At 62.7% G+C, this 57671-nt stretch carries 54 protein-coding genes and 1 pseudogene (1 of these 55 running past the window's edge); 16 read left to right on the forward strand and 39 right to left on the reverse strand.

Annotation, left to right across the window (positions count from 1 at the left end; all coding sequences use genetic code 11):
- Positions 1–2: 2 nt before the first annotated feature.
- Complete coding sequence (locus tag OKW37_RS34370) at positions 3–1385, reverse strand: undecaprenyl-phosphate glucose phosphotransferase (protein ID WP_429510040.1); 1383 nt, start codon at positions 1383–1385, stop codon at positions 3–5.
- Positions 1386–1426: 41 nt separating this feature from the next.
- On the reverse strand, positions 1427–2947 hold the full coding sequence (locus tag OKW37_RS34375; protein WP_429403592.1) for a mannose-1-phosphate guanylyltransferase/mannose-6-phosphate isomerase: 1521 nt from the start codon (positions 2945–2947) through the stop codon (positions 1427–1429).
- Positions 2948–3581: 634 nt separating this feature from the next.
- On the opposite strand from OKW37_RS34375, the gene OKW37_RS34380 reads away from it, so the two are divergent.
- Positions 3582–4889, forward strand: a complete 1308-nt coding sequence (locus OKW37_RS34380) for an O-antigen ligase family protein (protein WP_429403593.1) — start codon at positions 3582–3584, stop codon at positions 4887–4889.
- Here the strand turns inward: OKW37_RS34380 and OKW37_RS34385 are convergent.
- From OKW37_RS34385 to OKW37_RS34410, 6 genes are all read right to left on the reverse strand, one after another.
- The gene (locus OKW37_RS34385) at positions 4865–6055 is read right to left on the reverse strand and encodes a glycosyltransferase family 4 protein (protein WP_429403594.1); all 1191 of its coding nucleotides are present in this window, start codon (positions 6053–6055) and stop codon (positions 4865–4867) included. The genes OKW37_RS34380 and OKW37_RS34385 overlap by 25 nt on opposite strands.
- Before the next feature lie 51 nt (positions 6056–6106).
- Positions 6107–7423: a lipopolysaccharide biosynthesis protein gene (locus OKW37_RS34390; RefSeq protein WP_429403595.1), complete on the reverse strand. Its 1317-nt coding sequence runs from the start codon at positions 7421–7423 to the stop codon at positions 6107–6109.
- 16 nt (positions 7424–7439) lie between these two features.
- On the reverse strand, positions 7440–8450 hold the full coding sequence (locus tag OKW37_RS34395) for a glycosyltransferase family A protein (protein ID WP_429403596.1): 1011 nt from the start codon (positions 8448–8450) through the stop codon (positions 7440–7442).
- Positions 8451–8519: 69 nt separating this feature from the next.
- Entirely contained in the window at positions 8520–9977 is a 1458-nt protein-coding gene (locus tag OKW37_RS34400) for a hypothetical protein (RefSeq protein ID WP_429403597.1), read from the reverse strand.
- A gap of 18 nt (positions 9978–9995) precedes the next feature.
- Positions 9996–11111: a glycosyltransferase family 4 protein gene (locus tag OKW37_RS34405; protein ID WP_429403598.1), complete on the reverse strand. Its 1116-nt coding sequence runs from the start codon at positions 11109–11111 to the stop codon at positions 9996–9998.
- A gap of 60 nt (positions 11112–11171) precedes the next feature.
- Positions 11172–13493: a polysaccharide biosynthesis tyrosine autokinase gene (locus OKW37_RS34410; RefSeq protein ID WP_429403599.1), complete on the reverse strand. Its 2322-nt coding sequence runs from the start codon at positions 13491–13493 to the stop codon at positions 11172–11174.
- 809 nt (positions 13494–14302) lie between these two features.
- On the opposite strand from OKW37_RS34410, the gene OKW37_RS34415 reads away from it, so the two are divergent.
- Both OKW37_RS34415 and OKW37_RS34420 read left to right on the forward strand, forming a co-directional pair.
- Positions 14303–15235 carry a GlxA family transcriptional regulator gene (locus OKW37_RS34415; RefSeq protein ID WP_184067461.1) on the forward strand — a complete coding sequence of 311 codons (933 nt, stop codon included), beginning with the start codon at positions 14303–14305 and terminating at the stop codon, positions 15233–15235.
- A gap of 58 nt (positions 15236–15293) precedes the next feature.
- A complete protein-coding gene (locus OKW37_RS34420; RefSeq protein WP_429403600.1) occupies positions 15294–16310 on the forward strand; it encodes an ATP-grasp fold amidoligase family protein in 1017 nt (338 codons plus the stop codon).
- Positions 16311–16462: 152 nt separating this feature from the next.
- On the opposite strand, the gene OKW37_RS34425 is transcribed toward OKW37_RS34420, so the two are convergent.
- From OKW37_RS34425 to OKW37_RS34445, 5 genes are all read right to left on the reverse strand, one after another.
- A complete protein-coding gene (locus tag OKW37_RS34425; protein ID WP_429403601.1) occupies positions 16463–17170 on the reverse strand; it encodes a substrate-binding domain-containing protein in 708 nt (235 codons plus the stop codon).
- A gap of 14 nt (positions 17171–17184) precedes the next feature.
- Complete coding sequence (gene ligK, locus OKW37_RS34430; protein WP_184039569.1) at positions 17185–17868, reverse strand: 4-carboxy-4-hydroxy-2-oxoadipate aldolase/oxaloacetate decarboxylase; 684 nt, start codon at positions 17866–17868, stop codon at positions 17185–17187.
- A 2-nt stretch (positions 17869–17870) separates the two neighbouring features.
- Positions 17871–18896, reverse strand: a complete 1026-nt coding sequence (locus OKW37_RS34435; protein WP_429403602.1) for an amidohydrolase family protein — start codon at positions 18894–18896, stop codon at positions 17871–17873.
- Positions 18897–18967: 71 nt separating this feature from the next.
- Positions 18968–20326 carry an MFS transporter gene (locus tag OKW37_RS34440; protein ID WP_429510042.1) on the reverse strand — a complete coding sequence of 453 codons (1359 nt, stop codon included), beginning with the start codon at positions 20324–20326 and terminating at the stop codon, positions 18968–18970.
- A gap of 543 nt (positions 20327–20869) precedes the next feature.
- Positions 20870–20998, reverse strand: a complete 129-nt coding sequence (locus tag OKW37_RS34445) for a hypothetical protein (protein ID WP_260321434.1) — start codon at positions 20996–20998, stop codon at positions 20870–20872.
- A gap of 219 nt (positions 20999–21217) precedes the next feature.
- Here OKW37_RS34445 and OKW37_RS34450 point away from each other — a divergent pair, with 219 nt between their 5' ends.
- The 3 genes from OKW37_RS34450 (at position 21218) to OKW37_RS34460 (ending at position 23218) form a co-directional block, all read left to right on the forward strand.
- Positions 21218–21799 (forward strand): cytochrome b/b6 domain-containing protein, encoded by a 582-nt coding sequence (locus tag OKW37_RS34450; RefSeq protein WP_184067445.1) that lies wholly within the window; start codon positions 21218–21220, stop codon positions 21797–21799.
- 3 nt (positions 21800–21802) lie between these two features.
- Complete coding sequence (locus OKW37_RS34455; RefSeq protein WP_429403603.1) at positions 21803–22597, forward strand: molybdopterin-dependent oxidoreductase; 795 nt, start codon at positions 21803–21805, stop codon at positions 22595–22597.
- Positions 22598–22816: 219 nt separating this feature from the next.
- A complete protein-coding gene (locus OKW37_RS34460; protein ID WP_090809158.1) occupies positions 22817–23218 on the forward strand; it encodes a DUF3597 domain-containing protein in 402 nt (133 codons plus the stop codon).
- A 262-nt stretch (positions 23219–23480) separates the two neighbouring features.
- Here OKW37_RS34460 and OKW37_RS34465 read toward each other — a convergent pair whose 3' ends face one another.
- Both OKW37_RS34465 and OKW37_RS34470 read right to left on the reverse strand, forming a co-directional pair.
- On the reverse strand, positions 23481–23753 hold the full coding sequence (locus OKW37_RS34465; RefSeq protein WP_084754487.1) for a hypothetical protein: 273 nt from the start codon (positions 23751–23753) through the stop codon (positions 23481–23483).
- A gap of 329 nt (positions 23754–24082) precedes the next feature.
- Entirely contained in the window at positions 24083–25783 is a 1701-nt protein-coding gene (locus OKW37_RS34470; RefSeq protein WP_184067435.1) for a Na/Pi cotransporter family protein, read from the reverse strand.
- Positions 25784–26161: 378 nt separating this feature from the next.
- Between OKW37_RS34470 and OKW37_RS34475 the strand changes: the two genes are divergently transcribed.
- Both OKW37_RS34475 and OKW37_RS34480 read left to right on the forward strand, forming a co-directional pair.
- Positions 26162–26902, forward strand: coding sequence for a 3-ketoacyl-ACP reductase (locus OKW37_RS34475; RefSeq protein WP_429403604.1), 741 nt, complete (start codon positions 26162–26164; stop codon positions 26900–26902).
- Between the two features lie 173 nt (positions 26903–27075).
- Positions 27076–27480: a Fis family transcriptional regulator gene (locus tag OKW37_RS34480; RefSeq protein WP_184067430.1), complete on the forward strand. Its 405-nt coding sequence runs from the start codon at positions 27076–27078 to the stop codon at positions 27478–27480.
- Positions 27481–27496: 16 nt separating this feature from the next.
- Here the strand turns inward: OKW37_RS34480 and OKW37_RS34485 are convergent, their stop codons facing one another.
- From OKW37_RS34485 to coxB, 5 genes are read right to left on the reverse strand one after another with little or no spacing between them, the layout of a single operon-like run.
- Entirely contained in the window at positions 27497–28825 is a 1329-nt protein-coding gene (locus OKW37_RS34485) for a c-type cytochrome (protein ID WP_429403605.1), read from the reverse strand.
- The gene (locus OKW37_RS34490; protein ID WP_184067424.1) at positions 28825–29241 is read right to left on the reverse strand and encodes a hypothetical protein; all 417 of its coding nucleotides are present in this window, start codon (positions 29239–29241) and stop codon (positions 28825–28827) included. Before OKW37_RS34490 ends, OKW37_RS34485 begins: the two co-directional genes overlap by 1 nt.
- Entirely contained in the window at positions 29238–29879 is a 642-nt protein-coding gene (locus tag OKW37_RS34495; RefSeq protein ID WP_090810416.1) for a cytochrome c oxidase subunit 3, read from the reverse strand. Before OKW37_RS34495 ends, OKW37_RS34490 begins: the two co-directional genes overlap by 4 nt.
- Before the next feature lies 1 nt (position 29880).
- On the reverse strand, positions 29881–31878 hold the full coding sequence (gene ctaD / locus OKW37_RS34500; protein ID WP_429403606.1) for a cytochrome c oxidase subunit I: 1998 nt from the start codon (positions 31876–31878) through the stop codon (positions 29881–29883).
- A 28-nt stretch (positions 31879–31906) separates the two neighbouring features.
- Positions 31907–32968, reverse strand: a complete 1062-nt coding sequence (coxB, locus tag OKW37_RS34505) for a cytochrome c oxidase subunit II (protein WP_429403607.1) — start codon at positions 32966–32968, stop codon at positions 31907–31909.
- Between the two features lie 320 nt (positions 32969–33288).
- Here coxB and OKW37_RS34510 point away from each other — a divergent pair, with 320 nt between their 5' ends.
- The 4 genes from OKW37_RS34510 (at position 33289) to OKW37_RS34525 (ending at position 37907) form a co-directional block, all read left to right on the forward strand.
- Entirely contained in the window at positions 33289–33762 is a 474-nt protein-coding gene (locus OKW37_RS34510) for a DUF2778 domain-containing protein (RefSeq protein WP_090809145.1), read from the forward strand.
- Positions 33759–34034 carry a hypothetical protein gene (locus OKW37_RS34515; protein ID WP_090809143.1) on the forward strand — a complete coding sequence of 92 codons (276 nt, stop codon included), beginning with the start codon at positions 33759–33761 and terminating at the stop codon, positions 34032–34034. Before OKW37_RS34510 ends, OKW37_RS34515 begins: the two co-directional genes overlap by 4 nt.
- A 143-nt stretch (positions 34035–34177) precedes the next feature.
- Positions 34178–34651 carry a DUF2778 domain-containing protein gene (locus OKW37_RS34520; protein WP_429403608.1) on the forward strand — a complete coding sequence of 158 codons (474 nt, stop codon included), beginning with the start codon at positions 34178–34180 and terminating at the stop codon, positions 34649–34651.
- Between the two features lie 799 nt (positions 34652–35450).
- Positions 35451–37907, forward strand: a complete 2457-nt coding sequence (locus OKW37_RS34525) for a penicillin acylase family protein (protein ID WP_429403609.1) — start codon at positions 35451–35453, stop codon at positions 37905–37907.
- A 43-nt stretch (positions 37908–37950) separates the two neighbouring features.
- On the opposite strand, the gene OKW37_RS34530 is transcribed toward OKW37_RS34525, so the two are convergent.
- Together OKW37_RS34530 and OKW37_RS34535 are read right to left on the reverse strand one after the other, a co-directional pair.
- Positions 37951–38916 (reverse strand): PDR/VanB family oxidoreductase, encoded by a 966-nt coding sequence (locus tag OKW37_RS34530; RefSeq protein WP_429403610.1) that lies wholly within the window; start codon positions 38914–38916, stop codon positions 37951–37953.
- Entirely contained in the window at positions 38913–39998 is a 1086-nt protein-coding gene (locus tag OKW37_RS34535) for a Rieske 2Fe-2S domain-containing protein (protein ID WP_429403611.1), read from the reverse strand. Before OKW37_RS34535 ends, OKW37_RS34530 begins: the two co-directional genes overlap by 4 nt.
- A gap of 185 nt (positions 39999–40183) precedes the next feature.
- Here OKW37_RS34535 and OKW37_RS34540 point away from each other — a divergent pair, with 185 nt between their 5' ends.
- Entirely contained in the window at positions 40184–40684 is a 501-nt protein-coding gene (locus tag OKW37_RS34540; RefSeq protein ID WP_090809135.1) for a MarR family winged helix-turn-helix transcriptional regulator, read from the forward strand.
- 22 nt (positions 40685–40706) lie between these two features.
- On the opposite strand, the gene OKW37_RS34545 is transcribed toward OKW37_RS34540, so the two are convergent.
- Positions 40707–41645, reverse strand: a complete 939-nt coding sequence (locus OKW37_RS34545) for an NADP-dependent oxidoreductase (RefSeq protein ID WP_184067402.1) — start codon at positions 41643–41645, stop codon at positions 40707–40709.
- A gap of 204 nt (positions 41646–41849) precedes the next feature.
- Between OKW37_RS34545 and OKW37_RS34550 the strand changes: the two genes are divergently transcribed.
- Both OKW37_RS34550 and OKW37_RS34555 read left to right on the forward strand, forming a co-directional pair.
- Positions 41850–42083, forward strand: a complete 234-nt coding sequence (locus OKW37_RS34550; protein WP_090809131.1) for a DUF2795 domain-containing protein — start codon at positions 41850–41852, stop codon at positions 42081–42083.
- Between the two features lie 62 nt (positions 42084–42145).
- Positions 42146–43057, forward strand: coding sequence for a DUF72 domain-containing protein (locus OKW37_RS34555; RefSeq protein WP_429404369.1), 912 nt, complete (start codon positions 42146–42148; stop codon positions 43055–43057).
- Here the strand turns inward: OKW37_RS34555 and OKW37_RS34560 are convergent.
- From OKW37_RS34560 to OKW37_RS34585, 6 genes are all read right to left on the reverse strand, one after another.
- Positions 43049–43711 (reverse strand): UdgX family uracil-DNA binding protein, encoded by a 663-nt coding sequence (locus tag OKW37_RS34560; RefSeq protein ID WP_184039215.1) that lies wholly within the window; start codon positions 43709–43711, stop codon positions 43049–43051. The two genes, OKW37_RS34555 and OKW37_RS34560, sit on opposite strands and share 9 nt — an antisense overlap.
- Positions 43712–43738: 27 nt before the next feature.
- On the reverse strand, positions 43739–43891 hold the full coding sequence (locus OKW37_RS34565; protein WP_429403612.1) for a DUF6496 domain-containing protein: 153 nt from the start codon (positions 43889–43891) through the stop codon (positions 43739–43741).
- Positions 43892–44016: 125 nt separating this feature from the next.
- A complete protein-coding gene (locus tag OKW37_RS34570) occupies positions 44017–44688 on the reverse strand; it encodes a hypothetical protein (RefSeq protein WP_429403613.1) in 672 nt (223 codons plus the stop codon).
- A gap of 8 nt (positions 44689–44696) precedes the next feature.
- Positions 44697–46103, reverse strand: coding sequence for a selenium-binding protein SBP56-related protein (locus OKW37_RS34575; protein WP_090809127.1), 1407 nt, complete (start codon positions 46101–46103; stop codon positions 44697–44699).
- Positions 46104–46366: 263 nt separating this feature from the next.
- Positions 46367–46807 carry a zinc-finger-containing protein gene (locus OKW37_RS34580; protein ID WP_429403614.1) on the reverse strand — a complete coding sequence of 147 codons (441 nt, stop codon included), beginning with the start codon at positions 46805–46807 and terminating at the stop codon, positions 46367–46369.
- Between the two features lie 107 nt (positions 46808–46914).
- Positions 46915–47592, reverse strand: a complete 678-nt coding sequence (locus OKW37_RS34585; protein ID WP_429403615.1) for a DJ-1/PfpI family protein — start codon at positions 47590–47592, stop codon at positions 46915–46917.
- A gap of 160 nt (positions 47593–47752) precedes the next feature.
- On the opposite strand from OKW37_RS34585, the gene OKW37_RS34590 reads away from it, so the two are divergent.
- Positions 47753–48727 (forward strand): GlxA family transcriptional regulator, encoded by a 975-nt coding sequence (locus OKW37_RS34590; RefSeq protein WP_184067387.1) that lies wholly within the window; start codon positions 47753–47755, stop codon positions 48725–48727.
- A 49-nt stretch (positions 48728–48776) separates the two neighbouring features.
- Here OKW37_RS34590 and OKW37_RS34595 read toward each other — a convergent pair whose 3' ends face one another.
- From OKW37_RS34595 to OKW37_RS34640, 10 genes and pseudogenes are all read right to left on the reverse strand, one after another.
- The gene (locus OKW37_RS34595) at positions 48777–49337 is read right to left on the reverse strand and encodes a hypothetical protein (protein ID WP_184067384.1); all 561 of its coding nucleotides are present in this window, start codon (positions 49335–49337) and stop codon (positions 48777–48779) included.
- Between the two features lie 378 nt (positions 49338–49715).
- Positions 49716–50708: an MxaL protein gene (locus tag OKW37_RS34600; protein WP_429510044.1), complete on the reverse strand. Its 993-nt coding sequence runs from the start codon at positions 50706–50708 to the stop codon at positions 49716–49718.
- Positions 50705–51250, reverse strand: a complete 546-nt coding sequence (locus tag OKW37_RS34605) for a tetratricopeptide repeat protein (protein WP_184067378.1) — start codon at positions 51248–51250, stop codon at positions 50705–50707. Before OKW37_RS34605 ends, OKW37_RS34600 begins: the two co-directional genes overlap by 4 nt.
- Positions 51247–52233: a vWA domain-containing protein gene (locus OKW37_RS34610; RefSeq protein ID WP_429403616.1), complete on the reverse strand. Its 987-nt coding sequence runs from the start codon at positions 52231–52233 to the stop codon at positions 51247–51249. Before OKW37_RS34610 ends, OKW37_RS34605 begins: the two co-directional genes overlap by 4 nt.
- Entirely contained in the window at positions 52230–53153 is a 924-nt protein-coding gene (locus OKW37_RS34615; RefSeq protein ID WP_429403617.1) for a calcium incorporation protein MxaA, read from the reverse strand. Before OKW37_RS34615 ends, OKW37_RS34610 begins: the two co-directional genes overlap by 4 nt.
- A pseudogene (locus OKW37_RS34620) lies at positions 53150–54074 on the reverse strand (DUF58 domain-containing protein). Before OKW37_RS34620 ends, OKW37_RS34615 begins: the two are co-directional and overlap by 4 nt.
- A gap of 20 nt (positions 54075–54094) precedes the next feature.
- Entirely contained in the window at positions 54095–55117 is a 1023-nt protein-coding gene (locus tag OKW37_RS34625) for an AAA family ATPase (protein ID WP_429403619.1), read from the reverse strand.
- 255 nt (positions 55118–55372) lie between these two features.
- A complete protein-coding gene (locus OKW37_RS34630) occupies positions 55373–56377 on the reverse strand; it encodes a LysR family transcriptional regulator (RefSeq protein ID WP_184039165.1) in 1005 nt (334 codons plus the stop codon).
- 5 nt (positions 56378–56382) lie between these two features.
- A complete protein-coding gene (locus tag OKW37_RS34635) occupies positions 56383–57153 on the reverse strand; it encodes a hypothetical protein (RefSeq protein WP_184067363.1) in 771 nt (256 codons plus the stop codon).
- Positions 57150–57671, reverse strand: the 3' portion of a protein-coding gene (locus tag OKW37_RS34640) for a substrate-binding domain-containing protein (RefSeq protein ID WP_184067360.1). Its footprint extends 390 nt past the window's final position; the window shows 522 of its 912 coding nt (coding positions 391–912); the start codon falls outside the window, past its right edge; the stop codon is at positions 57150–57152. Before OKW37_RS34640 ends, OKW37_RS34635 begins: the two co-directional genes overlap by 4 nt.

A 57671-nucleotide genomic window follows, 5' to 3' on the forward strand; every position in this document is an offset into this window, starting at 1 on the left:
GCTCAGTACGCGTTTGGATGATGAAGCCCCTTGAAAATCGTGGCCAGAATGATCTTCATGTCGAGCCAGAACGACCAGTTGCGCAGGTAGTACAGATCGTGTGCGACGCGGCCCTCCATCTTTTCCAGACGATCGGTTTCGCCGCGATAGCCGTTGATCTGCGCCCACCCGGTAATGCCGGGTTTGATCCGATAACGGTGGATATAGCCCGATACGATGTTCTGATAGAGATCGTCGTGTTCCAGCGCATGCGGGCGCGGCCCCACCACCGACATATCGCCGCGCAACACGTTGAAGAACTGCGGTAGTTCGTCGAGACTCGTGCGGCGCAGGAACGCGCCGACGGTCGTGATGCGTGGATCGTCGCGCGTGGCCTGTTCGAGAATGCCCGGCTTCTGCTCGTGCAGGCGCATCGTGCGGAACTTGTAGATCGTAAATACGCGGCCGTCGGCGCCTTTGCGACACTGCGTGAAGAACACCGGCCCGCGCGAACTCAGTTTGACGGCGATCGCGCAGCCCAGCAGTATCGGCGAGATCGCGATCAACGCGACGAGCGCGAACAGACGATCGAACAGGTCTTTTTGCACCAACGCCTTCGGCGGCAGCGGCGACGCGGCAAGATTGATCGTCGGCAAGCCGAGCAACTCGGTCATGCTGCCTTCGAACAGCGCAAGCGAGCGCACGTCGGGCATGAAGCGCACATTGATCAGGTCGTTGCGAAACTCCGCCACCAGCTTGAGAATCGCGCGCTCCTCGGTGAGCGGCAGCGCCAGCCACACTTCGCCGATCTGCTGTTCGCGCACGTAGCGAGCGAACGCACCCTGTTCTTCGAAGACCTGCACCGACGAGCGCGGCGCAATGCAGCAGCCGGGGTGCAGGTTATACAGCGCATTCGCGCGAAAGCCGGCCGCGGGCGACGTCTCGATCTTATGGATGATCTCGTCGCAATGTTCGCCGCACGCCGCCACCGCGACCTGCTGCAAGTTCATCCCCGCATGACGCATGCGCCCAAGCAACGCATGCGTGACCAGCCGGCCGGCCATCATTGCCGCGCCCGAAATGCCGGTCCAGTACACGAACCAGAGTCGCGACACGAAATCGATCCGGTGCAGCGAGAACATCAGCACCATCGCGCAGGCCTGCACGACGAGCCAGCCGAGCGCCACCTGGCTCGCCAGCACTCTTTTCGAGCGGCCACGCCACGATTGGTAGACGCCGAGCGCCGGAAAGACCGCGAGAGCGAACGCCGCGGCAAAAGCGACGAAGGCGAAATAAAAGCTCCGTTGCGAGCCGCCGTCGAAGCGGATCTGGGAGGCCGCAAATGCCCCAGCCACGATCATCGCGACGTCGAACGCTCTCGCCAGTAGACCAGTCAGCAATCGCATCACAGCCCCCTCATAGGACGTAGCAGGTCGACTCCGTCGCATCAGCCACAACGCCCGTACTTGTCGTCGAAACGAACGATGTCGTCTTCGCCGAGATAAGTACCCGACTGCACCTCGATGATCTGCAGCGGCACGCGGCCCGGATTTTCGAGCCGATGGCGAACACCCAACGGGATATAGGTCGATTCGTTTTCGCCAAGAAGAAACTGCTCTTGCCCGCGCGTGACGTGTGCGGTTCCACACACCACGACCCAATGCTCGGCGCGATGATGATGCATCTGCAACGACAGACGGCCGCCGGGCATCACGACGATGCGCTTCACCTGAAAGCGCTCGCCATGATCGATCGAGTCGTAAAAGCCCCAGGGGCGACGCACTTTTCTGTGCGCATCGGCCTCCGGCGACTTCTCGGCCCTGATCCGCGACACGAGTCCCTTGATATCCTGCACATGCGAGCGATCCGCGACGAGCACCGCGTCGTCGGTCTCGATCACGATCATGTTGTTGGTGCCGACGCAGGCGAGAAGCCTGCCTCCTTGCGAGCGTGCGTAGGTCGCGGTGGCCCCTTCGAACAGCACGCGCCCGCTGGCCGCGTTGCCGCAGTCGTCCTTCTCCATCGCTTGCCATACGGCATCCCACGAGCCGAGATCGGACCAGCCTGCTTCGAGCGGCACCACCACGCCGGAAAACGCCGACTCCGGTTTGCCAAGCTGTTCCATCACCGCATAGTCGATCGAGTCGGACGGCGAACCCAGGAACCCCTCGGCGTCCGGCATGATGCATTCTTCAGTCTTCTTCGCGTCGCGGTATGCCTGAACGCAGGCCGCGTGCATGTCCGGCTGAAACTGCTCGATGACGGAGAGCCAAACCGACGCTCGCACGACGAAGATGCCGCTATTCCACCAGTAATTGCCCGACGCGACGTACTGGGCCGCGAGTTCCGTCGCGGGCTTCTCGACGAAGCGCTCGATGCGGCGCGCGCCGTCTGGCAACGCGTCGCCGAGCCGGATATAACCGAAGCCCGTGTCGGGCCGTTCGGGCGGTACGCCTAGCGTGACGATCGCGCCATCGCGCGCATGCCTCGCGGCGATGTCCAGCGCGTGGTGAAGCGCTTCGAGATTCGCGATCGCATGGTCGGCGGGCATTGCGACCAGAATGGCGTCTTCGTCTTCCGCGCATGCCGTCAACGCGGCAAGCGTCAATGCCGGCGCCGTATCGCGACGCGCGGGTTCGACCACGATCCGCGCGGTCACGCCGATCTCGCGCGCCTGCTCGTAAGTGGCGAAATAATGTTCGGTTCCGCAGACGATCACGGGATCGGCCGCGACGTTCCATGCGCCATCAAAACCCGCCATGCGCCCCATGGTTGCTTGCAGCAAAGTCTGATTGCCGATCACGTCGATCAGTTGTTTTGGAAACTGTTCGCGCGACACCGGCCACAACCGGGTGCCGGAACCACCGGCGAGAATCACCTGCACGAGCGTCGGCAACTCCGCCTCGGCAGAATCCTGTCGTATCGTTTCGACATCCGCTGCGGCTGCTGCCGCGGTAACCTTGCCCATCGCTCACTCCTTCGCATTGAAACCGGCTCGGGAACGCGTTTCCCTCGAGGACACCGCATAACGCGGTGTGCCGCGATCCACGCAAATACCGTCTGATGTGATTCATGACAGGGCGTGCGCGTCAAACGGACCAGACCAGTAGTTCGGTTCGCAGTGAAAGATGCATGCGCCTACGGCGAATCCGGCTCGATCGGGAAGTACGGAAACGACTGGCCGAATCGCAATGGTCTGCTCGACAACGACGACCGGAAAACGATTGAAACGAAAGATCGAATGCGGCAAACGACCTGCATCGGATCTAGTCGACATCGTGCCCCGATGAATTCATCATAGTTAGACCAGATTGCGACGCAGCCCATCTGGCGCGAAGCGCGGAAGTTTTGGCGGTGCTCGCGGACTGGATTTAACAAGCTTGCGAACGAGCTTGCACTTCTATTGCAGGGCGCACGATTGGAAATAAGCAGCGACACGTGCTACCGTTTAATGAACGTCCCGTGGCATTCATGTCAAAGATAAACAGCGGTGTGATCCCCGCGCGGCCCACACTGTGAGTTTTCCGCTGTTCCAATCTCGCCATCATCCAGCGCATGGGCACAACCCCAACCGGCGCGCCATTCGTTTTTCTGGAGTTGCAATGGCCTATATTTCGCTAGTCGCACTTTTCCTGACGGTCACGAATTTCGTGCCCATCAGTGCGATCGGCTTTGTCCCGTTGCTATTGCTGGCATGGCGCTTTTACGGCCGCAGTTATCCCGCGTTCATCGCGCCGCTTACCGCTTTCACGGTGCTCGCGACCGTCTCGACGCTGCTCTATGATCCGCAGTCGTTCCTCGACTTCGACTTTTATCGGCGCGACGGCAATTTTTTCATTTCCTATGCGCCCATTTTTGCCGGTTTCGTGTATGCGCACCGCTGGGATCTGCACAAGGTACTGCGTGCGCTGTTCATTTTCGCGGTCGTCGTCAATCTGCCGATGTACGTCTACTACATCGCCACGAACGGGCTGTTCAGCATCTTCGTTAATCCGGCCGACAGTTTCGGCAGCTACTTCATTGCGCGCAACGCAGCCGGCGGCTTCCTGGCGATGCTGTTCTGTCTCGGCATAGCGTGCTACCTGCAAAAACGCAGCAAGCTGCTGATCGCGCTGCTCGCCTGCAATGTGCTGATGCTGTTTTCGACCTACAGCCGTGGCTCGCTGCTTGGCGCGGCGGCCGTTCTGCCCTATCTGTACTTTGGCCGCAAGCGCTGGATGCTCGGCACGCTGATAGCCGTGCTGCTGCTCGCCTCGGTCGCCGTCGCGATCTACCATACCCAGCCGAACGTCGACTACATGGGCTATACGTTCGCGATTCACGCCAATGACGCCAAGGTCAACAACCTCGACATTCGCTACGAGTGGTTGTGGCCGCGAGCGCTCGCGTATTTCGTGCAAAGCCCGCTCGTCGGTCTCGGCTTCGGCTCCTTCGACGACCACATCGGCAGCCTCACCTCGTACTTCCATCTGTTCGCGGTGCCGTCCGACATAGTGATCGAGCACAGCGACTCGCACGCTCACAACTCGTATCTGAATATCCTCGCCGAGCTCGGCGTAGTGGGCTTGACGCTGATCCTCGCGTTCTTCTGGAGATTGATCGAGTGGAGCAGGCAGGGGGCGGCGTATGCCGCGTTGGTCGAGGGCGGCCGCCAGTTCGCGGCGTTCCGCTTCGTGGAGATTTCGTCGGTTTGCCTGCTGGTGATGTCGGCAACCGAGCATCGGCTCGTTTCGCCCTCGAATGTATTGATTCTTTCTCTGGTGATCTCGCTGCTGCTAGCCGCGCGTCCGCTGGCGGCCACCGCATTCAGGCCCGGCCCGCGCGGAGCGCGCAAGGCGGGCATCGTGGGCACGCGAGCTGCGCAGCCCGTGCCCCAGCGCCCGACTCAGGGCGTAACGTCGGCAAGATGACGTTCTTCGGCCGGCAGCGACTGACTCGGCGCATAGGGAAGAAACTGTTCGACGCACGCATACGGAAGCCGCGCGTCGACGAAGCCCATCAGGGCCTTCTTGAAGTTTTCCGACGAAAACCGCTCGGCATTCCTGCGGCACACGCGTGCGTCGAATAGGGCTGCGTTGCTCTCGAACCGGGTAACGGCTTCGAGCAACGACGCGGTGCTTTGCTCACCGAAGAAAACCCCGGTGGGTCGCTCGAGCGGCAATCCCACCACTGATTCCAGCGCGCCACCACGGCCGAAGGCGATCACCGGCGTGCCGCATGCCTGCGCTTCGACCACCGAAATGCCGAAGTCTTCTTCCGCCGCGAACACGAACGCGCGCGCGCGCCGCAAATGATCGACCAGCACATCGGACGGCTGATGCCCGAGAATCTGGACGTTGTCGCCGGCCACCGCTTTGATCTTCTTCATCTCGGGACCGTCGCCGATCACGACCAGCTTGCGTTCAGGCGTTTGCGAAAAGGCCTGAACGATCAGATCGATACGCTTATAAGGCACCATCCGCGACGCCGTCACGTAGAAATCCTCTTTCTCCGTACCAATAGGCATGTTCACCAGGTCGACCGGCGGATAGATCACGGTCGATTCGCGCTGATAGGCCTTTCTGATACGCCGCGCAATGAACTGAGAATTCGCGACGAGATGATCGACGCCGTTCGCGGAGCGCGAATCCCAGCCTCGAATGTAATGAAGCAGCACGCGCGCCAACGCGGAGCGCAGCCCTGTGTCGAGATGGGATTCACGCAGGTACTGATGTTGCAGATCCCACGCATAGCGGATCGGCGAATGAATGTAGCTGATATGCATCTGGTTCGGCCCGGTCAACACGCCTTTCGCGACCGCGTGCGAGCTCGAAATGACGAGGTCGTAGCCTGACAGATCCACCTGCTCGATCGCAATCGGCATCAACGGTAGATAGGCGCGGTATCGTCTTCGCGCAAACGGCATCTTCTGGATGAATGACGTGTTGACGGACTTCCCCTTCACGCAATCGCGGTCTTCGAGAAAATCGACAATCGAAAAGACATCCGCATCCGGGAAGCACTCGATGATGTTCTTCAATACTTTCTCGGCGCCGCCGGACACTACCAGCCAATCGTGAACAATAGCGACTTTCACTTCGACCTCCTGTGACAATCCATCCAAACTCCCACACACCCACGCGCCACTTCAATCGTCCTTTGCGCCGCCCGCCTGCGTACTAAGCCCGCACACCACCCGCACCCGCTCGAGCGCACGCTCGGCGCCGGGCAACAGCCCGACCAGCTCGAGGCGAATCAACACGCTGAGCAGCGTCACCGACAGCGCCGCTTCGCCGATCACCCGAGCAGAGGCCATGCCAATCGCGCCAAAACGCGGCGCGAGAACGAGCGCCGCTGCGAGATTGACCAGCGCCGAGGCGACGCCGGCCATCGCGAGCACCCGGTCTTTCCTGCGCGGCACGAATACATAGAGCGCGACGAACTCGTTGAAAGCCGCGAACGGGAACATCCATGCAAACACCTGCAACACGTGCACGCTCGGCTCGAACGCGGCGCCGAGAATCAGCGGCAACACGAAAGGCGACAGCGTCAACGCGCCGCACAGCACGAGCACGCCATAGCCGAGCAGCAAGATGGCGCCGCGCCGCGTCGTGACATGCGCGCCCGCCTTGTCGCCCTGCGCGAGTTGCCGGGTTATCGTCGGAATAAAGACTTGCGCCGCGGGGGCCATCAGGCTGAGTCCGATCGTCGCGAAACGCTCGGCCGCGCCGAAATAGCCGACCTCCGCGGGCGTCGAGAACAAGGTCAGCAAATACGTCGACGATGCCGTCAGGACGGCGGAGCCGGACGAATAGCAGAACAGCATCGTCGACCGGCGCACGAGCGGCAGGACGCCGGCAAACGCCAGACGCGGCCAGCCGAGTTGCCACGTCGTCAAACCGTAGGCAATGATCAAGGACGCGATACCCGCAATCAGCAGACTCGCCAACACCCATACGGCATCGTTCGGTCCTTTGACGAGAGTCAGCACCAGCACGAGACTCAGCGCGAAGCCGAACACTTCGATCATGATCGGCGTTCGAATGTGTTGCCGCCCCTGAAACAGCCAGCCGAGATTGCATGCCGACACGATACCTAGCAAGGTCGCGAGCAGGCCGATCAGCGGCCGCTCCGACAGTAACGGTGAACAGAACGTCGCAATGATGCCGATGCCCGCGCCGATCACGGCGAGTGTCAGCCGCGCGCTGACATGCAGCGAATAGATCGCATTGCATTCCTGGGTCGACTGCGCTTTCGCCACCTCGCGCATGCCGACGAATACAAAGCCGAAGCCGACGAGCATCCATATCGCGTTCATCAGCGACATCGACGCGAGTACCCGGCCGTATTCGGCCACGCCGAGCACCCGGCCATAGAACGGCACGACGATCAGGAGGTACACGTACCTCATGAAATAACCGGCGTAAACAAATACGATCAGGTTGGCGCTCGTTCGTCTATCCATGCCGTCCTCCTTCGCCTCAGCGTCCTGCGACGCGACGGCGCGCGAGCGGGTTCGCGATATAACGCACCGCGAAATCCGACAGCGGCGAATAAGGCACGAGACACAGGCTCGACAGTACGAGCGTGCCGAGCTTCTTCTTCAGGCTCCAGAACGGATTTGCAATGATCGTGTGCAGATAGTTGCGCGAATCGAGGATCATCCAATGCCAACGCCGGAACAGGGTCGCGCGATAAACGGAAGAGCAGAATGTCGCTTTCTCGTGTGAGAAGTCGAGAAATGTTGCCGGTAGCTCTATGTCGAGCCGATCTTTGGCGATATTGCGCAGAATGGCCCAGCGCATGTTGAACGCGCGCGGTGCTTTCGTCAGTTGTTCCGAGTTCGCGAACGACACCGTTTCACTGCCCGCGTTATGCACCCGGTAGCCGCCTAGCGACTTCGACAAGGTCGCGATCGGTCCAGCCAGCGCGACGCCATAGATCGCATAAAAGTCCGCGCCATAGCGATTCACACCCTCTTCGGGAACCGGGAAGATCTGCTTGAGCGCGCTCACCCGGTAAGCATTGCCAGACGCGGGCGGGGACGGATAGAGCCACCCACCGCGCAGCAGCCTGCCGCAGTCGTGTGGCGGCTCGCTATTCGGCACGTAGGCGCCCGTCAATGCGCCTTCGTTGTCAATCACGTCGAGCCGGAATTGCACCTTGGCCCACTCGCCGCCCTCGAAAAAGCGCATGACTTCGGTAACCGCGGATGGGTACAGCACGTCATCGGAATCGAGAAGGATCACATACTCGGTGGTGAGCGACGCGATTGCATAGTTGTAGGCGGATACTTGCCCGCCGTTTTTCTTGCACAACGTCAGTACGCGATCGCCATAGCTTTCGATGATCGCGCGCGAACCGTCGGTCGAGCCATCGTCGACGACCATGACGGTGGTCGCCGGATAATCCTGCGCGAGCGCCGAGTCGATCGCCGCGGCCAGATAGTGCTCGTAGTTGTAATTGCAAATCGCAATGGTGACCTGCTTCATGATGTGTCAACGCTATCCGTCAGGTTCGATCCGCCGGCTCCCGGCGGTCGTCATGCTCGCGAAATATCGCTATGCCACTGCCTGCGTCACACGACGCACCACGAGATAAGCCAGATGTTTGGGCGGATTATTACCAGCGCCGTTCACCTGGTCGGGTACCTTGAATCGCACGTTCATCAAATCGCTGTCCCAACTCAATGCAACCTTGTCCGGTGCGCTCGCCTCGCCGCTCAGCGCATCGATGAAATCGACCTGCACCGCGTGCGAGCGCAGCGGCTGCAGCCCGCCGATGGAAATGTTCTGCCAGCCCGCGTTGCTGCTCACCTGCATCACGAGGTCGTTGCCGGAAAGCAAGGCATTTGCAGCAACACCCGGACCGCATTGCAGCGGCTTCGAAAAACCCGCCAGATGCCCACCCGCTGTTTGATGCAACACGACCAAGCTTCGACCGGAAACGTTGTAGGTTCGTTCAGGCGGACCGGGATGCGTGAGACGAAAAGGTTCATAGCCGTCCCAGTGATAGATCATCGACAGGTACTTGTTCGGGTCGTCCCAATTCCTGCCGAGCGCCCACACCGCGAAGTCGAAGAAATAACGCGGCAAATAGTGCGGGTCTTTCATGTACTCGTTGCCGATCTCCGTTTGCCAGATGCCGCGCGCGGGACCGCTCTTCACATATCGCTGGTACAGCGATTCCATATCGGCAACCGGCAAGTAGTGCGTGTCGATGTAGTCGACCCAATCGAGCATGCGCTCTTTCAAGACCGGACTGCGATATTCGAGCCAGCGGTGGAAGTTATCGAGGCCGCCCTGGTCCGGCCAGCCGCCATACACCACATACGCGCGATAACTGCGAATGACGCGGGCCGCCGGAATATGAATCCGCTCGACGTAATCCTGCATCGCGCGTTCGTACGGTTTCGAGCGTTTTTCGTCCTTGCTGAACTCCGGGCCGTGCCAGAAGACGGACTGAGGCAAGCCGCCGGACAACTTGCCGGCCGCCTCGTTCCAGATCTGGAAATAGCGCAGGTTATAAGGCGGCGCTGAATACTTACGGACCACCGCGTCGACATACCGCTTCCACGCGTCCACATCGACCGGTGCCGAATTGCTGTCACCCGGCACACTCGCATTCCATCTCGGCGTATAGCCGAGCAGCAGCAGCGAACCGATTCCATTGCGCTCGTTTCGCAACAACACCGACGGCAGATCGCTTTGGAACGCCGAGCCCGTTTTGTCGATGCGCATCGCCTCGCCGGGCCCATGAGGCTGACCGGGGCCGACCGTGTCGCGCCCCCAGCTGATGCCCATCGCTCGCCACATCTCGATGTCGGCGGCCGATCCGGCCCAGCCGTTCGTGCCGATCAGATCGGTGATCATGCGAGCGCGCGCGTTGGCGGTCGGTGCGTCCCGTACCAATGCGACAGCGGGCCTGATATTCGACAACGGCGCGGCCGCACCCGCCGCCAACGCGGCGAGTGTGCGCAATGCACGTCTTCTGCCAGCACAGGTCTTCATGCGATCCATGTTCGTGCCCACCCATCGCTAGCTCGCGGACGCGCGCGGCGCCAGTTCTGGCAGCCGCTCGCCGGTCTTGACATCGAGGATTTCGAGCACCTTTTGCGCCGCGCCCTCCCAGCGAAACTCGCGCGCATGCAGCAGCCCCGCGCTGCGGTAACGTTGGCGAAGATCGGCGTCGCTCATCATCTGCGCGATCTTTGCGGCGATGTCGTCCGCGGAAGTCGCGTCGCAGTACATTGCGGCATCGCCGCATGCTTCGGGTATCGACGTGCGCGCCGACGCGATCACCGGACAGCCGCAATACATCGCTTCCAGAGGCGGCAGGCCGAAACCTTCGTATAACGACGGAAACACGAGGCAGCCAGCGCTCTCGTACAGTGCCTTCAGCTCCGCGTCCGACACGAAACCTGCCCACACGACCTGCCGCGAATGCACAGGCTGCTCGACGCCTGCACCGCTGAAGATGCGCGGATACTGTTTTCCCACGATGACGAATTTGACGTCGCGCAGATGCCCGAGCCGCACGATCGCATCGAGCACGCCGCGCAGATTCTTGCGCGGATCGAGACTGCCGACGATCACGCAATAGGCGTCCTTGTTCAATTCGAGCCGTTGCAGCACCGATGGGTCGGCAACGATCCGGTCGAAATGATCCGCGCCGGGCGCCACCACTTTCACACGCGATTCGTCGATTTTCAGGTGATGGCAGATCCGCATTTTCGAAAACGTCGAGACCGTCAGAACGATCGGATGCGTGCGCGGCAAGAGCGCGAAACAAATGCGATACCAGAGCCGGAATTTCCTCGAAAAGCCTTGCGGCACGTCAAAGACGGCCATGTCGTGAACCATCACGACCTGACTGTGCTTGAACAGCGGGTTCGTATTGCACAGACTCAGCAGCGTGATGCCGCGTGCGGCGACTGGCAGCGTGATCTGCTCCCACAGCGTGCCGCGCAGCCACGGAAAGCGCCGTTGCGGTTTGAGCAGCGCCCCCGGCTCGACCGCGTTTTGCGGCACGAACACTTCCGGTTCGTCACCGGGCGCGGCGCGCATCTGCATGGCCCGCGTCAGCTCATACGCAACGCGTTGAACCCCCGTGATGGACTGAGAAGTAAACTTTCCGTTGATTGCAAAGGCCATCTGGTTCTCCGTTTTACGCCATCGCGAACGCGCTTTACCGCGGTTGGGGTCTCCACACGCTCAGGCGCCCCGCGGCGCTTGCTGTCCAACGTCGTTTTCGCCGAAATCGCTGGCATAGTTCGTTTCGTAGCCATAGTTCTTCGTGCTTCGACGCAGCGGAATGCCGTTGAACACCGCGCCCGCGATGCGCCCTTCCGCGCGTTCCACCTTTCTGAGCGTGTCGGCGATCTCCTCCTCGCTTTGCATGCCCGAGCGCAGCACGAGCAGAGATGCGCCCGCCTCGTTCGCGACGATCGAGGCGTCGGTGACCGCGAGGAAAGGCGGCGTATCGATGATCACCAGATCGAACTGGCTCGACAGCCGCTCGAGCACATCCTTCAGGTGCGGCCGCATCAGCAGCGCGGCGGGGTTCTCCGGGCGCACGCCGCATGACAGGAACGTCAATCCTTCGATGCGGGTCGAGCGCAGCGCACTGCGGAGCGGCAGGCGTTCGGACAGTACTTCGGAAAGGCCTCCACGATTGCTCTCGTTGAATAGCGAGGCGAGATGACCGCGTCGCATGTCGGCATCGATCAGCACCACCCGTGAGCCGATTTCAGCGTGAAGGATCGCCAGATTCGCGGCGACGAAGCTCTTGCCGGCCGACGGCGTGGGCCCGATGATCATCACGATGTTGTTGCGTGCATGCGCGAGATCGCGCGTGACGGCGGTCCGTACGCTGCGCAGCGCTTCGACCGACGTGTCGTGCGGAAAGCGCGCGGCGAGAATCCTGTTCTGGACGCCGGAATCGAACTGTATCTCGTGCAGACTCTTCTGCATCGGCGGATGGCCGCGCCCGGCTGCTGCCGGCAGCGATTTGCGCCCCGCGGTCGCATCGCGGTCGAGCAGCAGTTGCTGATGGCTGAACAGAATCTCCCCAAACACCGGCACGCTCATCTGGCGCTCGACATAGCGCGGGTCGGTCACGCCGATCATCACGTGGCGGCGCATGAAGACCAACGCGACGCCGGACACGATACCGAGCACCAATCCGCCGCCGAGCACGAGAATCGGCTGTGGCATGACCGGCATATGCGGTCTGATCGCGCGATCGAGAATATGCGCGCCGCCCGTCGTGCTGGCGCGGCGCACCTGCAATTGCTCGGCCTTCTGCACCATGCCGAGATACACCGTTTCCGCGACCTTCTGAGCGCGGATCAGATCGACGCTCGCGCGTTCCGACGCGGGCATGCCGTTGAAATGGTCGGAGAATTTCGCTTTCGCTTCTTTTAATTGCGCCAGTTGCTCGTCGACGTTCTGCACCCAGCGGCTCTGTCCCGTATAGCGCTCGAGCATTTGCGTGCGCTGCAATTGCAGCGCCGCGATCTGCTTGTCGAGATCGAGGCCGCCCTGCAAATAGGCTTGCGCCTCGTTGGTCGGCTGCATCGATTGCGAGCGCGACCGGAAGTTCTTCAGCGCTTCCTCGGCTTTTCGCAATTCGCCGAGTAGACGCGGGAGTTCGCCGTCAATAAACGCGAGCGTCTGCGTGTCGTTCGCTTGCCGGCTCGCCACCGCGGATGCGAGGTATTGCTCTCCCAATGCATTGGCGACGGCCGCGGCTTTGTCCGGACTCTTGTCGCGGTACTGGATTTGCATCAGCCCAGAGTCTTTCACCTTGTCGCCAATCTTGACGAGACTGGTGAAGCGCTTGATGGCATCGAGCTCATTCCAGCGGATCACCTCGAACTTCGTGCCCGGCCGCGCAGCGAGTTCCTTCACGAGCATCGACACGCCGTTCTGCTTGAGCGGCACGCCGACCGTGCCACTCGCCAGCAACTCGCCGGACGGGCCGTGCAATTCGAAGGCGCCATTGTCGAGCGCGGTCAAGGTCAGCTTCTCTTCCTCGAGTTCGCGCGGCACGTCGAGCGCGGCGATCTGCACACGCTCGCCGCCCCATGCAAATGATTTCAGCCCGAGCCACGGCGCCGCGGGCTGTCCCGGTGTAGCGAATTTTTCGGCGATGTCGCCGAGAACCGGAAGCTTGTGCGGCTTCACCGAAATGTCGAAACGGAACTGGTCCATCACCGGCTGCAAAACTGCACGGCTTTCCATGACCGCCATTTCGGTTACCGACGACGGCGTCGGTGGCGGCAACAGTTCCTGGTTCTGCAACGCGAGTCCGAGGGCATTTGGCTCGGGTGGGTCCACGCGAATGATTACGTCAGCGGAATAGATAGGCGTGGCAATCAGAAGATACGCGACCGCGAACGTGAGGACGACGACCGTCGTCACCACGATCTCCCAGATGTGGTCGCGCATTAGCGTGAGCATCGCGCGGGCACTGAGTTGTCTACGCTCGGTATCAACAGCGGGATAGAGCGAGTTTTGCGGATAGTAATCCACCGGTCTGATCCTTGCAGGTTGATGAAACAAAACGATCGGCGATCGCTTTGCGTCGCCACGTCGCTATTTATGCCGCCGGCCGGATAGACCCTCGATTGGCTGGCAGCACGGCGAAGCGACGTGCTGTGTCGGGTTAGGTCGGGGAGCCGTGTTCGGGACCTCTCGAACCACGGAAGGCTACACAGCTATTGCTTATCCACCGCGGTATTGCCGATTGTTCTTCTCACGAATCAGCAAATGCGAAGCCCGCCATTCACGTAATCCGCGATTGACAATTTCTCTCTCGATGTTGCGCTGAAGCATAGTCCGCAAAGGATCGAGGCATTCGCCGGCGGCCCAAAGTAGGGTGCTATTGGCCGATAATGCGGAGCCTTTTACAAATGAAACAGAAGCCGGAAAGGCTTGTTGCGATCTGCAATTGCTGTAACAGAGTAATACGAGAGGCATCGTACATCGCGACAGAACGCCAATTGCAAGGCTCAAGTGCCAGGAATGCCCTTGTTATCCCGCGAATCGCGCCGAATCCAAGCCACTCGGCGCATTCCGCCGATGCCCCAGCATTTCGCTTGCAAGAATCGCGCTAATTGATCGGGAAAAAAATTCCGTGCAACGTTAATTAGTAGCACGCATTTCTGCGAATAGCGAGGTAAGAATTTCTTGAATCCTGACGATTACGCCAAAACACCCACGCATGCCGGCCAAGCTCGTCTCGCCCAAATCGATGCGCTAATCTCAATGCGTAGATTTTCCTGACTGGAGAAGCTCGCGTGATGAAGCACATTGGTCTATTCGTCTTTCAGGATTGTTCGATGGCAAGTACCGGCGCGATCGGCGACGCGTTCCGGCTTGCCAATGAGTTCAAGAGAACGGCTGGCGAAGAGGCGCCATACCGGTTTACCGTGGTATCCGACGGCGGCGGTCTGGTGACCAGTTCGTCCGGCATATCGATCTGGACGCAAGGCCTCGAACGCTACTGCCTCGCTGATTTCCATGCGCTCTTCGTGGCCTGCCGCGACGTCACCGAAGTCGCGGAATCCAACGACCGCTTTCTGTCGTGGATCTCGCTGCAAGGATCGATTGCATCTTTCGGCATGCAACAGGGTGCGAATCTCGCGGTCGTCTGCAACGATCCGCTGCAATCGATCGTGCCGATTTTTCTGTTCGACGACAGCGGTGACGCCGCGCGCACGCAAAGCAATGTGACGCCGACCGATCTCGCGCTCGCGCAGATCGAACGCGACATCAATACCGACACTGCCCGCAAGATAGGCCGCATCCTGCAAACCGGCTACGCCGAGAAAAGCCGCTCCGAGTTCGACGACGTCAACATCACGACGACGACGGAGAAGATTCGCGAATCGGCGCGCTGGATCAAGGAAAACTACAGCAAGGCAATTTCGGTTGCGCAGGCGGCCGAATCGGTGGCGATGAGCAAGCGCAATTTCCAGCGCCGCTTCAAATGCGAGTTCGGCATGACGCCGCTCGAATATCTGCTGCGCACACGCTTCGAGATCGTTCGCTCGATGCTGAAGAACACCGATCTGCCGGTCGACAAGATTGCGCGCCGCTGCGGAATGGGCGACGGTAATCGGCTTGGGCGGCTATTCAAGGAGCGCTATGGTATGTCGCCGACGCAATTCCGCGCGCAACAGCATGTGGATGCGGACGAACGCTGGCTGACGCCGGAGGAAAGCTGGAGTGCCGCGACCGAGATGTTGCGGCAAGCGCCGCTGACGCTTTGATTTCAATTCCCGTTACTCCGAGGACGACTCGTCGACTCGACCGCAAAGGGATTAGAACATGACGATCATCAAATCCGCCGAACTGGCCGCGCAGGATGCGGCCGTCGCGCCGAAAAACATGGCCTCCCTACACTCCGGTGACAGTGCTCTGGCCGCGCCCTGCCGGCAGCCGGGCTTGCACACCGGTGCGCATTCGGCGCACGGGCAATCGCCATCTACCGCGAGAAAAATCAAGGAAGCGGCGAAAACGCTATTGCCGGACGCCCTTTTCCTAAGCCTGTTACATCACAAATGCATTGGCCGCTATCCGAACCTGATTCGTCCGGTGACGTTCAATGAGAAGATCCTGCAGCGCAATCTTCATCCTGATCCGCGCTATATCGACCTGACCGACAAGCTTCTGGTGCGGGAATATATTGCCCGGAAAATCGGCGACAAGCATTTGATACCGCTGATCGCAGCGCCCGATGCATTCACGCCCGAAGTGTTCGACGCACTGCCGGATGCTTTCGTAATGAAAGCCAATCACGGCAGCAGCTACGTCGAAGTGGTGAGAAACAAATCAGAGACCTCGTTCGAGAAGCTGAAGAAGCTCGCCGACCAATGGTTGCGCGCCGAATTCTATTACGTTGGGCGCGAGCGGCACTATCGGACGATCGAGCCGCGCGTTTTCTTCGAGCAGTTGCTGCTCGATCGGCGCGGCCAGATTCCGGCGGATTTCAAAATGCACTGCTTTGGCGGCCGTCCTGGCGGGCCGATCATCTATATCCTCGTGATCTCGGATCGATTCGGCAACGCGACGCACGGCGACGTGTACGACGCCGACTGGAATCACCTCGATATCGCAATCGGCGACTACAAGCGCAGCGCGTTGCCCGCTCCGCGCCCGCCGCATCTACAGGCCGTGCTCGATGTCGCGGCCCGTCTGTGCGAAGACTTCGACTATGTGCGCGTCGACCTGTATGCGCCGGACGACCTCGTTTATTTCGGCGAACTTACATTTACGCCCGGCGCGGGCGTGCTGCCCTTCACGCCGGACAGTATCGATTACGAGTGGGGCAAGCTGCTGGCTTGAATCCGCTTTCATTCGTAGCGTTTTGCGTCCGCCATCCGAGCGGGCGTGCCGGTCAGCGCTTTCAGCGTTTCGAAGCCGAGCATGCGCTCGCGCAAAGAGATGGAGGCGGAAAAGGCAAGGACACAAGCCTGGGCGGCGAGCGCCGCCCGCCATCAAGCCGGCGACATGCCGTTTTGCAGCTTTGCGCCGTCGGCCTCGCGCGAGGCCAGAAACGCCAGCAACGCCTGGGCTGCTTCACGCTGGCGCGCCACCGTGCAGATCGCGGCGGTGAAAGTTGTGGTGGACTGGGTGGCGGCCGGAAGCTCGCCGAGCACGTCGATGCCGCCCACGTGAATCAATTCGCTCATCTGCTGAAAGCCGAGCGCGACTTCTCCGCGCGCGACGAGCGTGCCGACCGGCACACCCGGCGGCGCCTTCACGATACGCGAAGCGATCTGCCCGGCAATGCCCCAGCGTTCGAACAGCTTCAGTAGATGCGTACCGCTCGGCCCCGTCGAGTAACCGATACTGCGCGCACCGAGAATCGCGTCGCGCAGCGCTGCTTCGGACGCGATGTCCGGGTGCGTTTCTCCGGCCGCGACCGCGACCGCGATGCCCGAGCGCGCGAGTCCGACGCGGCTCGCCGCCTCGACACAACCCGTCACCACGAGCCTCTCGATCGCGTCGGCGGCAAGCACGACGATGTCGAAGACTTCGCCATCCTCGACCCGGCGCGCCGCATCGACGCCGCCGACCGATTCGATCGCGACGCCTTGCCCCGTGCGCCGCTCGTAGAACGGGGCGAGTCCGGCCAGCACCTGGCGCATGGCCATCGACGAAATGCCGGTGATCGGCGCGCGCGTGGCTTGATCATTGATCATTGCGACCACGCCTGTCAGTCCTTGTAACGCAGTCCGGCCTGCTCGAGCGGCCCGCGCATGTTGTACATGTCGAGACCGAGCACCCCAGAGGCGAGTTTCGCGCGCTTCCCGGCTTCATTGGCCTCGCGCGCCGCAGCCTTGTCGAGCACGGCTTGCGCGGCGGCCACCGGCACCACGACCACGCCGTCCTCATCGGCAACGACGACGTCGCCCGGTGTGACCAACGCACCCGCGCACACGACCGGAATGTTCACCGAGCCGAGCGTCGCCTTGACCGTGCCTTTCGCGGAAATGGCCTTGCTCCAGACCGGGAAGTTCATTTCGCTCAGCACGCTGACGTCGCGCACGCCGGCGTCGATGATCAACGCATGCGCGCCGCGCGCCTTGAAGCTCGTGGCCAGCAGATCGCCGAAGTAACCGTCGGTGCTCTGTGCGGTGACGCCGGCGACGACGACGTCGCCCGGCCGGATCTGTTCGGCCGCGACGTGCAGCATCCAGTTATCGCCCGGTTGCAGCAGCACCGTGACGGCCGTGCCGCTCGCGCGCGCGCCGGTATAGATCGGGCGCATATACGGTTGGAGCAGGCCCGTGCGGCCCATCGCTTCATGCACGGTGGCCGAACCGAGCGCGCCGAGTTTCGCTGCCACCTCCGCATCCGCGCGCTGGATGTTGCGATAGACGACTCCGATTTCATACATGATCACAGCCCCTTCGTTTTCAGCAACGCGTCGAGACGCGGATAGACGCGCCGCGCGTTACCTTCGTAGATCTTGTAGCGCTGCTCCGGATTCATATCCGCGGCTTCAACGTAGCGCTTCGTGTCGTCGAAATAGTGACCGGTTTCCGGATCGACGCCGCGCACCGCGCCGATCATTTCGCTCGCGAACAGGATGTTGTCCACGGGAATCACGCGCGTGAGCAGGTCGATACCCGGCTGATGATAGACACAGGTGTCGAAGAACACGTTGTTCAGCAGATGGTCTTTCAGCAAGGGCTTTTTCAGTTCCTGCGCGAGGCCGCGGAAACGACCCCAGTGATACGGCACCGCACCGCCGCCGTGCGGAATCACGAAACGCAGCGTCGGAAAATCGCGAAACAGGTCCGAGGTCAGGCATTGCATGAACGCGGTGGTATCCGCATTCAGGTAGTGCGACCCGGTGGTGTGGAAGCACGCGTTGCAGCTCGTGCTCACGTGAATCATCGCGGGAATGTCGTACTCGACCATCTTCTCGTAGATCGGATACCAGGAACGGTCCGACAACGGCGGGCTGGTCCAGTGGCCGCCCGACGGATCGGGATTCAGGTTGATCGCGACATTGCCGTACTGCTCGACGCATTTGACGAGTTCAGGAATACAGGTGGCCGGATCGACACCCGGACTTTGCGGCAGCATCGCGGCCGGCACGAAGTTCTCGGGAAACAGCCGGCTCACGCGATAGCACAGTTCGTTGCAGATCGCGGCCCACGTGCTCGAGATTTCGAAGTCGCCGATGTGGTGCGCCATGAAGCTCGCGCGCGGACTGAAGATCGTCAGATCGAGGCCGCGCTCGCGCATCAGTTTCAACTGGTTGTTTTCGATCGACTCGCGCAGCTCGTCGTCGCTGATCTGCAATTCCGACCCCCTCGGCATCCCGGAAGGACTCTTGATGCCTGCGATCTGGCGGTTGCGCCACGTCTCCAACGCTTTCGGCGCGGTGGTGTAGTGTCCGTGAATGTCGATGATCACCGTGATTCCTCAGTAGATGAATTTATCCAGCGGCGCCCGCGAAACGCGCGCGCGCCGCGTTGCCTCACGCCTCAATGCGCGATATTCGGCTGCGCCACCGTTTCGGCGCCGCCCACACGCTGGCTCACCAGGATCGCGATAGCGGCGAGTGCGGCGGGGATCGCGAGCATCGCCAGGATCGCGCCGAACTGCCAGCCGAAGCCGAGCAGCGCGCCGCCGATCGCCGAGCCGAAGATACTGCCGAAGCGGCCCATGCCGAGCATCCAGCTCACACCAGTCGCACGCGCAACGGTCGGGTAGCGGCCGGGTGCAAATGCGTTCAGACCGGTTTGCGCGCCGCTCATGCAAAAGCCCGCGGCAAACACCAGCAATGCAAGCGACGAAGACAGCGCGCCGATGTGGCCGAGCCCGAGCACGCACAGTGCGCCGCCGATATACGCGGCGCTGATGACCGGCGCCGGACGCGCCTTGTCCATGAGCCAGCCGACGAGGATCGCGCCGATCGTACCGCCGATCTGGAACATCGCCGTGACGTTGGCCGCGGTCGTGACCGACAGACCCGCATCTTTCATCAGCGTCGGCAGCCAGCCGGTCAGCAGATAGATCACGAGCAGGCCCATGAAATACGTGACCCACAGCGCGATCGTCATCGAGCCATAGCCTTGCGAGAACAGCACGCCGATCGGCTTGCGCGTGGGCAGCGGCGGCTCGTTCGACACGAACACTTCATTGCCCGCGAAGTGCACGCCGCACACACGACCAAGCACCTTGCCGATACGCTGCGCGGGCGCGCCGCGCACCGCGAGCAGACGGGCCGACTCGGGCAGCAGCCAGATCTGGAACGGGATCAGCACGAGCGGCAGTGCGCCGCCGAAAATCAGCACCGCGCGCCAGCCGTGAACCGGAATCAGCCAGCCGGCCGCGAAGCCGATCAATGCCGAGCCGAGATTGAAGCCCGTGAACATCACGGTGATCAGCAGCGCGCGCTTGCGTTGCGGTGCGTACTCGGACAGCAGCGTCGTCGAGTTCGGCATCGCGGCGCCGAGACCGACACCGCTGAGCAGACGCAATGCTGCCATCGAAAACGGCGATTGCGCGAACGCAGTCGCGATCGTGAACACGCCGAACAGAAACACTGACGTAATCAGCACCCACTTGCGGCCGATGCGGTCCGATGCCGGACCCGCGAACAATGCGCCAATCACGAGACCGATCGGCGCCGCGCTCATCACGAGTCCGAATTCGGGGCGCGAAATCGCCCAGTTATGAATGATGGAAGGCGCGACGAAACCCATGATCGCGACGTCCATGCCGTCGGCCGTCACGATCAGAAAACACAGCACGACCAATAGCCACTGGTAGGGCGAAATCGACCGTTCGTCGATGAACTTCTTGATATCAATCCTGTTACCGCTGGTAGTACTGGTCATCAAAACTCTCCTGTCCCCTTCATTGGTCTCATCGCGCGCTCGAAGCGGGTAGCTTCGCAAAGTACGTCGACTCGGTAACCATCGTGGCGATGGGCCCCTACACGGCTTACTCAAATAACTGGCGTGAAGGTACGTTTCGTCCTTCGCGGGCCAAAGCGCGGGTTAACCATCGGGTCGATGCGAGTATCCGCATTCTCAGCGTTCCGCATAGCATCGGCGAAGCCCGTCCGATTCGCGCAAAGCCCCACTGGACAAGCGTTCAAACCAGAGTCACGGCCCTTCGAAGCGGGCTTTTCGAACGCCTGCTGGTGCACACCCTGATAAACAGAACAGATGAAGCGGGAATGAACTCGCATAGAACGGCACTGAGACGCCCCGCTTTTCCGATCAACATGGATGCGCCGCGCTGGTAGCGGATTTGCCCCACACAAAAAGGGCACAAAAAGAAAAAAGCGGCATGACCGTGCTACGGTCATGCCGCTTCGGGCTGAGCCGGCCTCGCGAGACCGGCTGGTACTCAATTACCGTTGTGCGCTACCCGGCTCAGGGTGCTGCGACCACCGAACCTTCCGCGCTGCAACCTTCGAGCCAGCGTCTGCCCGTAGTCAGGAATGTCGTATGCTGCGTTTCCCATGCGGCGGGACGGCCTTCCTGCGCGATGTGCGTCGTCATTGAAAGTCGATAGCAAGAACGAAAAGATTTCAGACACGACGGAATAACCGTCGATCGATCGCGTTACCGCTTCGGGCGCAATGCCAGTCTGACGCTCGCAGCGTACCTCGTCGCCCGATCCTGCCTGCGGCCCCATACCGGCGCCGACGGCATCCCGTTGACGGCTCCCGCGGCACCGGAATGATTGTCAACGAGCATGGAGTGGCCTTGAGGCACAACATGGTTCAACCCGGATGGGTGCGAATTACGCACTGGATCAATGCTGTCGCGGTCGTGCTGATGGTAATGAGCGGCTGGCAGATCTACGACGCGTCGCCGATCTTTCCCGCAATTGAGTTTCCACCTTCGATCACGCTTGGCGGCTGGCTCGCCGGAGCGCTGCAATGGCATTTCGCAGTGATGTGGCTGCTGGTCGCGAATTTCATCGTCTATCTGGCGCTGAATCTGGCGACCGGACGCTTTCGACGCAAGCTGCTGCCTGTCCGGCCGAAACAGTTGGTCGCCGATCTGCTCGCCGCGCTGAGCGGGCGCCTGAAACACGACGACCTCGCGCACTACAACTCGGTGCAAAAGCTCGCCTATCTCGTCGTGATCGCCGACATCCTGCTGATCGTGTTGTCCGGGCTCGCCATTTGGAAGTCGGTGCAGTTCCCGCTGCTGCGCACGCTGATGGGCGGATATGACAACGCGCGCGTGGTGCACTTCATGTGTATGAGCATCCTGGTGGCGTTTTTCGTCATTCACGTCGCGATGGTTGCGCTCGTGCCCCGCTCGCTGCTGTTGATGCTACGCGGACGGTAAATCATGACGATCCGAAAACGAACCGCGCAACAAGGCACCTTCCTCGCGACGCATGGCGAATCGATCATTCGCGATGCTCAGCGCGAACTCAAATCGCCTGCGCGCCGGCTGTTCGGCCGGCGGCTGCTGACGTTAGGCGGCATCGCGCTGCTGTCCGGTTGCGATCTGACCGACGACAAGGCGGTGAATACCGCGCTGCGCCGCATCTCGTTCTTCAACGACGACGTGCAGGCACTGCTGTTCGATCCGAACAAGCTGGCGCCCACGTATCCGGCATCGATGATCACACGGCCGTTTCCGTTCAATGCGTTCTATGGCGTCGACGAGGTGCCCGAGATCGATGCCGCGACCTACCGTCTGCAGGTCAGCGGCCTCGCGCGCGGCAAGCGTACTTGGACGCTCGACGAACTGCGCGCGCTGCCGCAGGAAAGCCAGATCACGCGTCTTATCTGTGTCGAAGGATGGAGCGCGATCGGTCGCTGGGGCGGCGTGCGCTTTTCCGAATTCCTGCGCCGCGCGGGCGCGGACACGAGTGCACAGTACGTGTCGCTTCATTGCGCGGACTACAACTACTGGACGAGCATCGACATGCCGACGGCGCTCCACCCGCAGACGCTGCTCACGCTGACTTACAACGGTGACGTGCTGCCGCCGAAGTATGGTTTCCCGATGAGGCTGCGTGTGCCGACCAAGCTCGGCTTCAAGAATCCCAAGCATGTCGTCGCTATCGAAATCACGAACCAGTATCCGGGCGGCTATTGGGAGAACCAGGGCTACAACTGGTTCAGCGGCTCGTGACGCAATGATGTTGTTCTCCTTCCATCAACCACGCACAGCGTCATGTTGACGTGACGCGGGCTGAGTCGTGTCAGGATCATTGCGCGCGGACCAATACGAGCAGTCGACGGGTTGACAAAATATTACGTTTTTCACCGTGGTAGATCGCGTAGCATAGTGGGGGTATGTCCTGCGAGCGCCCCCACTCGCATTCGTTATTCAACCGCGGAGATTTCGGAAATGAGTATTTTTGGTGACATCGTGCACAAGCTGTTCGGCAAAGCGAAGCCGGACCAACCTCCCCCCGCGACAGAACCCACCCCCGACCCGGCCGCCGCGCAAGCCGCGACGCCCAGCGCTCCCGCCGCGCCCGCGCCGCTGACCGACGTCGACGTGGCCGCCGTGATGGATCAACTCGTCAGCGAAAGCGGACAGACGTTGAACTGGCGTACGTCGATTGTCGACACGATGAAGGCACTCGGCGTCGACAGCAGTCTCGAACACCGCAAGCAACTTGCCCAGGAATTGAAGTACAGCGGGGACATGAACGACTCCGCGAGCATGAACATCTGGCTGCACAAGCAGGTGATGCAGGCGCTCGCGGCAAACGGCGGCAAGCTGCCGCCCGATCTGGCAAGTTAAGCAGGACGAAGCAGGCGTTTCGCAGTAAGCGAAGCGCAGTGGAAGTCGCGCAGTAAAAATCACGCAGTAAAAATCACACTCAGTCCAGGTTGCCCGGTCGAAGCACGAAACCGGGCAACCGGACACTTCTCCGCTCGGCAATCAATGCTCACACAATCGACTATCGAGAGCGTGCACTGCACGCGCCCGCGACAGCACGATTGCCATCAGCCCACGTATCGAAACGCGGGTGACGGAACACATTGCGATGGAATAGACGCGGCTATTGCGCCGCGGTGAGCTTGAGTCCCGGCCGCAACGGCTGGGGAGACTCCAGAGGAGCCTTGCGTTCGTCCGATACCTGTTCGATTCCCTTTCGCGTGACTTCTTCGAGGAAGGTCAGGCGAGCCCGATAGTAATCGGCACGCAGCTGTGCGTCGAGCACGAGCTGTTCGGCCTGAAACAGTTCCATGCGCAAGTTGTTCAGCGCGCGTTCGGCCTGTTTCTCGGGAGTAGGAGCATGTTGTGAAGCCCAGTTAGCAAGCCACCTTATCATGGTGAAGCCCTCCTTGAGTTCAATGCTCTGCTGCGACAAAGGCTATCAAATTATGGATGCGGCGTGTGTTAAATCGCTTCAGGCGTTGCTTATTGTGCGAGCTACCGTGGGTCGTCGCACGATCGACTTCACCGCCGCGCCTTGACTACTGATACCACAACACGCGCGAGGCGAAAAAAACCCGCACAGCAAAGGCGGGCAATCCCACTCTCTTTGAAAGCGTGTCACGAGGATGACACGCCACAAGTTTAGAGCTCGTGCAACCCCAACGTCCGTGTGCTGGCGATCACTTTGCGCGAATATATCGATCTCCAATCATGCGTCGCGCGCTATTGCAGCTCTTGAAGCGCTGCCACATTTTTCGCAATGGCCCGCGCGAACTGCGCGATCTGCCGGCCCTGCTCGATCAGATCCATGGCGGTCCGGAACGTGACCACGTCCGCCTTGTCCGCCAGCTGAAGCTTCGCGAGCACGACCTGACGCGCGGTCGCGGCGAGCTTGTCGATGCCGGCCTTCGCGTCGACGACCTTCGCGACCTCTTCCGGATCGCGCGTCTCGATCGTGCGGATCGCCTGCTCGAGATTGCGGATCACCGCCTCGGAAAACTGCGTGGTCGCCGCATCGCGCAGACGCAGCAGATCGATCTGCTGCGTCATTCGTTGTTGTCCGACCGTCATCAGCGTCATGCCGACAATGCCGCTGATGCTCTCCAGATGACTCGTGACCTGCGTATAGCCGACCACCTGCTGACCTTCTTCCTCCGAGTGCTGCCGCTGCGACAGGCGGCCGATATATTGAAGAATCTCGAAGGCCAGCCGGTCGCTTTCCTTGTCCTGATCGAGCATCTGATTGATCTCTTCCATCGTGCCGGTCGACACCATCTGCGAGCCGCGTTGCACAACGTCGAGCACCTGCGCGCCGAGCCGGGTCAGCTCGATACGCACGCGTTGCAGTGCAAGTGCCGGCACCGCCAGCGACGTCTCGTCGAGATACTGCGGATCACCCGCGGGTTTGGCGGCCTTCGCGCGCTTCGGCACGACCAGTTGCGCGAGCCGCGCGATCGGACCGGCAAACCAGATCAGCAGCAGCGTGTTCGCCACGCTGAACAGCGTATGCACATTGGCTACCTGACGCGGCGCCTCGGCCGCGAGGCGTGCAAGCCCTTGCAGTTCCGGATGCGACGGCGATATCCAGCGCACGACCTCCGCCATCTGCGGAATCAGGAAGAGCGCAATCACGACGCCGAGCACATTGAAGATCAGATGCACGACGCCGACCTGCAACGCTTCCGGTGGCTTGCCGATCGAGGCGAGCAGTGCCGTGCCGCAGGTGCCGACATTCGCGCCGAGAATCAGCGTGATGGCGGCTTCGAGCGGCATCAAGCCCTGGCCGCTCAACGCAATCACGACCGCGAGCGTCGCCGCCGAGCTTTGCACAACCGCGGTGAAGACCGCCCCCACGATGACGCCGACGAGCGGATTGCGCATGTCCTGCATCGCGTCGATGAACGGCTGATAGGTGCGCAGCGGATGCGTGGACTCGCCCATCAGCTGGATGCCCATGAACAGCAGTCCTAGCCCCATTACGACGCGGCCGAGCTGCCGCAGCAGCTCGCGCGGGGCAAACGCGTGCAGCACGAAGCCGATCGACAGCATGTACGGCGTCAGACGCGAAACGTCGAAGGCGATGATCTGCGCGGTGATGGTCGAGCCGATGTTCGCGCCCATGATCATCGGCACCGCCTGGGTCAACGTCATCAGGCCGGCGGACACGAAACCGACCATCAGCACCGTCGTGATGGTCGACGAATTCAGCAGCGCGGTCACGACGGCGCCCGCCACCACGCCGCGAAACCGGCTTGCGGTCAGCACGCCGATCAGCGACTGCAGTTTCGATCCCGCGATCGCCTTCAGGCCGCCGGTCAAGAACTCCAGACCGAGAAGAAACAGCGCGAGGCCGCCAATCAACAGCCCGAAGATCCCAAGGAAGTTCAACCTGTCGGGATCGATGTCAGCAAGATAATCAGCCATCCTGATGTGCCTCTGATGATCACACGAATAGAACGGGAGCGAGGGACGGCTTCGCGCCGCGCATCGACGACCGTGCAGGCAGTCTGCCGCACGGTGTCCGGGGCAGGTACTTAAGGCTAACGCTAAGGGTAAGAGGAAGACGGCGCGCAGGCAAGGACGGGAGGGTGGCCGGCAGTCTCGGAGCGACCCCGGAGTCCGCAAAGCATGCCACCCGCAATCGACGTAATTCATTGCCCCGTCAAGCAACGATTCCACCCCTGATTTGGCAGTTAACCCGTAGGTGAAAATGCCCATCGTCCCAGCCGTTGGCCGCTGCCAATAATAGGTCCATCCTCCAATCAAACTTGCTCAATTCACCCCAAACAAGAAGGAGGACTTATGGCAAACCGTGTTGCATACGTAACCGGCGGCATGGGCGGTATCGGAACCGCCATTTGCCAGCGCTTGCACAAAGAGAACTACACCGTCATCGCGGGCTGCGGCCCGAACTCGGCGCGCAAAGCCCGATGGCTGGAAGATCAGAAAGCGCTCGGCTATAACTTCGTCGCATCGGAAGGCAACGTCGCGGATTGGGAGTCCACCGCGAAAGCGTTCGAGAAGGTCAGGAAAGAAGTTGGTGAAGTCGACGTGCTCGTCAACAACGCCGGCATCACGCGCGACGGCATGTTCCGCAAGATGACGTTCGAAGACTGGGAAACGGTGATCGACACCAATCTCACGAGCCTGTTCAACGTGACCAAACAGGTCATCGAGGGCATGGTCGGCCGAGGCTTTGGGCGCATCATCAACATCTCGTCGGTCAACGGCCAGAAAGGCCAGTTCGGGCAAACCAACTACTCCACGGCCAAGGCCGGCATTCATGGCTTTACGATGTCACTCGCGCAGGAAGTGGCGACCAAGGGCGTGACGGTCAACACCGTGTCGCCGGGCTACATCGGCACCGACATGGTCAAGGCCATCCGTCCGGAAGTACTGGAAAAAATCGTCGCGACAATTCCGGTACGGCGTCTCGGCACGCCGGAAGAGATTGCGTCGATCGTCGCGTGGATCGCGTCGGATCAAGCGGGCTTTGCGACCGGGGCGGATTTCTCGCTGAACGGCGGTCTGCATATGGGCTAACGGGAACGGCGCCGCGTCGCGCGCGGCGCAGCCGTTTTCCGTTATGGACGTTGTCAGGTTCCGTGATGGTGTAGCGGCCGGCGCGAGCCGGCCGCCTCAGTGAGCTTATGACCAGAAAAGCGAGCCCTACTCGCGCTGCACCCGCGAAGTCGCCGCGCACGCACCCGAAGGCTATGCTGCGCCCGATCGTACCTGCCAAAGCAGGCGAAATTTCGCTCGACTATCACATGACGCTCGAGGCATTACGCAGCGGCGTCGCCAATCAATATCACGTCGGCAGCATGGCGCAGGCCATTTACATGGCGATGCTGCTGAATCAGCGCGGCTATGGTTCGGCCGTACCCGAGCTGTTTCGCGACGCGGAGGGAGCGATTCTGCGCTGCCGGCAGGCGGGACTCGAAACGGGCCTCTGCGTGGTCGATCACGACGCCTACGCGCTACTCGGTCAGGTTCTCACGCTCTTCGATCAGCAACTCGCGGCGGCGCCAGTACGGGAGTTGATCGCGGTCAATGCGAAGCTGAAGACGCTGTTCAGCGCCGCCAATGGCCACTGCGACGGTAACGAGAACACCGCATGACGAGGCGCGTTGGCATTCACTTGCGCAATGCGCCGCGCACGCTCGACACATCGTTTCGCGTGACCGGTCCGGCCGCATTTCCCCATGTGGTCCGAACAAACGTGAGCACGCGCGCCATTTCGGTGTCCGTCAGCTTGCCGGCGAAAGACGGCATCTTGCGCGGCTCCGGTCCCGACTCGGTATGCGGACTGCCCCCGCCTTCGACCAGCAAGCGCACCAATGATGCGCTCGACGCCGACAACACCGCGGGGTTGCCCGCGAGGCGCGGATACTTGTTCGGCACCCCCGCCCCGTCCATCTGATGACAGCGCGCGCAATACGATGCGTAAATGCCCGCGCCGGGTCTTTCCACATCCCCGGTTTTCAGCGCCCGTACGGTTTGCTGCGCGGCGGCGGAGCGGGCGTTGAAATAGCCGCTTGGCGCGCGCGGCGGCAGGCTCTTCAAATACGCGGCGATCGCCGCGAGATCGTCGTCGTTCAGGTACTGCGTGCTGTCTTCGACGACCTGCACCATGCTGCCGAACGGGATGAGTCCGCCGCCGTGGCCGTTTCGAAGGAACTCGACGATGTCGGTCGCGGAACTGCGGCCGAGCCCCGAGCCCGGGTCGGCGCTCAGGTTCGGCGCGAACCAGTGATCGTTGGTGCCTCCCGTCAGATAGGCCGATGCCGACTCGTCATAGCCGCGCTCTTCGTACGCCGGTCCGCGCGGCGTGTGGCAGGCGCCGCAATGGCCGAGCGATTGCACCAGGTACGCGCCGCGATTCCATTGCGCATCGCGTTTCGCATCGGCTTTGAACTGGCCTTTCGGCGCGAATGCCCAGTCCCAGAACATCAATACCCAGCGCTGATTGAATGGAAACGGCAAGCGCGTTTGCGGAGCAGGCGCCGCGACCGGTTGCACGCCGTGCATGAAGTATGCGTAGAGAGCATGCATGTCGTCATCGGTGATTTTCGCGAACGACGGGTACGGCATCGCCGGATAAAGCCGCTTGCCCCCGGGCGCGATGCCCTCGCGCAACGCGCGCGCGAAGTCGTCATAGCTATAGCGGCCGATGCCGTATTGCGGATCCGGCGTGATGTTCGACGTATAGATCGTGCCGAACGGCGAACCCATGCCGAGGCCGCCGGCAAACGGCGGTGTGGCCTCAGGCGCCGCGCCCGGATGCGGGACGCGCGGCGCGGCGGTGTGGCAACCGGCGCAATCGGCGGCTTTGGCGAGATATGCGCCGCGCGCGACCTGCGCGGCGTCGGTGGAGGCGCTGGCGGCGTTTGCGGTCGCTGCTATCGTCAGCGGCCATGCGGCCGCGATGGCGAACCTGAGCGCGTTGAGAACGTCGCGCTTCATCACCACCACCTGCACGGCGATACGATCGCGACCGCGGCATCCGTTGCGATCAATGCGAACAGAAACAGCGTGCTGCACATCACCGCGACGTGCGTCAGAAACCAGTCGAGTTCGGCACGCGTGCGGCGCTCGCCGTTCAGCGCACCGAACTTCAGTGGCGCGACGCGGCGCAAATTGCGCCACGCGACCCACGTGCCGAACGCGCCCGCGATCAGACACACGGTGCCGAGCGCGACGAGCGCCGGACGCATCCACGACACGAGCGGCGCGCCGAGCGGATGGTTGTGCGGATAGCAGGCCTGCGCCGCGAGCGCTTCCGCGAGCATCATCTGCAACAGCCACGCGAACGGCGCCGCGAGCAGACCGATCAGCACGTAGGGCATCGAGATGTGCGAGTCTCTGGGCGCTGTCGTCATGACCACTCCCGGAACAGATACGGCGTCAGATACAGCGTGCTGAAAATGAACAGCCAGACGACATCGACGAAGTGCCAATACAGCCCACCGACCGACAGCGCCGCGCAGCGTTTGTCGTCGAAATAGCCGAGCGCGGTCCAGATCGCCAGCAGCGTCAGCACGACGATCCCGACCAGTACGTGCGCCATGTGAAAGCCGGTAATCGTGAAGTACAGCGAACCATAGAGATGCGAGGTCAGCCCATAGGGGTGGTTGTGCCATTCGCGCAACTGAATGCCCAAGAAGATGCAGCCCAGCACGATGCCCACCGCCATCGACGCGACACCGAGCCGCAATCGCCGCCGACGCACGCAGCGCTCGCAGAACCAGACGAACACGCTGCTCGATAGCAGAATGACCGTATTGGCGCTGCCGAGCCCGAGCTTCGGCAATCCTTCCGGCGGCCAATGCTGCTGGCTTTGCGAGGCCAGATACAGATACGAGAAGATCAGATAGCCGAACAGCGCGCCTTCGGTCGTGATCAGCGTGAAGCAGCCCCACCAGCCGCTCGATCGCTCGCCCGCGCTGCCAACCGGCAACGCACGCGCGGTCTCGTCCGGTTCGCTCGACGAGCGATTGAGATCCAGTGCATCGCTCATGTCAGCCTCCCGCATCCTCGACCGCGACCGGCTCGCGCTGGATCAGCGCGCGCTCGGGCCACAGCCACGTGATGATCGAGACCGCGCAGCCGGCCAGCATCGCCCCCACGAACACCCAGGCGGTCAACGCGAGCCCCGCGAACAATAGCGCGGCAAAGACCGCGAGCCAGAACGGCGCGTACGAATCTTCGGGCATCTTCAGGATCACGTCGGGACTCGCCTCGAGCGCGGTCGTGCCCAACGCTTCGCGACCTTGCGCGAGCAGATAGCCTTCGTCGAGTTGCGAGCGTGTTTGAACCGCGTCGCCCGGCTCTTCGATCCGGCCTTCCCACAACGGATGCCGGCTCGCGAGCGTCGGCACCACCGCGAAGTTGTACGGCGGCGGCGGCGAGCTGATCGACCATTCGAGCGTCGGCGCGTCCCACGGATTGTTGCCGGCGACCTTTCCGCGCCTCAGGCTCACCGCGATATCGATCAGAAACAGCAGCACGCCGGCCGCAAACAGGAACGAACCGAGCGACGTGACGAGATTCACCGTGTTCCAGCCCATGTCGGCGGGATACGTGTACATGCGGCGCGGCATGCCGAGCAGTCCCGCGATATGCATCGGAAAGAACGCGACGTTGAAGCCGATGAACAGCACCCAGAACGCGAGCTTGCCGAGACGCTCGTTCGTCATCCTGCCGGTGAATTTTGGAAACCAGAAGTAGATGCCGCCGATCACCGGAAATACGTTGATGCCAAGCAGCACGTAGTGCAGATGCGCGACGACGAAGTACGTGTCGGTGAGTTGCCAGTCGAACGGCACCGCGGCCGTCATCACGCCGGAGACGCCGCCGATCACGAACAGCAGCACGAAGCCCGCGAAAAACAGGAACGGCACGCGATACACGGGGCGACCGGTCCAGATCGTCGCGACCCAGGCGAACGTCGCGACCGCGCTCGGCACCGCGATGACCATGCTGGCCGAGCCGAAGAACGACAGCGCGAGCGCGGGGATACCGGTCGCGAACATATGGTGAATCCACACGGCAAAGCCGACCACCATCGTCGCGACCGTCGCCAACGCGACCGGCCCGTAACCGACCAGCGGCCGGCGGCAAAAGACCGGCAACGCATCCGACACGATACCCATGGCCGGCAACACGACCACGTAGACCCACGGGTGCGCGAAAATCCAGAACAGGTGCTGCCAGAGCAGCGGCCGCCCGCTATTGAGCACGTCGAAGAAATGCGTGCCGATGCGGCGGTCCATCCACAGCATCAGAAACGCGAGGCTCACCGACGGCACCGCCAACAGATTGCCGGCCGACGCGGTCAGCGTGCCCCACACGAGCACCGGCACGCGATCGAGCGACATGCCCGGCGCGCGCATCCTCAGCAGCGTGACGACGAAGTTCATCGCGCCGACCGTCGTCGAAATGCCGAGCAGCACCATGCCGAGCGCGTACACGTCGATATTCGGGCCGTTGCTGTACTCGAGGCCGGACAGCGGCACGTAGTTGAACCAGCCGGCGTCGGGCGCCTGGCCCGTCGGAAAACTCGCATACAGGAAGATGCCGGCGAACAGGAACACCCAATACGACAGCGCGTTCAGGCGCGGAAAGGCCATGTCGCGCGCGCCGAGCACGAGCGGCCATAGATAGTTCGAGAAGCCGGACAGAACGGGCAGCGCGTACAGAAAGATCATCGTCAGTCCGTGCATCGTGAACAGCTGGTTGTACTGTTCGGGCGTCAGCACCGTTGCGTTGGGGCGCGCCAGTTGAACGCGCATGATCAGCGCTTCGACGCCGCCCATCAGCAGAAAGATGAACGCGCTCACCAGGTAGCGCAAGCCGATGGTCTTGTGATCGACCGTCGAGAACCAGCCGCGCCAGCCGGGCCGCGACTCCCAGATTTCGCGCAGCCGCTTTTCCTGCTCGCTGCCGGGCTCGACACGGCCGCGCCGCGGCGTGCGGGTCAGCGCGGGTAGCGAAGCGGAAGCGGGATGATCGGACATTGAACGGACTCCTCGAGTGCGATGCGCTTCAATGCAGCGTCGCGAGATACGCCGACAACGCGGCGGCCTCGCTGGTGGTCAGCGCGATACTGGGCATCAATGCATCGGGTTTGATCCGCTGGGCGTGCTCGATCCAGTCGAGCAGATGGTCGGGCGTGTTGCTGAGCGCGCCTGCCGCGATCGTGCGACGCGAACCGAGATGGGTCAGATCGGGCGCCTGCACGCCAGTCGCCTTGGTGCCGCGAATCGTGTGGCAACCGGCGCAGCGCTCCTCGAACAGATGCTGGCCGGCCGCGACGGCCGCGTCGCCCGCGGGCACGGTGGCCGCGCGTCCCTGCGCGTCGCGCCACGCGTTGAACGCCGCGGCGTCCTGCGCGATCACTTCGAACGCCATATGCGCGTGCTGCGCGCCGCAGAACTGCGAGCACTGCCCCCGATAAATACCGGGACGGTCCGCCTGCAGCCACTGCTCGTTGGTTTGGCCTGGAATCGTCTGCGTCTTGCCTGCGAGTTGCGGCACCCAGAATGCGTGCACGACGTCCGCGCTCTTGAGCTGAATCTTCACCGGCTCACCGACCGGAATATGAATCTCGTTCGCCGTGCTGAAGTTGCGGGCGGGGTTCGGATCGTCGCGGTAATCGGCTTTCCACCACCAGTCGTAAGCGGTCACGGTGATCGTCAATTGCGGATCCGACGCGGGCGACGCCACCGATTCGAGCGTGATCAATGCATAGACCAGCATCGCCAACAGCACGACCGACGACACCGCGGTGCCGACGAACACCCAGCGGATGCCGCCGGGCTCGGCGCTCAGCGCATCCGGTTGCGCCGCGGGACGCTTGCGGACCATCGCGCCGATCAACAGGCCGGCGACGATCAGCGTGACCAGCGTCACGATCGCGGTGAAAACCCAGCCGAGGTACAGCGTCGGACGAGCCGCCGGGCCAGCCGCATGCAGGAAGTAGTTCAGCGGCGCCACCGTGTTCGCGTGTGCGGAGTTGGCGAAACCGATAGCCAGCGCCGGTAACAATCTGACGCTGCCGCGCGTGACGCGCCGGCCTGACGTTCTGGATGCTTCCGCTGCTGCCACTGAGAACCCCGCTGACAGTGATGACCTTTCGACACGCGCCGTCGCCTGCGAACGAGGCGACGTCCGAGCACATCAGCAAAAATCAGACCGCGTCTGCCGAGGTGCGGGCGTGAGGTTCGCGCTGACTTGAATAGGTCAGCAGAAGGTTGCATTCGCTCGGTTATGCGAACGCGTAGACGAGCTGCTGCGTAGGCAGGAATGGTTGCTGCAGAAATTTTTTCAATAATGGCCTTCTCAAAATAAATTGCCTTTAAAATGGCCGCGCGGCATAACTGAACTATTTTTCTTATATCACACTTGTCAGTCGATATGGAGGACTGATGCTTCAATGCTCATTCAAACTGAATAATAAGCCAATGAGCGAATTTCGGATTGGCGCGCTAGCGTTTCCCGCATACTCTGGGCAGGAAGGTTATATCAATAGGGCGGCTGGAATGTGCACGCCGAAGTATGGCGCCATTCCCGTCGGCAGGTATTATATTTTTGACCGAAGGTCCGGAGGCATTCTTGGGCCATGGAAAGATCAGCTTAACCTGAATGGCAATAACAAGAGCGAATGGTTCGCGCTCCACGCTATCGACGGTGATATTGACGACGACAAACTCTTATGCGACGGAATCATTCGCGGCCGATTCCGATTGCATCCAAAGGGAAGATTGGGGAAAAGCGAGGGCTGCATAACTATCGATCAACTCGCGGACTGGCGTCATATCCGTTCAATACTAACCGATACGCCGAAAGTTTCAGTTCCCGGTTCGGAACTTAAAGCGTACGGTGAAGTGATGGTGAGATGAGAAAGCTCCTAATCTGCCTCGCGGTCGGTTTCGGCTTACTGCTCGCAATCTTTGCCAATGCGCTGTGGTGGATGATGAATCCCGAAGCGCCCTTGAACTTTTCGAACCCGATATGGAAATTGGCGGTTCGTCTGTATGGGGTCAAGACGGCATATCAAGAATCCGACTTGGCCTTCCTCATGTCGTCGGCCGCAATCGTGCTAGGGTTCGCCGCAGCTGTGCTGGTTTTCCGGCGGAGCAGGAAGCGTGGTCAGCGAAAGCTTGACGACTAGCCATCTCACGGTGGAAATAATCGCTGTTGGCGCGGAAATCTTTTTTAATAGTGGTTTTCTCAAAATAAATCGCCTTTAAAATGGCCGTACGGCATCACTGAACTATTTCTTGTTTCACTCTTTCCAGTCGATATGGAGGACTGATGCTTCAATGCTCATTCAAACTGAATAATAAACCGATGAGCGAATTTCGGATTGGCGCACTATCGTTTTCTGCTTACTCCGGGCAGCAAGGTTATATCAATAAGGTGGCTCTAACGTGCACGCCGGTCTTCGGCGCCATACCGGTCGGCAGATACTATCTTTTTGATCGGAGATCGGGCGGGAAGCTCGGCCCGTGGGAAGATGCGCTCAACCTGAACGGCAATAACAAGAGCGAATGGTTTGCGCTCCATGCAATCGACGGGAATATCGACGATGACTCGGTCCTTTGCGATAACATCGTTCGCGGCCAGTTTCGTTTGCATCCAAAGGGGAGATTCGGTAGGAGCGAGGGGTGCATAACGATCGACCTGCAAAGTGATTGGCAGCGTATCCGCTCGATACTCACCGATACACCGAAAGTATCAGTACCCGGGTCTGAACTTAAAGCGTACGGCGTAGTGACGGTGGCATGAAAACAATCCTGCTCTGTCTAGCTGTCGGCATAGCTTTCGTGCTCGCAATCTCTGCTAATGCAGTCTGGTGGATTTGGCATCCGGATACGCCCTTGAACTTTTCGAACCCGATATGGAAATGGGCGGTTCGTATGTATGGGGTCAAGACGGCGTATCAAGAATCCGACTTGGCCTTCCTCATATCGTCGGCTGCAATCGCGCTAGGGTTCGCCGCAGCTGTGCTGGTTTTCCGGCGGAGCAGGAAGCGTGGTCAGCGAAAGCTTGACGACTAGCCCTCTCCCGGTGGAAATAATCGCTGTCTCAGCACCAAAACCTGCGCCTGAAGCCCGCCGCCCAGCGGGTTTCGCGCGGCTAGCTCCGCTCGCACGTCCGGTCGCCCAGCCTTGAAAACCGTGTCATGCCATTGACGGCGCCCAGCGCTTTCGGCAAGGCTTCTTGCACTCGTCGACTGAGAACATTCTTCAAGGCAGTTTTGCCTTGGCACGGTCCCACCATGACGGCGGTAGCTCAATTTCTCCGTCGTCGCCTTCCGCCGATGTGTCGTATGTCAGAGAGTCCTCTGTCCAGAACAGCCGGATTCGTCCGGGATATCGATATACTCGCTCGGCGAGCAATTCTGTTGTAGTAGCGCGGTAGAGCCTCAAGGCGATCCGGTCGCGAGGCAGATATGCATACCGGGCGATGTATTTCCCGTCATCTGATATCAGAGCACGCCCAAACGGGGCGTCCATTCACAATCTTCCTTGACGCCGAGCGACACGCCCGTCACCGCTCAACGTTCGCCCAACCACAAAAGGCCATGCGTTCGAACGTCTCTCTGCTCCGCCGCCTCGCCGCCCTGCTGATCGCCCTGCCCGTCGCCGCCGCTCTGCCAAGCTGCGCGAGTCCCGATGCGGACAACGTCGCGCACACCGGCCCGTATCGCGCCGACATCCGCCGCACCGCGCTCGGCATTCCGCACATCAACGCCGACAACTGGGGCAGCCTCGGCTACGGATACGGCTACGCACAGGCGCAAGACGATCTGTGCACGATGGCCGAAAGCTTCGTCACCTATCGCGGCGAACGCTCGCGCTTCTTCGGCGCCGACGCGCGGCCCACGCTCGGCGCGACGTTCGGCCAGCCCGACAATCTCAATTCGGATTTCTTCTTCCGTTTCATCGTCGACGATGCGACCGTCGCGCGTTACCGCAAAAGCCAGACCGACGACATGCGCGCGTTGATCGACGGCTTCGTCGCCGGCTATAACCGCTACGTCGCCGATCTCGCGCACGGGGATTTCCCGGGCGCGCATGCGGCCTGCCGCGCCGCGCCGTGGCTCGGCAAGATCAGCAACGCGGACTTGTACCGGCGTCAGATCGCGGCGAATCTGGCCGGTGGCGAGGCGCGCTTCATCAACGCGATCGCGACCGCGCAACCGCCCCAGCCGATGCCGGTGCCGCCGCAAAGCGCGTTGCACGACGACGCCCCCGTCGACCCACCGCTCGCCGAATTCGGCGGCCATGCGGGCATCGGCAGCAACGCTCTCGCGTTCGGCGCGGACGCGACGCACACCGGCAGCGCGCTGCTGCTCGGCAATCCGCACTGGTTCTGGACCGGCCCCGATCGCTTCTACCAGGCTCAACTCACTATTCCTGGCAAGCTGAACGTCAGCGGCGTGTCGTTTCTCGGTGTACCGCTGATCATGATCGGCTTCAACGACAACGTCGCCTGGACCCATACCGTCTCCACCGCGAAGCGCTTCGGCCTCTTCAAGCTGACGCTCGAACCTGGCGCGCCAACCCGGTATCAGGTCGACGGCAACAGCGAAGCGATGACGCCGACGCGCGTGAACGTCGAGGTACGCGCCGCCGACGGTTCAATGCATACCGTGTCGCGCACGCTGTATCGTTCGCGCTTCGGAGCGCTGGTCAATCTCGGCGCGATGTCGCCCGCGCTCGCGTGGAATGCGCAGCAGGCGTTCGCGCTGCGCGATATCAATACCGACAACTTCCGCGTGTTCGAAAACTTCCGCGCATGGAATCAGGCGGCCTCGCTCGACGATTTCATCGCCATCCAGAAGAAGAACGCGGCGGTGCCATGGGTCAACACGCTCGCGATCGGCCGTGACGATCCACGCGTCTGGTACGCCGATATCGGCGCGACCCCGGACGTGCCCGACGAACTCACGCAGCGTTGCACGCCGCCGGTCGGCCGGGCACTGGCGCGGATCATGCCCGGCGTGCCGGTCCTCGACGGTTCGCGCAACGACTGCGACTGGCGCGACGAGCCCGGCGCGGTACAGCATCATGCGTTGCCGGTCGCGCAGATGCCGTCGCTGCTTCGGCGCGACTATGTCGGCAATTTCAACGACAGTTACTGGCTCAGCAACCCGGCCGAACCGATGACCGGTTACGCGAAGATCATCGGTGCGACCGCGACGCCGCAGACGCTGCGCACGCGACTGGGCCATACGATCGCGGCGCAATTGCAGAGCGATCCGCATGGCGTTTGCGCCGATGCGCTCGGTCACGCTGCGCTCGACAGCCGCTCGATGTCGGCGTTGCTGTTCAAGCAACCCGTGCTCGACCGTCTGTGCGGCAGCGACACGCTCGCGGCCCTGCCGGCCGACCCGAACGCCGACCCGCAGCGCGCGGCGTGCAGGGTTCTCGCCGCATGGGACGATACGGCCGCAGCCGACGCAGTGGGGGCAACCTTGTGGGACGAACTGTGGCGACGTCTGCTGACGATACCGCCCGCGCAGCTATACGCGGTACCGTTCGATCCCGCGAAGCCGTTGACCACACCCGCGGGCATCGCCGCCGATCCGGCGCAGCTCGCCGCCGCGCTGCATGACGCGCTCGCGGCACTGCAACGCGCCGGCATAGCGATCGATGCACCGCGCAGCGCGGCGCTCTACGTGCAACGCAACGACGAGCGCATTGCGCTATTCGGGGGTTGCGACGCGGGCGGCTATTTCACCTCGGCGTGTGCCGCGCATCCCTTCGATGCGAGCGGCTATTCGATGAACGTCAAGCCAATGGGCGACACCTATCTGCAGATAGTGTCGTTCGCCGGCGCTCAGGTGATCGCGCGCACGCTGCTCGCACCGTCAGAATCGGATGACCCGGCGTCGCCGCACTATGCCGACGGGACGCGCGATTACGCGGCCCAACGCTGGACGTTTATTCCGTTCTCCGAAGAAGCGATTGCGCACGATCCGGCGTTGAGTGTGCGCACGGTAAGTTCGTCGGATTCTGAGGGAAAAGCGCAATAAATAAGCGGTACGACGGGCATCAGGCCCGTCGTACCGCAGAAAATCACAGATCGAGCACCAGCAGCGGCGATTTCGCGCGCGAGCAGCACGGCAGGAACTGATCGTTTGCCGCGCGTTCCTCATCGGTCAGATACGAATCCAGATGATCCGGCTCACCGGACAGCACCCGCGTCAAACAGGTACCGCACACGCCCTGCTCGCACGACGTGATCACTTCGACGCCATGCGCGGCCAGCGCCTGCACGACCGTGCATTCGGGCGGCACGTCGATCGTCGCGCCGCTGCTCGCGATGCGTACCTGGAAGCTGCCGCCCGTCGCCGCCTGATTCGCGGCCGCGCCGAAGAACTCGTAGTGCAGCCTGTTTTCCGGCCAGCCCTTCGCACGCGCGGTCTCGAGCACGAAGTCCATGAAGCCGCGCGGACCGCAGACATACAGGTGGGTGCCGGCCGGCGCATCGCTGAGCGTCTGCTCGATATCGAACGTCGAGCCGCCCGGATGGTCATCGTGATGAAGCTGGACCGACTTCGCGAAGCCAGCTTGTGCGAGACGCTCGACGAACGCCGTGCGTTTCTTCGAGCGCGTGCAGTAGTGCATGTCGAACGAAGCGCCCGTGGCGGCAAGCCGCTCGGCCATGCAAAGAATCGGCGTGACGCCGATCCCGCCCGCGAGCAGCAGATGATGAGCCGCATCGTCAGCGAGCGCGAAATGATTGCGCGGCGCGCTGATCTGCAGGCGATCGCCTTCGCGGACCAGATCGTGCACCGCTTTCGATCCGCCGCGTCCCCCTTCGTCGCGCAGCACCGCGATCAGATAGCGATGCGTTTCGCGCGGATCGTTGCACAACGAGTACTGACGCACGAGCCCGTTTGGCAAATGCACGTCGACGTGCGAGCCGGCGTCGAACGCCGGCAACGCCTGAGCGTTTTCGCTCGCGAGTTCGAAGCTCGCGATACCGAGCGCTTCGTCGCGCCGGCGCGCCACCACCACATTCAGCACGGGATGATTCATGTCGCCGTCCGCACGGGAATGACGCGCGTCACTTCAGCCTGCGGCGCGCCCGTCTCCGCGCGTTCCTGCGCGACGAGCCGATCGATCACGCGACGCGACATCACGCCGCCCGCATCGATATTGAGTTTCAGCAGATTGCGCTCGGGCCAGCGCAACAGGTTCTGCTGCTGACGTTCGAGCATCTCCAGATCTTCACTGAAAATCTTGCCCTGCCCTTCGCGGATACTCGCGGTCAGCGCCGCATCGTCGGGACGGAAATTGCGCGCCATGCCCCAGAAATACCAGATCGAGGTTTCCGTTTCCGGCGTGATGAAATCCACCACGATCGACGACGCTTTCTGGTCGGCCGGCGCGTGATAGCCGCCATGCCCGGCATGCGCGACGCCTACCTCGATCAGCACGTGACTCGGCGGCGTGAAGTGGCAGATCTGCCAACGGTCGACGGGCACGTCGTCGGCGAGACCATTGCCGCGCAACGCCATCTTCCAGAACGGCGGCGCCGCGACGTTTTCCATGAAACGGCTCGTGCGCACGGTATCGCCTTCGGCCACGGTTTTGGGCGCGGCCTCGTCGATTTCCTTTTGCCCGATGCTGTTCGCGTGCACATAGGTCTCGTGCGTCAGATCCATCAGGTTGTCGATCATTAGCCGGTAATCGCAGCGGATGTGATAAAGACCGCCGCCGTACGCCCATTCGGCACTCTCGGCCCACTCCAGATGATGCAGCTTGGCGGCATCGGCCTGCGCCGCATCGCCGGGCCACACCCAGACGAAGCCATAGCGCTCGATCGCTGGATAGTTGCGAATCGATGGAAAGCCGTTGACGCGTTGCCCCGGCATGCCGGTCGCCTTGCCCTGACAGCCCATTTCGAGGCCGTGATAGCCGCACACGAGCGTGCCATCGCGCACGAAACCGAGCGACAGCGGCGCGCCGCGATGCGGACAGAAGTCTTCGAGCGCCACCACGGCGCCTTCCGCGTTGCGATAGAAAACCATCGGCTCGCCGCAGATCTGCCGGCCGAGCGGCTTATCCGCGACTTCATCGGGCACACATGCGACGTACCACGCGTTCTTGGGAAACATGTCAGTCTCACTCCCTGGATTATTCATGGATTGCATTCAGCCTACTCATTGAGATTCAGTGTACTCAATGCGTCTTTAATGATTAAATGAAGGTTTTCCCCTAGACGAACTTTCAATCAGGTAACACGAACGCCGGTTCGCCATTTCCATTCGCAACGAAAAGGCGCGAGGTCTTCAGAACTAATATGGTCACTTCAACCGATACCAGCACTTCCGCGATCAGCATCGATCTGTACGACCAGCCCGGCCATTTGATCCGACGCGCGCATCAGATTTCGGTGTCCATGTTTCATGATCTGATCGGACGCGAGGTGACGCCCGTTCAGTATGCGGTGCTCAGAATGCTGCAGGAATTGCCCGGACTCGATCAGGTCACGCTCGCGCAGCGAGTCGGCCTCGACACGTCGACCACCGCCGATATCGCGGTACGGCTCGAAGCGAAAGGCTGGATCGTGCGCGAAGTTCTGCCGCGCCGCCAGCGTCGTCTATTGCTGACGCCGGCTGGAGAGCAGTTGCTCGATGAATTGATCCCCGGCGTCAACGCGCTCAATCACGGCCTGCTCGACGGGATGGGAGACGAGGATGCGCGAGAGCTATTGAGACTGTTGAGAAAGTTCGTGCATCTGAATAACGATCAGAGCCGCGCGCCGCTGCGCAGCGCGAGCGACGACGCGAATCCGAACTAGCAGACAGCGCGCGCTCTCCGTACTACGACGCCACCTCCACCACGATCTTGCCGCGCACATGGCCTTTCGCGAGCCGTTCCAGCGCCCTGGCCGTCGCATCGAACGCAAACCGTTCGGCGACCACGACACGCACGCTGCCCTTGTCGAGCAACGACGCGATCTCCGTCAATTGCCGGCCGTCGGGTCGCGCGGTATAACGCGTGGCCCGTGCGCCATGGTTCGACGCCTCGGTCTGCGACGGCTCGTTGAGCGTCGAGACCAGCGCGCCACCGGTCGCCACGGCCGACCACGAGCGGCGCTGCGTATCGCCGCCGATCAGATCGAACACGAGGTCGATGTCGCGCGCGACGTCTTCGAAGCGCTGCGCGTGATAGTCGATCACGCGATCCGCACCGAGCGAGCGCACGAACTCGATGCCGTCGCCGGACGCCGTAGCGTACACTTGCGCGCCCTTCTGCTTGGCGAACTGCACGGCGAAATGTCCAACGCCGCCCGCGCCCGCATGGATCAGCACGCGGCCGCCGGCTTCGAGGCAGCCGTGATCGAACAGGCCCTGCCATGCGGTCAACGCGGCGAGCGGCACGGCGCCCGCGGACCCCACATCGAGTTTTTCCGGCGCATGCGCTAACGCGCTCGCGGACACGACGACGAATTCCGCGTACGCACCCTGTCCCTGGCCAACGAAGCCATACACCTGCTCGCCCGCGCGCCATTGCCCAACGCCCTCGCCGACCCGTTCGACCACTCCGGAAAAATCGCGCCCCAGCGTATAGGGCAGTTTCTCTTCACGAATCAACGGGTACTGGCCCGAGCGCGTCTTCAGGTCCACCGGATTGGCGCTGGCCGCGCGCACGCGCACCAGCACCTGGCCGGCGCCAGGCTCGGGGATCTCGATCTTCTCGGCCTTGAACACCTCGGGACCGCCGAAGCGGTGAATGCGATAGGCGAGCATCGTGCTCATGATGGCCTGCTCCTCGAAAGGTCCTGTGTCAGCGGCGCTACTTTGCCGGCTGCGCGCAATTCGCGTTCCTCATCGCTGGGTTCTTTTCCATTCGCACGACGTGCGTCGCTGGAAAACTCAACACGAGCCCGCGCGCTGAGGCACGAGATATGCGACACATAGCAGTAGGCGCGCAGTCGTGATGTACTCATTCAAGGAGGAACCATGTCACAGCACCCCGCCCATTCCCAGGATCACCGCCACCCCGGTCAGCCGAATCCCGCTGACGTCGAAAAAGCAATCAGTGGTGTGAATTACCCGACCACACGCGAAAAGCTGGCCGCGCAGGCGCGCAAAAATCAGGCGAATACCGACATCGTCGATCTGGTCGACCGTCTGCCCGATCACAATTTCGACAGCCCGGCCGCGGTCGCGAAGCAAATCGCGCGTATTCAATGACGCTACGATCCGTCGAGTCGGAGCCGGACGCCGAACCCCATTCCGCCGGACTCGACGCGCGAATGAAGAAAACCGGCGATGTACGTATCGGCATTTCCGGCTGGCGCTACCAAGGTTGGCGCGGCAGCTTTTACCCAGAGGATCTCAAACATGCAGCGGAATTACAGTACGCGTCGGCGCTATTCGGCACGATCGAAATCAACGGCACGCATTACAGCCTTCAATCGCTCGATAGCTGGCAGCGTTGGTACGCGCAAACGCCTGACGGCTTCGTGTTTGGCATCAAAGGCGCGCGCTATCTGACTCATATGCTGCGGTTTCGCGATGCGAGCGCACGTGTCGGCATCGCGAACTTCTTCGCGCAGGGGCTGCTCGCGTTGAACGAAAAGCTTGGTCCGATCCTATGGCAATTTCCGCCGTCGTTCCGATTCGAGCCCGAGGCAATGGAGCGCTTTCTGAGCGTGTTGCCGTCCGACATCGCGAGCGCATCGGCGCTGGCGAAGCAACATGATGCGCGTGTCAAGACGCCTTATGTCGCCATCGATCGCAAGCGGAAGTTGCGCCACGCGGTCGAAGTGCGCCACGCGAGCTTTGTCGATCCGGCGTTCGTGACCTTGCTTCGGCATTACGGGGTCGCGCTCGTCGTTTCAGATTCCACCGAACCGTGGCCCGTCGCCGAAGATCTGACGGCGGACTTCGTCTATATTCGCCTGCACGGCAGCGAAGCCAAATACTCGGGTGCGTATGGGGACCACGCTCTGCAACGATGGGCCGAGCGAATCGATGCATGGCGCCGCGGCTCCCAGCCTGCCGACGCGCGATTGATCGCGCCGCAACTCCGGCCGCCTCGCCGAGCCGCGCGAGACGTCTACTGCTACTTCGACAACGATGTAAAAGCTCGGGCGCCGTTCGACGCACAACGATTGATGAAAGGCCTCGGATTACGAGCGACGCACGTGCCGGCGTCATCCTGAGCGCTTGCCGCCGTGGGCCAGCTTCTGTGCGGTTCGCAACGCTGCGACGATTCGCTCGTACACCTCGCGACGCGTTTCAGGGTCCGGCGCGCGCAGCGCAAACGACGGATGGTACGTCGCGACCACGCGTTGCTCGCCGCGCTCGAGCGTTTTGTCGAACGCGTCCTGCAAGCGCGCGTGCGAGTCGTGAACAACCGCTTTCAACGCGGTCGCGCCCAGTGCCACGACCACGCGCACATGCGGCATGTCGAGCTCCTGCTCGAGCCAGTAGCCGCAAGCATCCACTTCACGCTGAGCGGGCGTTTTGTGCAAGCGACGCTTGCCGCGCGCGATCCACTTGAAATGCTTGACGGCGTTCGTCACGTAGACGTCGTTACGCTTGACGCCCGCTTCTTCGAGCGCGCTGTCGAGCAACGCGCCGGCAGGCCCGACGAAGGGCTTGCCCTGCAGATCTTCCATGTCGCCGGGTTGCTCGCCGACCAGCACGATCGACGCATGCCGCTGCCCTTCGCCGGGCACGGCCTGAGTCGCATTGCGCCAGAGCGCGCAACGGCGGCAATCGTCGAGCTTCGCCGGATGCTGATCGGGTTCGACATCCGCTGGCTCCGATTGCGGGTCGCCATGCGCGCGCTTTTTCTGCGGCCTGTCGGTCATGGGTACGACCGCGCGTGCTGAAGCAGCTTATTTCTCACTCTTCTTCGGAATCTTCGCGCCCGACTTGCGCGCCTGATTCAACGCGATCGCGACAGCCTGCTTGTGCGGCTTGCCCTGCTTCGACTCGGTCTTGATGTTGTGCGACACGGTCTCTTTCGATGTACCTTTCTTCAGCGGCATGATCTTCTCCGGGTGTAGATGACGAGAGGAAAAATCAGGACCCGCACGGAATGGCGTCCCTGCCCGAAGCTACGCAGCATATGCTGTGCCCGGGAGCCTCATAGGCCGGATCGGCCGCGTCGAAATCAACCGGAAACGCCCGCTGCCACCGCGTTCAACGCCAGCGACACGCCGCCCACCAGAATCAGACTCGACGCCCATACCGCATCGAGATTGAACCAGCTGCGCGACACGAACCTGAGCCCGAGGTAGCGATAAACGAGCCATGCGAGCACGCCGCCGGCCATCGTCATCGCGGCCGCATGCACCGCGGAGACCGACAGCGCCATGCGCAGACTCGTTTCGATCAGCGTTTGGGCGGCTTGGTGCGCGCTGTCGATTGCTTCTGCGCGGCACAGACCGAGGTAGATCGGCACCAGCATCAAGCCAGCGCCGTGCGCGATCGCCACCGCGAACGACCAGAGCGCGAGCCGCGACGGCGGAATTCTCGCCAGTACGCGCGGATGGCGCCGGCGCATCAGCAACACCAGACCGAAGCCGATCACCAGCACGCTCGCGCCGATCTGCATCTGACGCTGCCACGCGAGCACGCTGGCCAGCATCGCGAACGGCAGCATCATCAGCAATATGGCGAGCGCGTGCCCCGCCGCGAGATAAAGAAGCGCTACGACCAGCGCTTGCGAGCGCCGCTGCATCAGCGCGTTCGACACCGCGAGCGGCCACCCCATCGCCGGATTGAGTCCGTGATACACACCGCTCGCGAGGACGGCCAGCCACAGTGCCGCTTGCGGCGACACCGCGCCGCTCAAACGCCCACCGAGGGATAGCAGAACGAATCGGTCGAGCAGTCGCCGCCTTCGAGGCGAATCTGGTGCGCGCGATAGCCGGCGGGAAACTCGACGAAGTAATCTTCGGCGAGCTCGAGACCGCCATTGGGCTCGGCATGCGCCATGACTTGCACGCCGGGCACACCATCCGGGTAGAACTGGTCGTCCCACGTCGAATAGAGCGAGTTGGTCCAGTAGATGCGCTTGCCGTCGCGACTGATCTCGACCATCTGCGGACCGCCGGCGAAAGCCTTGCCGTTCGGATGCGGCGCGCAATGTTCGATTCCACCGATGCGCACCGAGCCCGTCAATTTCGGCTTGCGCGGTTCGCTCACGTCGTACTGGCGCATCTCGCCGGTGCCCCAGCAGGAGACGTAGAGGAATTTATCGTCGATCGAAAGATCGATGTCGGTGACGAGCGGCGGCACCGCGCCGAAACCTTGCAGCAGCGGCGGCAACTCGTCGGCATGCGCGGGCTCCGGTGGAATGGTCGCGGTCTTCTCGATGTGGAAGTGGCCGCCTTCGCGCCACCAGGTCCAGATCGACCCTTCCAGATTCGTCGTATCGACCACGACGCCGATAAAGCCGTACTCGCGGCTCGGGTCGTGCGCGGGCCGCACTTCGAGCGCCATCTGATGATTCGCGCCGAGATCGAGCGTCTGCACGTTGCGCCTCGCGCGCAGATCCCAGCAGTGCACGCGGTGGCCGTATTTGTTCGCGAGCAGGTCTTCGGGCACGATGCCGTTTTCGAATTGCGGCGGCAGCGCCCATTCGGTCGACACCATGTAGTCGCGCGGCAGATTCCACCAGAAGTCGTAATGCTTTTCCTGCGCGCCGCGCTCGATTTCCCAGCGGCCCAGCACCTCGAATGTTTGGCAGTCCATGATGAAGATTCCGGGCGGCCCGTCGGTGCCGTCCTTGCCACCACCGCCGAGCGTGCTCACGTAGATGCCCTCCGGTCCGCAATGCACGGTGTGCGGACGCGAATAGCCGGTCTTGCGGAAAATTTCCTCCGGCTCGATGATCTTGTGAATCTTCGCCTGGGTCGGATGCGGCTTCGTATCGACGATATAGATGCGCGACGAGCGCATGCCCGGAATGATCAGATAGCGACGTTCCAGAAACGCGTGGCCCGTCAACGGCGACAACGCGGACGAACACGCGTTCCAGCCGAAGTGATGGAATTCGTCGCCCTTGTTCGGCACCGGCACCGTGTGGACCACCTGGCTATAAGTCGGCGAACCGGGCTTCACGTCGATCACGGCGAGCGCGTCGGGCTGCGAGGAGTCCGGACTTAGCAGCACCGTGTACGCGTATTCTTCCGCCGGCGCATCCATCGCGAGCTTCGGCGATGCATGAAAGGTAGGATCGGGGCGCATTCTCATGACGGCACTCTCCCTGTCGTTCGAACGGTTCTGAACGGAAGCCCGGCCCGCCAAAAATCGAACCAGCGCGTAACTTTAGATTTGTAGTTCACGATAGCGACGGACGCAACCGGAAATATGCACCCGAACGCAGGTTCGATCCGACTGCCGGGCCGCATCGCACGAGAACTGCCAATTTGGGGGGGTGAAGAGGCGCGGGGAAGGCGGTATGGCGGGGTGGTATTGGAGGAATGAAAGGATGCTAATCGCTTGGGGATATCACGCTATCTCGCACGCCGAGCCTCGACAAAGGCCTCGACATAACGCAGCGCCTGTTCGCACTGCTCGGGCGTGAACGCGTGAATGCTCGCCGGAACCGGATCGAAGCCAAGCTCGGTCGCGACCCACCGGATCGCTCTCGCGCGGGCTTCGAACGCGTTGACACCATCGCGGCGCACCTTCCCGGCAACGAGCGGTTCGAGCGCATCGTGCAGCTTGCTCTTCGACTCGCGCAACGTTGCGTCGGCGAGGCGGCCGAGCGGCAGGTTGTGTTTGCTGCGCGAATAAACGCCGATCCACGCCTGACATGCGGTGCAGATCCACAGCGGCCCTTGATCGCTGCGATAGGGGTAGGACTCGTCGCCGTAACGCGCGAGCAACGCACGGTTGCCGCAGTAGTCGCATGACGGCTGCGGCAGTGCCTTGACGGGCTTGCCTACGCGCATGGGGAGTGCCCCGGGGAAAATTCGCCGTACTTCATCGCATCGATCCGACTGGCGGAAACGGGTAGAGCCACACAGTTTAATGGAATGCCCGTACCCGCATGCAAGACTTAGCTTCTCTGCGCGATCTCCATCACCACCCGGCGCCGCGCGGCCAAGCCTTCCGCCGACCGTCGCCGGACCAGTTCCACCACCGCTTGCGGCGCCAACGCCGGATCTCCCGCGTCGAACGGCGGGGCTGGCGCGTATTCGAGTTCGAGCTGGATCGCCTGCGCCTCTTCTGCGCCCGCCAGTTCGGCCGCGACGGTCAACCCGAAATCGATGCCCGCCGTCACGCCGCCGCCGGTAATCAGATTGCCATCGCGGACCACACGCGCATGTGTCGGTATCGCGCCGAGCGGTTCAAGCAGCGAGTGAAACGCCCAGTGAGTCGTCGCGCGCCGCCCGCGCAGCAAGCCGGCCGCGCCAAGCAGCAACGCGCCGGTGCAGACCGACGTCACGTAGCGCGCGCTGGCGGCCTGTCGGCAAACGAAGTCGATCGTTTGCTCGTCTTGCAACAGGTCGGTCACGCCGCTTCCGCCTGGCACACAGATCACGTCGAGCGGCGGGCAGTTTTCGTAGGTCGTGCTCGGCGTCAGCACGAGCCCGTTACTCGACACCACGGGCTCCCGTGTCTTCCAGATCAGATGCATCGTGGCGCCCGGCAACGATGCAAGTACGTCGTGCGGGCCAGTCAGATCGAGTTGCTGTACTTTCGGAAACACCAGAAAACCGATTTGCAGGTTCATAGGGATACCTTATTCAGGGAGAAATAGAAACGCGCGATCCGCCGCGTCTTCCAGGTGGACGAATTGATTCTATGCGCGTAGGCTTTGGCAAGACTGCCATTAACCCCAGTTTTTCTGCCACGCGCGCGCGCTCCCTCTTACAGCCCCTGTTACACACGATATGTCCAGCGCTCCCCCCTCCATCGTGCTGCTCGCCTTCCCCAACATGCAACTGCTCGACGTCAGCGGTCCGCTGCAGGTATTTGCGTCCGCCAATGAGCTCGTCGCGCAGCGTGGGCTCGACGAACTCTACTCACCCCGCGTCGTGGCAGCCGAAGCCGGGCCCGTCACGTCGTCGTCGGGACTTGCGGTACTCGCCGGTTCGCTACGCTCGGTGAAAGCGCCGGTCGATACGCTGATCGTCCCGGGCGGCTGGGGGATTCGTCAGGCATCGGCCGATCAGCGTCTGATCCGCTGGACGCAGCGCCATGCGCCGCATTGCAGACGCGTTGCCTCGGTCTGCTCGGGCGCGTTCCTGCTCGCCGAGGCGGGACTGCTCGACGGCCGCCGCGTCGCCACACATTGGGGGCGTTGCGACGAACTCGCGCAGGCGTATCCGCAACTGCGCGTCGAAGCCGATCCAATCTTTATTCGCGACGGGGCTATCTGGACATCGGCGGGCGTCACCGCCGGCATCGACCTCGCGCTGGCCATGCTCGAAGAGGATCACGGGCGCGCGTTGGCGCTCGATGTCGCGCGCGAGCTCGTCGTGTTTCTGAAGCGGCCGGGGGGTCAGTCGCAGTTCAGCGCGACGCTGTCGCTGCAACATGCCGACGACCGTTTCGGCGAATTGCATACATGGATGACGTCGCATCTCGCATCCGACCTGTCGGTACCCGCGCTCGCGCGACGGCTTCATATGAGCGAGCGCAGCTTCATGCGCCACTACAAGGCGCAAACGGGCCGCACGCCGGCCCGCGCGGTCGAGCAGTTGCGCATCGAAGCGGCACAGCGCTTGCTCAGCGAGACATCCTGGTCGATCAAACGAATCGCGGCGCGGTGTGGATTCGGCAGCGAGGAAACGATGCGCTGCAGCTTCGTGCGTCAGCTGCGCGTGGCGCCGCAGGTGTATCGCGAGCGCTTTTCGTCGACGTGACTCGTCGACGTGACTCGTCGACGTGAAATGCGCGGCCCTCCGACATCACTCAGTAGCGACGTTTGACGATCAGCGTCGCGCCCGTATCGTGAGAATGCAGAACCGCGACGCGCGCGGTGCCGGAGAACACCCAGTCGTCGATCGTCAAGGACAAGCGTCGCTGCGGTGACTCGCCTATCGACAACACTGAACTGTTCATCTGAACGATGGACAATTGCGGCGCGGTAGATGGACCCAGATGCAGAGGATTCGAGGCATTTTGCGCGGCAGGTTTTGCGCCCGGTTCGGACACCGGTGCGAACTCCGGTCCGGACGACACCAATGCCTTCGCAGTGCCGAGCTGGACATCGCGCGTCACGTCCACACTATAGTAATTCTCCATTTGCGCGAAGAACGGCTTGCCCTGATCCCCGTGATACTCCATCGCATAGCGCTGCTGCTCGAAGTAGTGCCGAGGCTCGGGAATCGGCGGCACGACTTCGACGGGCGACGCGACGATGTTGGCGACCATCATCGCTTGCGGCACATCGCCGAAGGGGCCGCCCGCAAACGCGTAGCCGCTCATCAAGACGAGTACCGCTCCGACAATCCTCTCGTTTTGGCACGTCATCGCATGCCTCCAGTGAAGGAATTGAAATGTCACATGACACGGCGCTCCCGTCGAACCGAGCGCCTTGCAGCGTCGCTTGCACTCAGACATTGTAGTCAGTCATTGGCGTACTGGTAGGCCAAAGTGTTAGGTATCTCGCGAGTGTGGCGAGCGCATGCGGCTTCGCGACTCAGCGCTGGAGTCGACGTCGAAGTGGACCGATTGAGAATGATTCCTGGCAACGCTCTCCGGCCTCGAAGACCGGCAAGAGCTTCTGGCGCAAGCCTCGTGAGTCGGTCGAAGCCGGCAACTCTTGCGAGGTTTCGCAAGCAACTACGCTGCTCGATTGGATACCTGCACCTTCAACCGTTGCAGCGTCAACGTTCGCGCTTGCGTGAGTCAGTCGACCCGTGTCGGCCGGCCATTGAATGCCGGCGCGATCTGCAAAACGATCGTTCGAATGCGCTTTCGCCAGGCGCGCGGCCATGCGAGAACGGCATCCGGCATAAAGCGCGCGACGAGCAGCAGCAACGCGAGCAGCGCTGGACACCAACGCAGATCGGTCGGCACCGGTTCGCGGCGAGCGAAGCGCGCATCGAGCAGCGCATCGCCGAACGATGTCACGTTCAGCAGGCGCCGGTAGTCGAGACCAGTCTGCCCCGCCACCGACGCAAGGTACTCGCCGCGCAATTCGGACAACTCCTCGTGCGTTTGCGCCTCGACACCGGCGCCTGGCGTCGGCAGCTGGATCACGTCGTCGGCCTGCCAGTAGCCGATCCGGTTACCGTTGGCGTCGGTCTTCGGAATGGCCGCGGGCTGGTCGCCGCCGACGCCGATCAGCCAGCCCCTGATTCGCGCGGCATTGATGCCCTCCATCAGCGGGCGCGCCGCCGATACCGGCGGCGCCTCCTGACCATCGGTGACGAACGCGATGGCCGCGCCGCCGCCGACCTCCTGCGCGACCCGCACGGCCGAATACACACCGCCCTCGGCAATGCGGCTCCAGTCGGTCCAGCGCATGCGCCCGTCGATGCCGTCGAGCGACACCAGCAGCGCGTCGTAGTTGCCACAGACTTCGACCGGCGCCATCAGCAGCAACACCCGCTGCCCCGTGAACACACTCCAGCCGACCTTCGAGCCGCACGGCAAGCGCCCGAGCGCGTCGCGCATCGAGGCCTGCGCGAATTTGAGCCGGCTGACCGGAGCACCGTCGAGCACCACGTCCTCGACGTCCATGCTTTGCGTGATATCGAACGTCACGATGTAGTTAAACGTGTTGCGCGGCAAAGTGACGTCCGGCATCGCGACCGCCGCGATCAATGCGACGAGCGCGAGCGGCGTCAACGCGTGACGCCATCTGGCGAAGCCGCGCTCGCGCGAGACGCCGCTCATGGCAAGTCCTGACTCTGCGGGTCACGCAGCTTGACGTTGTGCTGCTCTTTCACATCGGGCCCGGCGAGCGCGGACGGCGTTTCCGGCGCAAGCCACAGCGCGCGCTCGAGGTTGTAGCGCGCGTCCCAATCGTCGGGCGCCGCGCGCAGCGCGAGCCGGTAGCGCGCCTTGGCCTCACCGATCATCGCGAGAGATCTGACCGTCTGCGCCGTGTCGCCGCTGCCTTCGCGCAGGTACAGGTTGCCGAGATCGAACAGCGCCGCGCGGCCGACTTCGTCAGGCGGGCTGCCCTCGGGGATCAGACCGTTATAGAGCCGCGCCGCCGCGTCATACGCGCCCGCTTTCGACAGCGCTATCGCGCGGGCCAGTTGGACCTCGCGCGCGTCGTCGCCGGCAGCCTGGTCGCGCGCAGCGGCGTTCGTCGCGAGAATGGCCTGATCGACGCGCTCCGCGTGCTGCAGACGGACGAAGCCAGACGCGGCCCACGCGGCGCAACAGATCGCCACGGTGCCGAACAGCGTGTGGATCAGCGTGCGCTTCATGCCCAGCTCCTGACCTGCAACTGGTGCAGCAGCACCAGCAGCGCCGAACAGGACAGCGCGAGCGCGAAACAGTACAGACTCAGGTCCTGGCGAGGCAGATGCTCGACGAACGTCGTCGTCGCGTTCTGCTGCCGGTTGATCTCCGCGATCGCCGCCATCATCGCCTTCGGGTCTTCGGCCTGAAACAGCCTATACGGTGTCCTGAGCGTCAGAAAGAAGCGATGCAGCTGCGCTTCGGCCGAGGTTCCGCTGACGGGCTGCGTCGCGTTCAGATCGGGACTGAAGACGCTGCTGCGCAAGTAGATGAAGTAGAGGGCGATCCGGTTGCGTCGCAGTCCCGCCTCGATGCGCCGTTGCATCGTTTCGTCGAGCAACGCGCCGCCATCGGAGACGAGCACGATCGCGCGGCGGCCCGACGACAGGCGCCCGTCGAACTGCGCGATCGCCGCGAGCATGCCGCGATCGAGCTCGGTGTCCGGCATGCCACGGCCAATCGCCGTCGCCGCGACAGCGGCCTCGATCACGCGATGGTTGTACGTGAACGGCATCGCCAGCACGGGGTTGGTGCCGAACATCATGAACGCGAGCCGGTCGTTGGGCCGCTGCTCGACGAAGCGCGTCAACGCGGCGCGCGCCACGTGGTTCTTGGAGTCGCCGCGCGGCGCCTCGACGCCCTTGCTGCCCATCGGCTCGTCCATGCTCGCGCTGCGGTCCATCAGGATCAGGATCTGCGCGCCGCTGCCGGTGCGCAGCACCTGCAACTGCGAGCGCCCCGGCCCCGCCAGCCCGACGACGATCGCGGCGATCGCCAGTGCCGCGCCGCCGCGTACGAGCCAGCCGGCCGCGCGCCCGAGATCGTCGGCGGGCAGCCACGCGACGCTCGAAAACACCAGCGTGTCGCTGCGTCGCCGCAGCAGCGGCAGCGCGGCGAGCGGCAGCAGCACCAGCATCCACGGCAGGGCGAAATCGAGGCTCATGGTCATCGCTGATGGCGCCTCTCCGCCCGATACAACGCACGGCACAGCGCGTGCAACGACAGCTCGCCGGGATTCCCGACGGCCTTCGGCGCCGGTGTGAAAAAGCGCTCGGACGACGCCAGATAGAAGCGTTCGAGCTGCGCGCGCAGCGGTTGCAGATAGGGCGCGCGCGCGAGCAACGCGGATAGCGAAGCCGCATGCACGACCTGGCCGGCGGTTTCGTTCAGTGCGCGATGCAGGCAGACCCACGCATCGTTCGATGAAGCAGCGGGCGCCTCCGGCAGCCGCTGCATCTGCCGCCATGCACGCGCGAACGGCAGCCGTGCCGCCTCGCGTCGGTTGCGCGCCCACCACCAGCTCGCCCACGCGAGCAGGGTCACGAGCAGCAGGCCGAGCGCCCACGCGATCTGCCGGCGCCAGCCGGCCGTGCCCAGCATGGGTGCCTGACGATCGGGCCGCAGCGGCTGCAAATCCCCTGCGGCGAACGCGGTTTGCGGCGTCAACGGTCCGATGCTCGCCGGCCATTCGGCGACCTGCAATTGCGTGCCCGCCGCCGACGTCAACGTCAACGCGGGCAACGTGATCTGCGTGAGCGTCTGCGGCGCGTTGACGACCTGATACGCGATCACCATCCACTTGCGGCCGTTGGCATCGGTTTCGAGCGTCACGGGCCGGCGTTCGAGCCACACGCCCGTGCGTCCGACCGAAGGCGGCGTGACCGCGCCGAGGTCCCGATCGTTGGCCTCCAGCAGCACGCGCTGCGTCAGCACATCGCCGAGCACATAGCCGAACGCGCGCGGCTCCTGAACGAGCGCGGTCGCCACCGCGGCGCTGGCCGTCGCGCTCGCGGCGCCGCAGAGCGACGCGATCAGCATATGCAGCGCCGCCCGACGAGCGACGCCACCGCGCACACCGTGCGCGCTCATACCGTCATCTCCAGAAAGTAGCGCGACATCGCCTTCCGGATCGAACGCGCCTTCGACATAGAACGGCCGGATGCCGCGCGCGCCGAACCCCGCGGCGAGTTCATCGCGACGGCGCGCGACGCCTTCGCGCCAGCGCTCGCGCACATCGCGGGAAAGCCACACGCGACGCTCCTCGCCGGACTCCGCATCGTTGACGGCCAGCAGCGACGCGTGCTGCGGCGGCGTGATCTCGGCCGCGTCCCACACGACCATCGGCACCACGCACGCATGCACCAGCATGTCGAGTACCGACGACAGTCGCGCGAGCGGCCAGTGGAAATCGGACACGACGAACACGAGCGCCTGGCGTCCAGCGATACGGATCGCGCAACGCCGCAATCCTTCGACGGCCGCGGGTCCGGCCTGACGTCCGGCCTGACCTCCGGCCTGACGTTCTGCCTGGCCATTCGCCTGACGATCAGCCGTTTCACCGGCGCGTTCGCGCAGCATGCTCGCGAGCAGCGAGCCGGTGCCCCGCCCCGTGCGCGCCGGCATGAACAGATCGTCGCGTTCGCCGCCATCGAAGGCCAGCATGCCGAGCCGGTCGCCGACCCGGAACACGCTATGGCCGAGCGCTTCGACGAAATCGGCGGCGACCTCCAGCTTCGTTTTGCGGCTGCCGAACCGCATCGACGCCGATACGTCGACGATCACGAACACCGGCACCGCGACGCGCTGCAAATGCACGCGCACGAGCCACTCGTCGCGCGCCGCGCGCAAGCTCGCGCGCAGATCGAGCCGGCGCGGGTCCGGGTAGTCGAACAACCGGCCGTGCATCGCGAACTGCTGACCCGAGCCGAAGCTCGAGCCCGGATGCGAGCCGGGCCGCGCGCCGGCCGCGCGCATCGGCAGACGGTAGTGGAATTCCGCGGTGTCGTTCATCGTGGTGCGCGCGCCGCCGGTCAGCGAGGCACGGCGACGTTCTCGACGATCCGCGCGATCAGCGCCTCGGCCAGCTCCTGGCGGCGTAGCTCGTAGATCGGTGTGAAGAACACGCGATGCCCCAGCGCCGGCAGCAGCACTTCGTGAATGTCCTCCGGAAGCAGATGCGTGCGTCCCGCGAGCCACGCGACCACGCGCGCGGCCCGCAGCAGCGCGCTCATGCCGCGCGGACTTGCGCCCGCGAGAATCAGCTGCTCCATGTCGACGCCGTCGAGCGCGATGCCGAAGCGCGCCGGCGTTTCCGTCGCCTGCCAGATGTCGTGCACGTAGCGCTCGATCGTCTCGCTCGCCTGCACGCCCTGCTGGATCGCCGCGCCGATCCGGTTCAACTGCTCCCACGGCACGATCGACGGTGTCAGTTGCGCGAGCAGGCCGTCGACGTCATGGAACCTCGTGTCGAAGACGAGGCTGCGCCGCGCATCCTCGTCGGTCGGCGTCGGCATGTTCAGCTCGAACAGGAAGCGGTCGCGCGCCGCCGACGCGAGCTCGAAGGTCTCTTCCTTCTCGACCTTGTTGCGGTCGGCGTATACGGTCATGTGCGGAAAGCGGTGCTCGCGGTCGAACGCCCACACGGAACGTTCGGCCATCGCGCGCAACAGCAGCGATTGGACCTGTGGGCGCGCGCGATTGATCTCGTTGAAGAAGAAGGTGGTCAGCTGCTCGCCGTGGCGCAGCAGCGGGCCCGGTTCGATACGCGGCTTGCCGTCGGCATCGACATAGGTGTGATAGACGAGGTCGCCCGGCATCAGATCGATCGTCCCTTCGACGCGCTCGAAATCGCCGCCGACCACGCGAGCGAACGCCCGCAACACCGTCGTCTTGCCGACCCCGACGCCGCCTTCGAGCAGCACGTGGCCGCGTGCGAACAGCGCGACGTTGATGAGCCTCAGCGTTTGCTGCTGACCAACGACGACTCTCGCGACTTCGTTTTCGATCCGCTGGGCGTGAGAACGCCAATCCTGGAGCTGCTCGCCAGAAACCATCGCTGCGATCCCCTTCCGTGGTGGCTGGCGTTTATTTGCACGACGCTCGAACGTCGACGCGCTTCAAGCGCTCGCCAGCCTTCCGTTCAAGCATGGTTTATGCCGATCGTGAGCACGGGACCCAAGAGTTAAATCGAATGCGAAAAGTTGGCAGCCTGTCACGACAGCCGGGTACAGACTGTGCCATCGACGCCGCCTGGGACGCGTCGTTCACCAGCAAGCGGACGAGCGCAGTCGCGCAACGCGCGCATGACGCTACCGCTTCGCGCCGACCGGCGGTTTCGCAAACACCCCTGCAAACTGCGCATATTCCTGCTCCAGATGCACCGCCGCATGCTCGAGCAGAAACTGCCGGAACATCATGCTGGTCGGCGAAAGCTGCTTCGTGCGCAGATGCACGACCTGCCACGCGCGTTCGATCGGCGTGCCGTTCACGTCGAGCAGCGCGATCTCGCCGGTGCGCAACTCCAGCTGCAACGTATGCAGCGAGATCAGACTCACGCCCATGCCCGCCATCACCGCCTGCTTGATCGTTTCGTTGCTGCCGAGCGTGATGGTTTTCGCGGGTGTGAACAGATGCTGCCGGAACATCGCCTCGGCGGCCATGCGCGTACCCGAGCCCGGCTCGCGCAGCAGGAAGGTGTCGCGGCGCAACTCCTGCAGATCGAAGCGGCGCGCGCCGCACAGCGGATGATCGAGCGGCGCGATCACCACCTGAGGATGACTCGCGAGCGGCTCGGCCGTCGTATCGAGTTCGGGCGGCGGGCGGCCCATGATCGCGAGATCGATCGCGTTGTCCTGCAACAGACGCAGCAACGCGTCGCGATTGCCGACCGAGAAGTGCACGTCGACTTTCGGGTATAGATGCGAGTACATCGCCAGCAGTTTCGGCGCGAAGTAGGTCGCCGAACTGACGATGCCCACGTTGATCGAGCCGCTGTCGGCCTGCTTCAGCGACATCATCGCGTCTTCGGTGTCCTTGATTTCGCCGAGAATGCGGCTCGCGTGATGGGTCAGCACCTCGCCCGCTTCGGTCAGCGTGAGCTTGCGCGCGATGCGCTCGAACAGCCGCAGGCCGACCGCCTCTTCGAGCTGATGAATCTGCATCGACACCGCCGGCTGCGTCAGATGCAGCTCCTCGGCCGCGCGCGCGAAACTCGTATAGCGGCTCGCGACGACGAAAATCTGCAACTGCCGCAGGGTCAGCGTGCGAACGAAATTCAGCTTGACCCGGTTCGTCGCGAAACTCGCGTTCTGCATTTGATTCAGCGACTCGCTCGCGGCGCATTCGATGACGGTTTCGCCGGCGCCTTGCCCGAGGGCAACTTGTTCAGTGCCGATTGAAAGCTCAACGACTCCGTATGCGCCGGATGCGCAAAGTCGTTGTTGGGGCCCGGCACGTCGGTGCGGATCTGCACGACCTGGCCCGGCACGCCGTCTGCGAGCAGGAACGTGTAGCGCTTGCCCGTGTATTGCGCGAAGCGCTCCGCGTTCGGATCGTTCAGATAAGGCTGCACGACGATGCGCCGCGCGCTGACCGGCTTGCCGCCGACCTCACTCGGCACGCTCTCGATCTGCGGCCCCGCGGCGAGCGCGAGACGCAGACGCTGCTGGAAATAGCGGCGCTGCCCGCCGGTGAGACCCTGCATCTCCGCGATGTCGTGTTCGAGAAAATAAATGATTGCCGGATTGCACTGCAGGCCGCCGATCGGCAGGTTCACGCTGCCGCTATGGTCGGACACCTGTGCGTCGCCTTTCGCGTTGTTCTCGCTCAGCACCAGCACCTTGACGACATCGGCGCTGCGAGACGGTTGCCCGGAATCGATCAGCGCGTAGTCGAGTTCGGTCTGCGCGGCGACGCCGTGCAGATGATCGGTCAGAAAAATCAGCCGCTCGGCCGGCGTGATCTCGTCGCCGCCCGGCGCCGACGCCGGACTCGCCGCACGCGCGGCGGCTGGCGCGAGGCACAGCACACACAGCGTCCCCATCAGCGCGGCGCGTGCCGCGCGCAGCCAGGCGCCGCGCGCGCGCGTCATTGCGACGCGTCGCCGGGCTTGCCCGCCGGCGCGTCGACCGGTTTGAGCATCGGCACCTGGTAGGTCGCGAGGATGCTGTCGATCTTGTCGTGATTCGCGCCGATCCATTGATCCACCTTGTCCTTCCAGTCCTTCTCGCCGTAGCGCACGCCCATCGAAATCGTGTAGTCGAAGCGGATGCCCGGCCCCGGCGGGAACGGCACGAGTCTGACCGAATCACCGGAGCGCTTCGCGAAGTAGCCGGCAATCGGCCCCCATAGGAACACCACGTCGACGTTGCCCGCGCGCAGGTCGTGCTCGATCATCTGGCCCGGGTACACGGCCGGATCGCCGCTTTGCACCTGGTACGACACCGCCTGGTCGATCAGGTTGTGGCCGAGCAGCCAGTCCACCGCGGGGGTTTGCGAAAAGATGCCGAAGCGCAGCTTGTGCAGTTGATCGGGCGGCAGCTTCAGCAGGTCGTCGGGCGTCTTGATGCTCGCGAACTCGGGGCGGTTCGGCAGCACCATTGCGTAGGT

The organism is Paraburkholderia sp. MM5482-R2 (assembly GCF_050436125.1).
In the GTDB taxonomy this organism is placed as follows: Bacteria; Pseudomonadota; Gammaproteobacteria; order Burkholderiales; family Burkholderiaceae; genus Paraburkholderia; species Paraburkholderia tuberum.

Coding starts and splice junctions, on each gene's coding strand:
- OKW37_RS34380 (WP_429403593.1), top strand. CDS start 3,582: ATGGCCTATATTTCGCTAGTCGCACTTTTCCTGACGGTCACGAATTTC.
- OKW37_RS34585 (WP_429403615.1), bottom strand. CDS start 47,592: ATGAACCTGCAAATCGGTTTTCTGGTGTTTCCGAAAGTACAGCAACTC.
- OKW37_RS34595 (WP_184067384.1), bottom strand. CDS start 49,337: ATGACGTGCCAAAACGAGAGGATTGTCGGAGCGGTACTCGTCTTGATG.
- OKW37_RS34625 (WP_429403619.1), bottom strand. CDS start 55,117: ATGGTTTCTGGCGAGCAGCTCCAGGATTGGCGTTCTCACGCCCAGCGG.
- OKW37_RS34390 (WP_429403595.1), bottom strand. CDS start 7,423: ATGGATAGACGAACGAGCGCCAACCTGATCGTATTTGTTTACGCCGGT.
- OKW37_RS34610 (WP_429403616.1), bottom strand. CDS start 52,233: ATGACCATGAGCCTCGATTTCGCCCTGCCGTGGATGCTGGTGCTGCTG.
- OKW37_RS34525 (WP_429403609.1), top strand. CDS start 35,451: ATGCGTTCGAACGTCTCTCTGCTCCGCCGCCTCGCCGCCCTGCTGATC.
- OKW37_RS34395 (WP_429403596.1), bottom strand. CDS start 8,450: ATGAAGCAGGTCACCATTGCGATTTGCAATTACAACTACGAGCACTAT.
- OKW37_RS34580 (WP_429403614.1), bottom strand. CDS start 46,807: ATGCGCGTAGGCAAGCCCGTCAAGGCACTGCCGCAGCCGTCATGCGAC.
- OKW37_RS34425 (WP_429403601.1), bottom strand. CDS start 17,170: ATGATCAATGATCAAGCCACGCGCGCGCCGATCACCGGCATTTCGTCG.
- OKW37_RS34515 (WP_090809143.1), top strand. CDS start 33,759: ATGAGAAAGCTCCTAATCTGCCTCGCGGTCGGTTTCGGCTTACTGCTC.
- OKW37_RS34575 (WP_090809127.1), bottom strand. CDS start 46,103: ATGAGAATGCGCCCCGATCCTACCTTTCATGCATCGCCGAAGCTCGCG.
- OKW37_RS34470 (WP_184067435.1), bottom strand. CDS start 25,783: ATGGCTGATTATCTTGCTGACATCGATCCCGACAGGTTGAACTTCCTT.
- OKW37_RS34605 (WP_184067378.1), bottom strand. CDS start 51,250: ATGAAGCGCACGCTGATCCACACGCTGTTCGGCACCGTGGCGATCTGT.
- OKW37_RS34560 (WP_184039215.1), bottom strand. CDS start 43,711: ATGACCGACAGGCCGCAGAAAAAGCGCGCGCATGGCGACCCGCAATCG.
- OKW37_RS34495 (WP_090810416.1), bottom strand. CDS start 29,879: ATGAGCGATGCACTGGATCTCAATCGCTCGTCGAGCGAACCGGACGAG.
- OKW37_RS34565 (WP_429403612.1), bottom strand. CDS start 43,891: ATGCCGCTGAAGAAAGGTACATCGAAAGAGACCGTGTCGCACAACATC.
- OKW37_RS34550 (WP_090809131.1), top strand. CDS start 41,850: ATGTCACAGCACCCCGCCCATTCCCAGGATCACCGCCACCCCGGTCAG.
- OKW37_RS34520 (WP_429403608.1), top strand. CDS start 34,178: ATGCTTCAATGCTCATTCAAACTGAATAATAAACCGATGAGCGAATTT.
- ctaD (WP_429403606.1), bottom strand. CDS start 31,878: ATGTCCGATCATCCCGCTTCCGCTTCGCTACCCGCGCTGACCCGCACG.
- OKW37_RS34490 (WP_184067424.1), bottom strand. CDS start 29,241: ATGACGACAGCGCCCAGAGACTCGCACATCTCGATGCCCTACGTGCTG.
- OKW37_RS34480 (WP_184067430.1), top strand. CDS start 27,076: ATGCTGCGCCCGATCGTACCTGCCAAAGCAGGCGAAATTTCGCTCGAC.
- OKW37_RS34440 (WP_429510042.1), bottom strand. CDS start 20,326: ATGACCAGTACTACCAGCGGTAACAGGATTGATATCAAGAAGTTCATC.
- OKW37_RS34540 (WP_090809135.1), top strand. CDS start 40,184: ATGGTCACTTCAACCGATACCAGCACTTCCGCGATCAGCATCGATCTG.
- OKW37_RS34615 (WP_429403617.1), bottom strand. CDS start 53,153: ATGAGCGCGCACGGTGTGCGCGGTGGCGTCGCTCGTCGGGCGGCGCTG.
- OKW37_RS34445 (WP_260321434.1), bottom strand. CDS start 20,998: ATGACGACGCACATCGCGCAGGAAGGCCGTCCCGCCGCATGGGAAACG.
- OKW37_RS34405 (WP_429403598.1), bottom strand. CDS start 11,111: ATGGCCTTTGCAATCAACGGAAAGTTTACTTCTCAGTCCATCACGGGG.
- OKW37_RS34455 (WP_429403603.1), top strand. CDS start 21,803: ATGACGATCCGAAAACGAACCGCGCAACAAGGCACCTTCCTCGCGACG.
- OKW37_RS34415 (WP_184067461.1), top strand. CDS start 14,303: ATGGCAAGTACCGGCGCGATCGGCGACGCGTTCCGGCTTGCCAATGAG.
- OKW37_RS34460 (WP_090809158.1), top strand. CDS start 22,817: ATGAGTATTTTTGGTGACATCGTGCACAAGCTGTTCGGCAAAGCGAAG.
- OKW37_RS34510 (WP_090809145.1), top strand. CDS start 33,289: ATGCTTCAATGCTCATTCAAACTGAATAATAAGCCAATGAGCGAATTT.
- ligK (WP_184039569.1), bottom strand. CDS start 17,868: ATGTATGAAATCGGAGTCGTCTATCGCAACATCCAGCGCGCGGATGCG.
- OKW37_RS34400 (WP_429403597.1), bottom strand. CDS start 9,977: ATGGATCGCATGAAGACCTGTGCTGGCAGAAGACGTGCATTGCGCACA.
- OKW37_RS34590 (WP_184067387.1), top strand. CDS start 47,753: ATGTCCAGCGCTCCCCCCTCCATCGTGCTGCTCGCCTTCCCCAACATG.
- OKW37_RS34545 (WP_184067402.1), bottom strand. CDS start 41,645: ATGAGCACGATGCTCGCCTATCGCATTCACCGCTTCGGCGGTCCCGAG.
- OKW37_RS34465 (WP_084754487.1), bottom strand. CDS start 23,753: ATGATAAGGTGGCTTGCTAACTGGGCTTCACAACATGCTCCTACTCCC.
- OKW37_RS34420 (WP_429403600.1), top strand. CDS start 15,294: ATGACGATCATCAAATCCGCCGAACTGGCCGCGCAGGATGCGGCCGTC.
- OKW37_RS34535 (WP_429403611.1), bottom strand. CDS start 39,998: ATGTTTCCCAAGAACGCGTGGTACGTCGCATGTGTGCCCGATGAAGTC.
- OKW37_RS34555 (WP_429404369.1), top strand. CDS start 42,146: ATGAAGAAAACCGGCGATGTACGTATCGGCATTTCCGGCTGGCGCTAC.
- OKW37_RS34370 (WP_429510040.1), bottom strand. CDS start 1,385: ATGCGATTGCTGACTGGTCTACTGGCGAGAGCGTTCGACGTCGCGATG.
- OKW37_RS34530 (WP_429403610.1), bottom strand. CDS start 38,916: ATGAATCATCCCGTGCTGAATGTGGTGGTGGCGCGCCGGCGCGACGAA.
- OKW37_RS34600 (WP_429510044.1), bottom strand. CDS start 50,708: ATGAGCGGCGTCTCGCGCGAGCGCGGCTTCGCCAGATGGCGTCACGCG.
- OKW37_RS34475 (WP_429403604.1), top strand. CDS start 26,162: ATGGCAAACCGTGTTGCATACGTAACCGGCGGCATGGGCGGTATCGGA.
- OKW37_RS34450 (WP_184067445.1), top strand. CDS start 21,218: ATGGTTCAACCCGGATGGGTGCGAATTACGCACTGGATCAATGCTGTC.
- OKW37_RS34485 (WP_429403605.1), bottom strand. CDS start 28,825: ATGAAGCGCGACGTTCTCAACGCGCTCAGGTTCGCCATCGCGGCCGCA.
- OKW37_RS34635 (WP_184067363.1), bottom strand. CDS start 57,153: ATGACGCGCGCGCGCGGCGCCTGGCTGCGCGCGGCACGCGCCGCGCTG.
- OKW37_RS34375 (WP_429403592.1), bottom strand. CDS start 2,947: ATGGGCAAGGTTACCGCGGCAGCAGCCGCAGCGGATGTCGAAACGATA.
- OKW37_RS34630 (WP_184039165.1), bottom strand. CDS start 56,377: ATGCAGAACGCGAGTTTCGCGACGAACCGGGTCAAGCTGAATTTCGTT.